This is a genomic window from Pseudomonas haemolytica (assembly GCF_009659625.1).
In the GTDB taxonomy this organism is placed as follows: Bacteria; Pseudomonadota; Gammaproteobacteria; order Pseudomonadales; family Pseudomonadaceae; genus Aquipseudomonas; species Aquipseudomonas haemolytica.
This window is the reverse complement of record NZ_VOIW01000006.1, coordinates 173,014-229,982: the sequence shown is the minus strand read 5'-3', so window position 1 is coordinate 229,982 and position 56,969 is coordinate 173,014. Positions and strand designations below refer to the sequence as shown.

The 56,969-nt window shown below is 60.5% G+C and carries 54 protein-coding genes (2 of these 54 only partly in view); 34 read left to right on the top strand and 20 right to left on the bottom strand.

Annotation, left to right across the window (positions count from 1 at the left end):
• The 8 genes from iolG to FRT59_RS20245 form a co-directional block, all read left to right on the top strand.
• Positions 1-785, top strand: the 3' portion of a protein-coding gene (gene iolG / locus FRT59_RS20275) for a bifunctional inositol 2-dehydrogenase/D-chiro-inositol 1-dehydrogenase (protein WP_153872175.1). Its footprint begins 226 nt before the window's first position; 785 of the gene's 1,011 nt are visible here — the last part of the coding sequence; its start codon lies off the left edge, out of view; the stop codon is at positions 783-785.
• 94 nt (positions 786-879) lie between these two features.
• Positions 880-1,908 carry a Gfo/Idh/MocA family protein gene (locus FRT59_RS20270; protein WP_034120028.1) on the top strand — a complete coding sequence of 343 codons (1,029 nt, stop codon included), beginning with the start codon at positions 880-882 and terminating at the stop codon, positions 1,906-1,908.
• Between the two features lie 128 nt (positions 1,909-2,036).
• Positions 2,037-2,213: a hypothetical protein gene (locus FRT59_RS27025; protein WP_167524299.1), complete on the top strand. Its 177-nt coding sequence runs from the start codon at positions 2,037-2,039 to the stop codon at positions 2,211-2,213.
• Between the two features lie 48 nt (positions 2,214-2,261).
• Positions 2,262-3,197, top strand: a complete 936-nt coding sequence (locus FRT59_RS20265) for a sugar ABC transporter substrate-binding protein (RefSeq protein ID WP_153872174.1) — start codon at positions 2,262-2,264, stop codon at positions 3,195-3,197.
• Positions 3,198-3,262: 65 nt separating this feature from the next.
• Positions 3,263-4,816, top strand: coding sequence for a sugar ABC transporter ATP-binding protein (locus FRT59_RS20260; protein ID WP_153872173.1), 1,554 nt, complete (start codon positions 3,263-3,265; stop codon positions 4,814-4,816).
• A gap of 26 nt (positions 4,817-4,842) precedes the next feature.
• The gene (locus tag FRT59_RS20255; RefSeq protein WP_003191668.1) at positions 4,843-5,865 is read left to right on the top strand and encodes an ABC transporter permease; all 1,023 of its coding nucleotides are present in this window, start codon (positions 4,843-4,845) and stop codon (positions 5,863-5,865) included.
• Positions 5,866-6,226: 361 nt separating this feature from the next.
• On the top strand, positions 6,227-6,631 hold the full coding sequence (locus tag FRT59_RS20250; protein WP_010564800.1) for a TraR/DksA family transcriptional regulator: 405 nt from the start codon (positions 6,227-6,229) through the stop codon (positions 6,629-6,631).
• A 199-nt stretch (positions 6,632-6,830) separates the two neighbouring features.
• Entirely contained in the window at positions 6,831-7,034 is a 204-nt protein-coding gene (locus tag FRT59_RS20245; protein ID WP_034120025.1) for a hypothetical protein, read from the top strand.
• 1 nt (position 7,035) lies between these two features.
• Here FRT59_RS20245 and FRT59_RS20240 read toward each other — a convergent pair whose 3' ends face one another.
• The 3 genes from FRT59_RS20240 to FRT59_RS20230 form a co-directional block, all read right to left on the bottom strand.
• Entirely contained in the window at positions 7,036-7,278 is a 243-nt protein-coding gene (locus tag FRT59_RS20240) for a DUF2789 domain-containing protein (RefSeq protein WP_034120024.1), read from the bottom strand.
• Positions 7,279-7,347: 69 nt separating this feature from the next.
• Positions 7,348-7,578, bottom strand: coding sequence for a hypothetical protein (locus FRT59_RS20235; RefSeq protein ID WP_034120023.1), 231 nt, complete (start codon positions 7,576-7,578; stop codon positions 7,348-7,350).
• 110 nt (positions 7,579-7,688) lie between these two features.
• The gene (locus FRT59_RS20230) at positions 7,689-7,964 is read right to left on the bottom strand and encodes a hypothetical protein (RefSeq protein WP_034120022.1); all 276 of its coding nucleotides are present in this window, start codon (positions 7,962-7,964) and stop codon (positions 7,689-7,691) included.
• A gap of 387 nt (positions 7,965-8,351) precedes the next feature.
• Between FRT59_RS20230 and FRT59_RS20225 the strand changes: the two genes are divergently transcribed.
• Both FRT59_RS20225 and FRT59_RS20220 read left to right on the top strand, forming a co-directional pair.
• Positions 8,352-8,801, top strand: coding sequence for a hypothetical protein (locus FRT59_RS20225; RefSeq protein WP_034120021.1), 450 nt, complete (start codon positions 8,352-8,354; stop codon positions 8,799-8,801).
• 127 nt (positions 8,802-8,928) lie between these two features.
• Positions 8,929-9,936, top strand: a complete 1,008-nt coding sequence (locus tag FRT59_RS20220; RefSeq protein ID WP_034120020.1) for an ABC transporter substrate-binding protein — start codon at positions 8,929-8,931, stop codon at positions 9,934-9,936.
• 66 nt (positions 9,937-10,002) lie between these two features.
• On the opposite strand, the gene FRT59_RS20215 is transcribed toward FRT59_RS20220, so the two are convergent.
• On the bottom strand, positions 10,003-12,129 hold the full coding sequence (locus FRT59_RS20215; protein WP_153872172.1) for a TonB-dependent receptor: 2,127 nt from the start codon (positions 12,127-12,129) through the stop codon (positions 10,003-10,005).
• Between the two features lie 94 nt (positions 12,130-12,223).
• The gene (locus tag FRT59_RS20210) at positions 12,224-12,613 is read right to left on the bottom strand and encodes a DUF2946 domain-containing protein (protein WP_153872171.1); all 390 of its coding nucleotides are present in this window, start codon (positions 12,611-12,613) and stop codon (positions 12,224-12,226) included.
• Between the two features lie 95 nt (positions 12,614-12,708).
• Here FRT59_RS20210 and FRT59_RS20205 point away from each other — a divergent pair, with 95 nt between their 5' ends.
• The 9 genes from FRT59_RS20205 (at position 12,709) to FRT59_RS20165 (ending at position 25,862) form a co-directional block, all read left to right on the top strand.
• Positions 12,709-13,146 (top strand): DUF3995 domain-containing protein, encoded by a 438-nt coding sequence (locus tag FRT59_RS20205; protein WP_153872170.1) that lies wholly within the window; start codon positions 12,709-12,711, stop codon positions 13,144-13,146.
• A gap of 250 nt (positions 13,147-13,396) precedes the next feature.
• The gene (locus tag FRT59_RS20200) at positions 13,397-14,563 is read left to right on the top strand and encodes an efflux RND transporter periplasmic adaptor subunit (protein ID WP_153872169.1); all 1,167 of its coding nucleotides are present in this window, start codon (positions 13,397-13,399) and stop codon (positions 14,561-14,563) included.
• Positions 14,560-17,736, top strand: coding sequence for an efflux RND transporter permease subunit (locus tag FRT59_RS20195; protein ID WP_153872168.1), 3,177 nt, complete (start codon positions 14,560-14,562; stop codon positions 17,734-17,736). The genes FRT59_RS20200 and FRT59_RS20195 overlap by 4 nt, the downstream gene beginning before the upstream one ends.
• Complete coding sequence (locus FRT59_RS20190; RefSeq protein ID WP_153872167.1) at positions 17,733-19,184, top strand: efflux transporter outer membrane subunit; 1,452 nt, start codon at positions 17,733-17,735, stop codon at positions 19,182-19,184. Before FRT59_RS20195 ends, FRT59_RS20190 begins: the two co-directional genes overlap by 4 nt.
• Positions 19,185-19,808: 624 nt before the next feature.
• Positions 19,809-20,804 carry an HOASN domain-containing protein gene (locus tag FRT59_RS20185; protein ID WP_153838311.1) on the top strand — a complete coding sequence of 332 codons (996 nt, stop codon included), beginning with the start codon at positions 19,809-19,811 and terminating at the stop codon, positions 20,802-20,804.
• Between the two features lie 40 nt (positions 20,805-20,844).
• Positions 20,845-21,831: an HOASN domain-containing protein gene (locus tag FRT59_RS20180; protein ID WP_153872166.1), complete on the top strand. Its 987-nt coding sequence runs from the start codon at positions 20,845-20,847 to the stop codon at positions 21,829-21,831.
• Between the two features lie 30 nt (positions 21,832-21,861).
• Positions 21,862-23,295 (top strand): adenylosuccinate lyase, encoded by a 1,434-nt coding sequence (gene purB / locus FRT59_RS20175; protein WP_153872165.1) that lies wholly within the window; start codon positions 21,862-21,864, stop codon positions 23,293-23,295.
• A complete protein-coding gene (locus FRT59_RS20170) occupies positions 23,295-24,743 on the top strand; it encodes a class-II fumarase/aspartase family protein (protein ID WP_153872164.1) in 1,449 nt (482 codons plus the stop codon). Before purB ends, FRT59_RS20170 begins: the two co-directional genes overlap by 1 nt.
• Before the next feature lie 45 nt (positions 24,744-24,788).
• Complete coding sequence (locus tag FRT59_RS20165; protein WP_153872163.1) at positions 24,789-25,862, top strand: class I SAM-dependent methyltransferase; 1,074 nt, start codon at positions 24,789-24,791, stop codon at positions 25,860-25,862.
• Positions 25,863-25,958: 96 nt separating this feature from the next.
• On the opposite strand, the gene pdxR is transcribed toward FRT59_RS20165, so the two are convergent.
• The gene (gene pdxR / locus FRT59_RS20160; protein ID WP_153872162.1) at positions 25,959-27,347 is read right to left on the bottom strand and encodes a MocR-like pyridoxine biosynthesis transcription factor PdxR; all 1,389 of its coding nucleotides are present in this window, start codon (positions 27,345-27,347) and stop codon (positions 25,959-25,961) included.
• Positions 27,348-27,531: 184 nt separating this feature from the next.
• Between pdxR and FRT59_RS20155 the strand changes: the two genes are divergently transcribed.
• The 5 genes from FRT59_RS20155 to FRT59_RS20135 all read left to right on the top strand — a co-directional run bounded on the left by FRT59_RS20155 (position 27,532) and on the right by FRT59_RS20135 (position 29,857).
• The gene (locus FRT59_RS20155; RefSeq protein WP_153872161.1) at positions 27,532-27,987 is read left to right on the top strand and encodes a carboxymuconolactone decarboxylase family protein; all 456 of its coding nucleotides are present in this window, start codon (positions 27,532-27,534) and stop codon (positions 27,985-27,987) included.
• Positions 27,988-28,063: 76 nt separating this feature from the next.
• Positions 28,064-28,393, top strand: a complete 330-nt coding sequence (locus tag FRT59_RS20150; RefSeq protein WP_034119462.1) for a hypothetical protein — start codon at positions 28,064-28,066, stop codon at positions 28,391-28,393.
• Positions 28,394-28,481: 88 nt separating this feature from the next.
• Entirely contained in the window at positions 28,482-28,928 is a 447-nt protein-coding gene (locus FRT59_RS20145) for a GNAT family N-acetyltransferase (protein ID WP_034119381.1), read from the top strand.
• 4 nt (positions 28,929-28,932) lie between these two features.
• Complete coding sequence (locus FRT59_RS20140) at positions 28,933-29,193, top strand: hypothetical protein (RefSeq protein ID WP_034119380.1); 261 nt, start codon at positions 28,933-28,935, stop codon at positions 29,191-29,193.
• 415 nt (positions 29,194-29,608) lie between these two features.
• Positions 29,609-29,857 (top strand): DUF1652 domain-containing protein, encoded by a 249-nt coding sequence (locus FRT59_RS20135; protein WP_034119379.1) that lies wholly within the window; start codon positions 29,609-29,611, stop codon positions 29,855-29,857.
• A gap of 12 nt (positions 29,858-29,869) precedes the next feature.
• Here the strand turns inward: FRT59_RS20135 and FRT59_RS20130 are convergent, their stop codons facing one another.
• Complete coding sequence (locus FRT59_RS20130; RefSeq protein WP_034119378.1) at positions 29,870-30,232, bottom strand: NUDIX hydrolase; 363 nt, start codon at positions 30,230-30,232, stop codon at positions 29,870-29,872.
• Positions 30,233-30,360: 128 nt separating this feature from the next.
• Here FRT59_RS20130 and FRT59_RS20125 point away from each other — a divergent pair, with 128 nt between their 5' ends.
• Positions 30,361-31,338, top strand: a complete 978-nt coding sequence (locus FRT59_RS20125) for a Gfo/Idh/MocA family protein (protein WP_034119377.1) — start codon at positions 30,361-30,363, stop codon at positions 31,336-31,338.
• A gap of 45 nt (positions 31,339-31,383) precedes the next feature.
• Positions 31,384-32,013, top strand: coding sequence for a ribonuclease T2 family protein (locus FRT59_RS20120; RefSeq protein WP_034119376.1), 630 nt, complete (start codon positions 31,384-31,386; stop codon positions 32,011-32,013).
• A gap of 2 nt (positions 32,014-32,015) precedes the next feature.
• Here FRT59_RS20120 and FRT59_RS20115 read toward each other — a convergent pair whose 3' ends face one another.
• Positions 32,016-33,470, bottom strand: coding sequence for an alpha/beta hydrolase (locus tag FRT59_RS20115; RefSeq protein ID WP_153872160.1), 1,455 nt, complete (start codon positions 33,468-33,470; stop codon positions 32,016-32,018).
• A 173-nt stretch (positions 33,471-33,643) separates the two neighbouring features.
• On the opposite strand from FRT59_RS20115, the gene FRT59_RS20110 reads away from it, so the two are divergent.
• Positions 33,644-34,231, top strand: coding sequence for a LysE family translocator (locus FRT59_RS20110; RefSeq protein ID WP_034119374.1), 588 nt, complete (start codon positions 33,644-33,646; stop codon positions 34,229-34,231).
• On the opposite strand, the gene FRT59_RS20105 is transcribed toward FRT59_RS20110, so the two are convergent.
• The 11 genes from FRT59_RS20105 to gloB form a co-directional block, all read right to left on the bottom strand.
• Positions 34,173-35,066: an AraC family transcriptional regulator gene (locus tag FRT59_RS20105; RefSeq protein ID WP_153872159.1), complete on the bottom strand. Its 894-nt coding sequence runs from the start codon at positions 35,064-35,066 to the stop codon at positions 34,173-34,175. The genes FRT59_RS20110 and FRT59_RS20105 overlap by 59 nt on opposite strands.
• A gap of 65 nt (positions 35,067-35,131) precedes the next feature.
• Positions 35,132-37,594, bottom strand: coding sequence for a TonB-dependent siderophore receptor (locus FRT59_RS20100; protein ID WP_153872158.1), 2,463 nt, complete (start codon positions 37,592-37,594; stop codon positions 35,132-35,134).
• Between the two features lie 98 nt (positions 37,595-37,692).
• Positions 37,693-38,643, bottom strand: a complete 951-nt coding sequence (locus FRT59_RS20095; protein WP_153872157.1) for a FecR domain-containing protein — start codon at positions 38,641-38,643, stop codon at positions 37,693-37,695.
• A complete protein-coding gene (locus FRT59_RS20090; protein ID WP_034119370.1) occupies positions 38,640-39,161 on the bottom strand; it encodes a sigma-70 family RNA polymerase sigma factor in 522 nt (173 codons plus the stop codon). Before FRT59_RS20090 ends, FRT59_RS20095 begins: the two co-directional genes overlap by 4 nt.
• A 287-nt stretch (positions 39,162-39,448) precedes the next feature.
• Positions 39,449-41,050, bottom strand: a complete 1,602-nt coding sequence (locus tag FRT59_RS20085) for an ABC transporter ATP-binding protein (RefSeq protein WP_153838305.1) — start codon at positions 41,048-41,050, stop codon at positions 39,449-39,451.
• Between the two features lies 1 nt (position 41,051).
• Positions 41,052-42,071, bottom strand: a complete 1,020-nt coding sequence (locus FRT59_RS20080; protein WP_153838304.1) for an ABC transporter permease — start codon at positions 42,069-42,071, stop codon at positions 41,052-41,054.
• A 1-nt stretch (position 42,072) separates the two neighbouring features.
• The gene (locus tag FRT59_RS20075; RefSeq protein WP_153838303.1) at positions 42,073-43,146 is read right to left on the bottom strand and encodes a microcin C ABC transporter permease YejB; all 1,074 of its coding nucleotides are present in this window, start codon (positions 43,144-43,146) and stop codon (positions 42,073-42,075) included.
• Positions 43,147-44,985: an extracellular solute-binding protein gene (locus tag FRT59_RS20070; protein WP_153872156.1), complete on the bottom strand. Its 1,839-nt coding sequence runs from the start codon at positions 44,983-44,985 to the stop codon at positions 43,147-43,149.
• Complete coding sequence (locus tag FRT59_RS20065) at positions 44,982-46,811, bottom strand: extracellular solute-binding protein (RefSeq protein ID WP_153872155.1); 1,830 nt, start codon at positions 46,809-46,811, stop codon at positions 44,982-44,984. Before FRT59_RS20065 ends, FRT59_RS20070 begins: the two co-directional genes overlap by 4 nt.
• A gap of 211 nt (positions 46,812-47,022) precedes the next feature.
• Positions 47,023-48,423, bottom strand: a complete 1,401-nt coding sequence (locus tag FRT59_RS20060) for a transglycosylase SLT domain-containing protein (protein ID WP_153872154.1) — start codon at positions 48,421-48,423, stop codon at positions 47,023-47,025.
• A gap of 98 nt (positions 48,424-48,521) precedes the next feature.
• The gene (gene gloB / locus FRT59_RS20055; protein WP_153872153.1) at positions 48,522-49,289 is read right to left on the bottom strand and encodes a hydroxyacylglutathione hydrolase; all 768 of its coding nucleotides are present in this window, start codon (positions 49,287-49,289) and stop codon (positions 48,522-48,524) included.
• A gap of 65 nt (positions 49,290-49,354) precedes the next feature.
• Here gloB and FRT59_RS20050 point away from each other — a divergent pair, with 65 nt between their 5' ends.
• Both FRT59_RS20050 and rnhA read left to right on the top strand, forming a co-directional pair.
• Positions 49,355-50,113, top strand: a complete 759-nt coding sequence (locus FRT59_RS20050) for a class I SAM-dependent methyltransferase (RefSeq protein ID WP_153838300.1) — start codon at positions 49,355-49,357, stop codon at positions 50,111-50,113.
• 84 nt (positions 50,114-50,197) lie between these two features.
• A complete protein-coding gene (rnhA, locus tag FRT59_RS20045) occupies positions 50,198-50,650 on the top strand; it encodes a ribonuclease HI (protein WP_003173571.1) in 453 nt (150 codons plus the stop codon).
• Between the two features lies 1 nt (position 50,651).
• Here the strand turns inward: rnhA and FRT59_RS20040 are convergent, their stop codons facing one another.
• Positions 50,652-51,602 (bottom strand): glycerophosphodiester phosphodiesterase family protein, encoded by a 951-nt coding sequence (locus FRT59_RS20040; protein WP_153872152.1) that lies wholly within the window; start codon positions 51,600-51,602, stop codon positions 50,652-50,654.
• A gap of 133 nt (positions 51,603-51,735) precedes the next feature.
• Between FRT59_RS20040 and FRT59_RS20035 the strand changes: the two genes are divergently transcribed.
• The 5 genes from FRT59_RS20035 to FRT59_RS20015 all read left to right on the top strand — a co-directional run.
• Positions 51,736-52,650: a helix-turn-helix domain-containing protein gene (locus tag FRT59_RS20035; protein ID WP_080752969.1), complete on the top strand. Its 915-nt coding sequence runs from the start codon at positions 51,736-51,738 to the stop codon at positions 52,648-52,650.
• 139 nt (positions 52,651-52,789) lie between these two features.
• The gene (locus FRT59_RS20030; RefSeq protein ID WP_153872151.1) at positions 52,790-53,893 is read left to right on the top strand and encodes an NAD(P)-dependent alcohol dehydrogenase; all 1,104 of its coding nucleotides are present in this window, start codon (positions 52,790-52,792) and stop codon (positions 53,891-53,893) included.
• Between the two features lie 104 nt (positions 53,894-53,997).
• Positions 53,998-54,570 (top strand): nuclear transport factor 2 family protein, encoded by a 573-nt coding sequence (locus FRT59_RS20025; protein WP_034119360.1) that lies wholly within the window; start codon positions 53,998-54,000, stop codon positions 54,568-54,570.
• Positions 54,571-54,782: 212 nt separating this feature from the next.
• Positions 54,783-55,523, top strand: coding sequence for a DNA polymerase III subunit epsilon (dnaQ, locus tag FRT59_RS20020; protein WP_198809844.1), 741 nt, complete (start codon positions 54,783-54,785; stop codon positions 55,521-55,523).
• A 136-nt stretch (positions 55,524-55,659) separates the two neighbouring features.
• Positions 55,660-56,969: the 5' portion of an Orn/Lys/Arg family decarboxylase gene (locus tag FRT59_RS20015; RefSeq protein ID WP_153872150.1), read on the top strand. The gene runs 946 nt beyond the window's last position; the window shows 1,310 of its 2,256 coding nt (coding positions 1-1,310); it begins with the start codon at positions 55,660-55,662; the stop codon falls past the right edge of the window.

Sequence of the window (56,969 nt, the reverse complement as noted above, 5' to 3'; positions counted from 1 at the left end):
GTCCGAGCCACGAAGAGTTCGTACTGGCCGCCATCGCCGCCGGTAAACCGGTGTTCTGTGAAAAACCCTTGGCGGTGACGGCCGCTGGCTGCCGCAAGATCGTCGAGGCTGAAGTGGCCCACGGCAAGCGCTTGGTGCAAGTGGGCTTCATGCGCCCCTACGACGAAGGCTATCGCGCCCTCAAGGCAGTGATCGACAGCGGCCAGATCGGCGAACCGTTGATGCTGCACTGCGCACACCGCAACCCGACGGTGGGCGAGAACTACGACACGGGCATGGCGATCACCGACACCCTGATCCACGAGTTGGACGTGTTGCGTTGGCTGCTCAACGATGACTACGTGTCGGTGCAATTGGTGTTCCCGCGCAAGACCAGCAAGGCCCTGGCGCACCTGCGCGATCCGCAGATCGTGCTGCTGGAAACCGCCAAGGGCACGCGTATCGATGTGGAAGTGTTTGTGAACTGCCAATACGGTTACGACATCCAGTGCGAAGTGGTGGGGGAGACCGGCATCGCCAAATTGCCGGAGCCGTCCCAGGTGCAACTGCGCAGTGGCGCGAAACTGTCCAACGCGATCCTGATGGACTGGAAGGATCGCTTCATCGGCGCCTATGACGTGGAGTTGCAGGCGTTTATCGACAGCGTGCGGGCAGGGCAGGTCGGTGGCCCGTCGGCGTGGGATGGGTTTGCCGCGGCGGTAGCGGCGGATGCGTGTATTGAAGCGCAGGGCAGTGGGCAGATTGTGCCGGTGAGCTTGCCGGATCGCCCGCAGTTCTACGGCTGACCCCAATTTCACAGGTGGAACCTGGTCAATGTGGGAGGGGGCAAGCCCCCTCCCACATGTGGATTGGGTTTCCAGTTCAAGAAGGAGTTGATTCATGCGAATCGGACTAGTCGGCTACGGCCACGGCGGGCGCTTTTTTCATGCGCCGCTGATAGCAACCCTGCCTGGCGCAACCTTTGTCGGGGTGGTGACTCGCTCACCCGAACGCCGCCAGCAATTGAGTTCCGACCTGCCAGGAGTGAAGGCGTTTGACTCCATCGGACAGATCGTCGAAGCCGGTGTCGACGCTCTGGTCATCTGCACCACGCTCAAAGGCCGCCCTGCATTAGTCCTCGAAGCCATCGAACACGGCGTAGCCGTGGTCAGTGACAAGCCCTTTGCCTCGAACGCCGAACAAGCCCAAGCCTTGATCACTGCTGCCGAGCGCCAAGGCTCGCTGCTCAGCGTCTACCAGAACCGGCGCTGGGACTCGGATTACTTAACTCTGCGCAAACTCATCGACGCCGGCGCCCTGGGCACCATTACCCGGTTTGAATCCCGCGTAGAGCGCTACAGCCCGCAGGCTGTGGGCAATGCCAGTGGCGGTGGATGGCTGCGTGACCTGGGCAGCCATCTCGTGGATCAGGCGTTGCAACTGTTCGGCCCGGTGGATCAGGTGTTCGCCCAACTGCAATACACCCCGGAACACCCCACCGTGGACCACGGCTTCTTTGTTTCCCTGACCCATGCCAACGGCGTGATCTCTCACCTGTGGGGCAGCGCCTTGCAGAACAGCCAGGCGCCACGGTTTCGGGTCAGCGGCACGTTGGGTTGCTACACCGTGGAAGGTCTGGACGGCCAGGAAGACGCGCTGATGGCCGGCAAATCGCCGAAAACCGAAGGTGAGCATTGGGGCTTTGAGGAGCACCGACGCTGGGGCTGGTTCGAGCAAGGGCCGGAACGTGAGCGGGTGCCGTCGGAGAAGGGCTGCTGGAACCAGTTCTATCGGCAGTTGCAAGTGGCCGTGCAAGGCCAGGGGCCGCTGCCTGTAAGCGCCTATGACGCGCTGGAAACCACCCGGATATTGGACGCCGCACGCCTGAGCGCCGAGCGCCAGCAGGTGGTTTGGACAAAAATAGAATAAAATTCTAAAACAGGTTGATATGGAAATTATTTTCTAATACAGTCTTTTCCAGGTTGCATAAAGTACGTCTCGGATACGGTTGGGACGGCTCGACAAAAACAAGATCAAAAACAACCAGGTACCGTCAGATGAAAATCTTCAACGCTGTACTGCGAGTTTTACGCCCCGCCCAAGCGCCACGCGCACTGCCCCGCGCCCGGCCGTTCTACTTCTCCTTCCTTAATGTGCTGTGCGTCGAAAACCAAGGCGCGCTGGTGTGCTGCATTCCAGGCGCGCCGTTGGTTCGTGTGCCCGCCGAGTCCTGATAAACGCAACGTCCAGAAAACCAACAAGAAAGTGGAGACAGACCGTTCATGAAGACCCCGATCCGTTTTACTGCGCTGGCCCTGTGCATGTTACTGGGCAGCGGCTTTGCCACGGCTGCCGATCTGAAGATCGGCGTGAGTATGTCGCAGTTCGATGACACCTACTTGACCAACGTGCGTGAGTACATGGACAAGCAAGCCAAGTCCTATCCCAAGGGTGATGGGGTGCAATTGCAGTTCGAGGACGCCCGCGCCGACGTGGTCAAGCAATTGAGCCAGGTCGAGAACTTTATCAGCCAGAAAGTCGACGCCATCATCGTTAACCCGGTGGACACGGCGTCTACGGCGCGGATCAGCAAGTCGGCGATCGAAGCCGGGATCCCGCTGGTGTACGTCAACCGTCGGCCTGACCAGAAAGACTTGCCCAAAGGTGTGGCTGCTGTGACTTCCGATGATGAAGAAGCCGGCAAGCTGCAGATGCAGTACGTCGCCGACAAACTTGGTGGCAAGGGCAAGATCGTGATCCTGCTGGGCGACTTGGCGAACAACTCCACTACCAACCGTACCAAGGGGATCAAGGCCGTCCTGGCCAACTACCCAGACATCAAGATCGAGCAGGAGCAGACCGGCATCTGGTTGCGTGACAAGGGCATGACCCTGGTCAACGATTGGTTGACCCAGGGCCGTGAATTCAATGCGGTGCTCGCCAACAACGATGAAATGGCCATTGGTGCAGCCATGGCGTTGAAGTCGGCCGGAACCAAACCGGGCAGCGTATTGATTGCGGGTGTCGACGGCACACCGGATGGCTTGAATGCGATCACCAAGGGCGAAATGACTGTGTCGGTGTTCCAGGACGCCAAGGGCCAGGCAGTCGGCTCGTTGGAGGCGGCCCGCAAGATGGCGAAGAGCGAGGCGATCGAACAGAACATTGTCATCCCGTTCCAGTTGATCACCCCGGACAACGTCAAAGACTTCAAGTAGCCCTGACATAACAACAATAAGCCGGCAGGGCGGTTACGGTCGCCCTGCAGATGGAGTACCTCCCTATGCTTGCTCAAGCCGCTGCCTCGCAGCTCCCGGGCATCCAGCCGCTGGCGCTGGACGAACCCTACCTGCTGGAAATCCTCAACATCAGCAAAGGCTTTCCCGGCGTCGTGGCCCTGGACGATGTGCAACTGCGGGTGCGCCCTGGCACGGTACTGGCGTTGATGGGCGAGAACGGTGCGGGCAAGTCGACGCTGATGAAGATCATCGCCGGCATCTACCAGCCGGACGCCGGCGAAATCCGCCTGCGTGGCAAGCCCATCACCTTCGATACACCGCTGGCGGCGCAGAAGGCGGGGATCGCGATGATCCACCAGGAGCTCAACCTGATGCCTCATATGAGCATCGCCGAGAATATCTGGATCGGCCGCGAGCAGCTCAACAGCCTGCACTTGGTCAACCACCGCGAAATGCACCGCTGCACAGCCGAGTTGCTGGCGCGCCTGCGCATCAACCTCGACCCGGAAGAACAGGTCGGCAACCTGAGCATCGCCGAACGGCAGATGGTCGAGATTGCCAAGGCCGTGTCCTACGACTCCGACATCCTGATCATGGATGAACCGACCTCGGCCATTACCGACAAGGAAGTCGCCCACCTGTTTTCGATCATTGCCGACCTCAAGTCCCAGGGCAAAGGCATCGTCTACATCACGCACAAAATGAACGAAGTGTTTGCCATCGCCGATGAAGTGGCGGTGTTCCGTGACGGGCAGTACATCGGCCTGCAACGTGCTGACAGCATGAACAGCGACAGCCTGATCGCGATGATGGTGGGGCGTGAGTTGAGCCAGTTGTTCCCGGTGCGTGAGACGCCTATTGGTGACCTGCTGCTGTCGGTGCGCGACTTGAGCCTGGACGGTGTGTTCAAGGACGTGTCGTTCGACCTGCACGCCGGGGAGATCCTCGGCATCGCCGGCTTGATGGGCTCGGGGCGCACCAACGTGGCAGAGACCATTTTTGGCATCACCCCAAGCACCCGCGGGCAAATCACCCTCGACGGCAAGGCGGTGCGCATCAGCGACCCGCACATGGCCATCGAGAAAGGCTTTGCGCTGTTGACCGAGGACCGCAAGCTCAGTGGCCTGTTCCCGTGCCTGTCGGTGCTGGAGAACATGGAGATGGCGGTGCTGCCGCACTATTCGGGCAACGGCTTTATCCAGCAAAAAGCCCTGCGCGTCCTGTGTGAAGACATGTGCAAGAAGCTGCGGGTGAAAACCCCGTCCCTGGAGCAATGCATCGACACCTTGTCCGGCGGCAACCAGCAAAAGGCCTTGCTGGCACGCTGGCTGATGACCAAACCACGCCTGCTGATCCTCGATGAGCCAACCCGCGGTATCGACGTGGGTGCCAAGGCTGAGATCTATCGCTTGATCTCCTTCCTCGCCAGCGAAGGCATGGCGGTGATCATGATTTCCTCTGAGCTGCCCGAAGTGCTCGGCATGAGCGACCGGGTGATGGTGATGCACGAAGGTGAGCTGATGGGCACCCTGGATCGCGCTGAGGCCACCCAGGAAAAAGTCATGCAGTTGGCTTCCGGTATGACCGCGGTCCACTGATCTACAGAATAAGAAGGTGATGGGTTATGAACGCAATAACAGACAACAAGCCGGCGACGGCACCGGTCAAGAACCGTCGACGCATGCCTACCGAGCTGAGCATCTTCCTGGTGCTGATCGGTATCGGCCTGGTGTTTGAACTGTTCGGCTGGATCGTGCGCGACCAGAGCTTTTTGATGAACTCCCAGCGCCTGGTGCTGATGATTTTGCAGGTGTCGATCATCGGCCTGCTGGCCATCGGTGTGACGCAGGTGATCATCACCACGGGGATCGACTTGTCTTCAGGCTCCGTATTGGCCTTGTCGGCGATGATCGCTGCCAGCCTGGCGCAGACCTCCGATTTTTCCCGGGCGGTGTTTCCGTCGCTGACCGACTTGCCGGTGTGGATCCCGGTGGCGATGGGCTTGGGCGTGGGACTGCTGGCAGGTGCAATCAATGGCAGCATCATCGCGGTCACGGGTATCCCGCCGTTTATCGCAACCCTGGGCATGATGGTCTCGGCTCGTGGCCTGGCGCGCTATTACACCGAAGGCCAGCCGGTGAGCATGCTCTCGGACTCCTACACGGCTATCGGCCATGGTGCGATGCCGGTGATTATCTTCCTGGTGGTGGCGGTGATCTTCCACATCGCCCTGCGCTACACCAAGTACGGCAAGTACACCTACGCCATTGGCGGCAATATGCAGGCGGCGCGTACCTCGGGGATCAACGTCAAGCGCCACTTGATCATCGTCTACAGCATCGCCGGTCTGCTGGCAGGTCTGGCCGGCGTGGTGGCGTCGGCACGCGCCGCTACCGGCCAGGCGGGTATGGGCATGTCCTATGAGCTGGACGCGATTGCCGCTGCTGTCATCGGCGGCACCAGCCTGGCGGGCGGGGTAGGGCGCATTACCGGCACCGTGATCGGCGCACTGATCCTCGGTGTGATGGCCAGCGGGTTTACCTTCGTCGGGGTGGATGCGTATATCCAGGACATCATCAAGGGCCTGATCATCGTGGTGGCGGTGGTGATTGACCAGTACCGCAACAAGCGCAAGCTCAAGCGTTGAGCCTATTTCAAGGACAACACCGCCCAAATGTGGGAGGGAGCAAGCCCCCTCCCACATTTATTCCGGGATCAGCCACTTTCAACCGTTTGTCTTCTATATAGCTCCACAACACTGAATTTCTTGCTATAAACGCACTCCGATGACCGTTCACCAAGCCCGTCCTGGTGCCTTTGGGGGTTAATTGGGAAAAAATGCCTGTCTTTTCAGTTGCTGCGCCCTCAAGTCGGCCTTAGACTGCCGCCCCTCGTAAATTGAGTGCCGGGTGGCGCTTGAAATGGACGGCGCCCTTGCGAGACCTGCAGAGGTCGGCCGGAACGCTCCCTTATTCGCCTTAATGCACGTATTTTTTATAGAGAAATCAATGACAAAGGAAAAGTTGCTGGCCATGCCGGCGGATGACTACATGAATGCCGAACAGCACGCTTTTTTCGAGCAGCTGCTGCAAGACATGAAGGTGGAACACCACGAGCGCATTGAACAGAACCGCATCGCCATTGAAAGCCTGGATACCCCGGCTGACCCGGCTGACGCTGCTTCCGTCGAAGAAGAGCGCACCTGGCTGGTGAATGCCATCGACCGCGACCAGCGCATGCTGCCGCAGCTTGAGCGTGCCTTGGAACGCATCAAGGAAGATTCCTTTGGCTGGTGTGATGACAGCGGCGAGCCTATCGGCCTCAAGCGCCTGTTGATCAGCCCGACCACCAAGTACTGCATCGAAGCGCAAGAGCGCCACGAGCAGATCGACAAGCACCAGCGCCAAGCCTGATACAGTCAACGGGGGGCGTGCCACTGGCCTGGCCGCCCCGTCTGAAACAGCGCGCAGCGGCTACCCGCCTTCGACGGCCAGCGTGGATTGTTGCTGTTTATGCAATGAAGCTATTCCAAGGATAGCTTTTTCCAACTGGAATAAAACCGTAGCATGCCCAACATTGTTAGCAAGCTAACTAATGCTACGGAGAAGCTCCATGCAAAACAAAGTCGATGTGGCCGTGATGATCGGCAGTGGCGTACCTGAAACCTTGCGTGCGTTGGGCCAGAGAGCCTGCTGGGTGGTGTTGCTCAACGGTGAGCAGCGCGGCACCGCTTTCGCCAGCCGCGATGAGGCAGAGGAGTGCAGGACTGCCTGGCAAGCGCTGTTGCGCATGGAACAGTCAGACAGCCTGCACTGAATTATTCCTTGGGCGATTCGTGCAACAGTGCGTTGAGGTCATCCACCGCAGGCGCCCATTCGGCATCTACATGCAATTGTTCCTTGAGGAAACTCGCCTGTTGTTCGCTCCAGAACGGTGCGTCGATGAGTTTGACATCATCCGGCAGGCGATGCTCGGCGGTAAAGCGCTCGATGGCTTCCTGGCTCGAGTCCAGGCCCAGTTGATCGAACAAGGTTTCGAGCGTGGGGGTGGTGGTGTCCATGTCGTACTCCATGCAGTTCAGGTGTGTATGCATGGGAGGCTTGGGGCGCGGCAGAGTTCTATCAGATTGTCAGGAGGTAAGCGCCCCTGAATCCACGGCTGCCTTGAGCGCCTTGGCAGCGTCCTTCGCGGCACTGGCAGCGGCGTCCACGGTTTTGAACCAGCGGTCCTTCTCTACCTGATGCGTAGTGACGGTGGTCAAGGGTGGCTTGGCACGCATTACGATAACTGCTTGAAACTCTCCGTCTACTTCCCTGGCATCGCCGTGGATAAAAAATTCGCCAATATCAAATTCCGTCACGTATAGCCTTCCCTTCAAGGTAACTGCACTGATGAAACCTGACCCGCAGGGGGCAAACTTCAATGGACGGGCCAGTATGGCAGTTGTTGAGAGGCGGCGGCGCAGCAAAATCACCTAGCTGACGAAACGAGTGTGTCGCACAGGGCTTGCAATTTGGCCTCCAGGGTCTTGGCCAGTTCACAGGCCTTGTTGTGATCGCTGCGGAATCCCTTGATCCGGCCGCTGGGCACTTCAAGAATGTGGAAAAAATTCTTTCCAGCCGGTACAACTTGATAAATAACCGAATTCGCATACCCATTAGGGTTAAGCAAGCAGTAGTATTGGCGTTCCTCTGACCATGATGAACGTGTGTGGAAAGAGGCTGCGTCGTGTTGATGTCTCTGCATGCTCAGCTCCTGTCGATCTAGTTGGTCTGTCAGTGGCGTTTCGGGTGGTTTAACCCGGGTTGCTGTTTTAGTATTGTCGTCGGCAGTTCGCGACTGGTTCCATGCCCGAGTGTTTTTTTATTTGCGTGTCGGAAAACTGCATTTTTAATTGGGTTATTCTCTGAAGTTGGTCGACTCGTATTCTCGATTCGCTAAACCTGTGATTTGCTGTGCTACCGGATGACCTTGTCTAAGGTCCACTGCGGCTGTCTGTACTAGCCTTGTGGGTTATCTTCAGTTTTTAACAAATGTGTGATCGTGCCGTAACGGCCGTTTTTGGGTTGCCCGCTTCGGCGGCCAGCGCTTTTTTGATGTGGGGGCGTTTCCTTGGCAGTCAGTAATCTGGACATGCACGCGTTGTTCGTGCTGGGTGATTTGCGCGCAAAGTTGGTCAAGCAATTTCAGTCTCGGTTTGTCTACGTCACTGAGCAGACACCGGAAGGCATTTACATCGCCGAGATCGACACCGAAACGGCGATGGTCGTGGATGACAAGCCACGCCTTGAACTCAAGGTGGGTGACCATTTCCGTGCGGCTGTCTTGCCTAGCCGTGAAGGTGGCAAGTTCGAACTGAAGTTTCGCGATATCAAGTTGACCGTGTATGGGCTGGGCGATTACGCCTTTGTTTCCTCGGCCGAAGGCCAGGGCATCGTGTTCAAGGAGGGCCACAGCGTCATGCTGGTATTTGCCGCCAATGAGCAGTTGCAGGAAGGACTGACCAAGACCCTCAAGGCCGTGACCGGCAAGGCTGCCAAATGGCGCAAGGGTGAACTGGTCACCTTCAAGGCCAGCGAGTAACCGGTAAACGCTTCGTGTACCAGTCTCTTGCGGAACCTCTACTACAGTTGAGTTGACTTAACTATTCAGAGGCTTCGCGCATTGGCGGCAAAGCCGTTCACCATGGCTGAGACGCGAGGTGCAAAGCATGAAGGGATTGAAATCACTGTTGGCTGCGTCCTTGACGGCCTTGAGCCTGTCATTGCCGGTTTCGGCCGCACAGGCACCGGTGCATTTTGCCGACCTGAACTGGGAAAGCGGCAGCCTGATCACCGAAGTCCTGCGCTTTATCGTCGAGAAGGGCTACGACTTGCCCACCGACACCTTGCCCGGCACCACCATCACTCTGGAAACCGCCCTGGCCAAGAACGACATCCAGGTGATCGGCGAAGAGTGGGCTGGCCGCAGCCCGGTGTGGGTCAAGGCTGAAGCCGAAGGCAAAGTGGTCGGCCTGGGGGATACGGTCAAGGGCGCAACTGAGGGTTGGTGGGTGCCGGAATACGTGGTCAAGGGTGACCCGTCGAAAAACCTCAAGCCCCTGGCTCCTGACCTGAAAAGCGTAAAGGACCTGGCGCGCTACAAAGACGTGTTCAAGGACCCGGAATCCCCGGGCAAGGGTCGCTTTCTCAACAGCCCGATCGGCTGGACCTCCGAAGTGGTCAACAAACAGAAGCTCAAGGCCTATGGCCTGGAAGACAGCTACGTGAATTTCCGCAGCGGTTCGGGCGCGGCGCTGGATGCGGAGATTGCTTCGTCGATCCGTCGCGGCAAGCCGGTGCTGTTCTACTACTGGTCACCCACCCCGTTGATGGGGCGATACAAATTGATCCAGTTGGAAGAGCCGCCGTTTGATGCGGATGCGTGGAAAACCCTGACCGATGCGGATAACCCAGACCCCAAGCCTACACGGTCGTTGGCATCCAAGTTGAGCATTGGCGTATCGACGCCGTTCCAGCAGGAACATCCGCAGATTGCGCAGTTCTTCGAGAAGGTTGAGTTTCCTATCGAGCCGCTGAACAAAGCCTTGGCGAAGATGAGCGAGAACCACACGGCACCGCGTGACGTGGCCCAGGCGTTCCTCAAGGAGCATCCTGAGGTGTGGAAGGCGTGGCTGACCGATGATGTTGCGCAAAAAGTTGAGTCAGCCCTTAAATAGCCTGAATGCAGAACAAAATGTGGGAGGGAGCAAGCCCCCTCCCACAGTTTTTTTTGCATTCCAGATTTAGAATCGCGTTTGTACCGCTACCTCGAAGGTCCGCGGTGACCCCAGATAGTAAGCTGGCGATACATGCGCAAACTCGGCATACACCTCATTGGTCAAGTTGCGCACGCGGCCGGTCACTGAAGTATGCGCGTCCAGCTTGTAGCGCAGGAACGTGCCGAACAGCGTGTAGGCCGGTACCGTTTGGGTGTTGGCATTGTCCGCATACACCTGGGCGACATAGCGTGCATCCACGCCACCTTGCCAATCCTCGGAAAAGTCGTAGGTCAACCACAGGTTGCCCACGCGCTTGGGCACGTTGGTCGGCGTATTGCCCTTGCGCGAGACTACGGCGCCGCTGGCGATTTTCTCATTGAACTCATCGTACTCAGCAGCCACCCAGGCAAAGTTGCCTTCGGCCAGCAATCTAGGCGTGATGCGCAGTGAACTGGCCAACTCGATGCCCTTGGATGACTGTGCACCCACCGGGATGCTGTTGGTCGGGTCCAGTGGGTCGGTGACGGCGAAGTCTTTGCGTTCGATCTTGTAGGCAGCGACCGTGGCGGAACCACGCCCTTCCAAGTAGTCGAACTTGCTGCCGATCTCCCACTGCTTGCCGGTGGACACATCAAACACCTGGGTGGTGGTATTAGGCTGTTCCACGGCGGTGCTGTATTGCAGGTAGACATTGGCCGAGGGGATGAACTGATAGGTCATGCCCACACGCCCCGTCACCGGTTCCCAGCTGCGCTTGAAGTGCCGTGGGCTTGTGGCGGTGATCGCGCGGTGGTTGGTCACGTCCATGTCGATGGCGTCATAACGCAGGCCAGTCAGCAGCGAGAGTTTATCCGTCAACCCCAGGCGGTTTTCCACGAACAGTGCCTTGGTGGTCACCTGGTTGGTCTTGTCCTTGACGAAACCCGGCCGGGTGCCGGGGATGTCATAGAAGTGCCCCGGGTCGTAGTTGTTCGGGTTCACGGTACTTTTGCCCGTTACGTTCAGGGGGCTGTTGGTGGTGCTGTTGACCTTGTACTCAAAGCCGCCGGACCACGTAGTGGAGAGGCCGAAGATACGGGTGTCATGGCGCAGTTCGAACTGGTTGCCGTTCTGTTCGCCTTGATGCCGCACCTGATAGGCGGTTGAACGGTTCACCGCGCTGTTATCGGCGTTGTACTGGTAGGTCTCCAGGTTGCGATAATCGCGCTGGCTGTCGAGGTGGTAGAGGGTGTTTTTCAGCGTGGTGCTGTCGTTTACCCGGTAGTCAATGATCGAGCGTGCCCAGATCGTGCGCTGTTCGTAACGGCCGTCGGCGACGTTGTAGTTGTTGAAGCGGTTGTGCTTGTCGATCTTCAGTTCGCCGGCCTTGGGATTGAGCACCGGCGTGCCCCAGTAAGGGCTGTCTTCATGTTCGTCCTGATATTCCAGGGCCAGGGTGTGGGACAGGTTGGGGGTCAAGTCGCTGAGCAGGGAAAACGCCAGGCTCCAGGCATCCCGCTGGTCGCGGTCGATGTAGCTGTGGTTGGTGTTGCGGCTCACATCCAGGCGCGCGTAATGCTGCACCTCGGTGCCAGGCTCGGTCAGTGCATGATTGAGGCCGAAGGCCATGCCGGCGGTGTCATAGCTGCCATAGTTCAACTGGCCTTCGACGGTCTGTTCTTCACGGCTGGCCAGTTTGGTCACGTAGTTCAATGAGCCACCCACGGAGCCTGCGCCGTTGATCAGGGAGGAGGGGCCACCCACCAGTTCGACGCGATCATAGATCCACGCATCCACTGGCCGCGCCAGGCCCGTGGCGACATTGATACCGTTGAACATCTGGGTAATCTGGCTGCTGGTAAACCCTCGATACGAGACAAAACCACCAAACCCGGGCGGCGCGCTGGCGTTAACGCCAGGCAGGGTATTGGCTGCGTCGCGAAAGGTCTTGGCGCCATGGCGCTCGATGTCGTTGCGATTAGCGATAGAGACCGACGCCGGGGTTTCCCGCACGCTCAGGCCCAGGCGCGACGCCATGCCGCTGGATTGGTCCAGGGCTAGCCCGGGCTCGACGCCTTGCTCGCCTTCAATGGTGGTCGGCGCTAGCTCAATGGCAGAGGCGCAAACAGGCAGGCAGCCGAACAGGCCCGCCAACAGGGGTAAATGTTTCATGGTTGAATCCTGAAAACTTGGCTTGAAAACAACGCACGGCCGCCGGTTCTTCCTCACGGAAACCGGGGGCAATGCAGATCAGAAAGCGCAGGGATCAGGCGAAGGCTGGTGGCGCACGCGGGTTAGCCGTGGGCCAGGTGAAGCGGGCAGGAATGTCAGCAGCGAGCACCACCGCGGCCGGCGGTGCATGGGGTTGTGGCAACACCGCCACATTCAGGTGTGTGTTGAGCGCGGGCCCCATGCCGCCTGTAGAGCATAACGGGCAACCGAACGCCTTTGACAGCGTTGGCAGGCTCTCATCCGTAGAGTTGCTTTGCAGGGGCGCCTGGGTGCGTGGGTCTACGGTACAGAACTGGCCGCTGATGCCGTTGAGCTGCATTCCCACCATTTGCCCGTGACCAATGCTGCAGGCGAACACATTGAACAGGACGCAGCAGTAGAGCATCCAGGCAATGAGCGAGCGATCGGTACGGGCGAGTTTCATGGGGCGGCACTTTACCATCAGCCGCCGACGAAATGCCTGCAAAAAATCTCAGGGCGACTATCCTCACTCCCACATTTTTTTGGGGAGCGCCCGCCATGAGCTTTGTCATAGCACGATGGGTCGTCGGGGTTTTTACCCTTATCAGCATGGTGCATTTGTATTGGGCCGCCGGCGGCAAGTTCGGCAGCCTGGCTGCCATTCCGCAACTGCCGGGTGAATTTGCCAGCGGGCCGCGACCGGCATTCAAGCCGTCGGCGCTGGGCACCTTTCTGGTGGCCATGGGCCTGGTGGCGATTGCCTTGCTCGTTTGCCTGCGCGCCGGGCTGTATTTCTCGCCGGTTTCCCATGGGGCGTTGCAGTGGGGCATCAGTGCGATTGCGGTGCTGATGTTCGCCCGGGCGATTGGGGATTCGGAACTGGTGGGTTTTTTCAAGAAGGTCGGCGGCTCGAGGTTTGCACGGCTGGATACGTACGTTTACTCGCCGTTGTGCCTGGTGCTGGGGGTGGGGTTGTTGGTGGTGGCGTGGACCTGATGGGCTCGGTTCCAATGAGGTAACCACTCCCCGGTATCAGGGCGGAACCCTAAGTGGCCGTTACCTGGATAACGGATATATACATAGTCTGATCCAATATCCTGGCCAGCTGCCAGGCCGCCCCCCCTCCAAACACCCTTCAGCCAAAAACACACCTATCGGCTTTACAGCGCTTGACCTTCCCAATATGGCAAGCCCGATAAAAACCCTCAGTGTCGGTTTTTCTTGAAAATTCCAAGGAGGGTGAACGATGTACGCCAAACCAATAAGCCTGATCACCGGGGCGATGGCCGTGGTGTTGACGCTGGGCGGATGCACAGACAGCGCGCCGTCGGCCGCGGCCGCCAAGCCGCCGGGTGTGCCAGTGGCCGAGGTGGTTGCGCGAGCGGTGACCCCGTTTGTCGAGTACACCGGATCGCTGACCGCCATTGATCAGGTAGAGTTGCGCCCGCGTGTCAGCGGCTATCTGCAAAATGTCAGCGTGCCCGAAGGCCAATTCGTCGCCAAGGGTAGCCCGTTGTTTGTGATCGATCCGCGCGGGTTCCAGGCGGCGTTGAATGCTGCCAAGGCGCGCTTGCGTGAGGCCGAGGCCAACGCGCTGCTCGCCCAGGCCGAACATGGTCGAGCCGAGCAACTGTTCGCCAAGAAGGTGGTGGCGCGTGATCGTCTCGATACCGCCATTGCCTCGTTGAACGCCGGCAGGGCACAGGTGGAGGCCGCCAAGGCCGCACTGGATGCTGCCCAATTGGACCTGAGCTACACCCGCGTCACCGCGCCCATCAGCGGCCGCATCGACCGCGCGCTCGTTACCGAAGGCAACTACGTGACTCAAGGGGTGACGGCGTTGACGACTATCGTCTCCATCGACCCGTTGCATGTGTATTTCGATGTCGACGAGCGCACCTACCTGCACTCGCTTGCCGCGACGCGGGCACACGCTGGGTCGAAGGGCGAAAAAGCTGCCAAGGTCATGGTGGCGATGCTCAACGATGCGACCTATGCACGGGCTGGGCGGGTGGACTTTCTGGCCAACGCGGCCGACCGCAAGACCGGCACCGTGCGCGTGCGTGCGGTGGTCGACAACCCGGACGGGCGCTTGACGCCCGGGCTGTTCGCCAAGGTCAAGCTGGACACCGGCGCGGCGCAACCTCGTGTGTTGATCGCCGACCATTCCATCGGCACTGACCAGGGCCGCCGCTATGTGCTGGTAGTCGGCGAAGGCGACAAGACCGAGTACCGCCCGGTCGAACTGGGCCCGATGGCCGACGGCCTGCGCGTGATCGAACAAGGCTTGCAACCGGGCGAGCGTATTATCGTCAAGGGCCTGGTGCGCCCCGGCATGCAGGTGACGCCGCTGGCCGCCAGCATCGAGGGCAAGGTGCTTGAGGCACCGTTGACCGTGGGGGGCGTGCAATGAGCTTCCCACGCTTTTTCATTGATCGGCCGATCTTCGCCATCGTCTTGTCGGTGTTGATGATGATTGGCGGCATCGTGGCCTTCTTCCATCTGCCGCTGAGCGAATACCCCGCAGTCACGCCGCCCACTGTGCAAGTCACCGCTTCTTATCCGGGGGCCAACCCGCAGGTGATTGCCGAGACGGTGGCAGCACCATTGGAACAGGTGATTACCGGCGTCGAGGGCATGCTGTACATGACGTCGCAAGCGGCCACCGATGGCCGCATGATCCTGACTGCAACCTTCGCTCAGGGTACCAATGCCGACATGGCCCAGATCCAGGTGCAGAACCGCGTTTCGCGAGCCTTGCCGCGCTTGCCCGAAGAGGTGCAGCGCCTCGGCGTGGTCACGCAAAAGACCTCGCCGGACATCCTCATGGTGGTCCACCTGCTGTCTCCCGACAAACGTTATGACCCGCTGTACATTTCCAACTATGCCTACCTGCAGGTGCGCGACGAGCTGTCGCGCCTCCCGGGGATCAACGATGTGCTGGTGTGGGGCGCGGGCGAATACAGCATGCGGCTGTGGCTGGACCCGGACTTGATCGCCGCCCGTGGCTTGACTGCCGGCGATGTGATTAGCGCAGTGCGCGAGCAGAACGTGCAAGTGGCGGCCGGCTCCGTCGGGCAGGCGCCTGATTCCAGTGCGGCCTTCCAAGTCACGGTCAACACCCTTGGGCGCCTGACAGACGAGGAGCAGTTCGGCGACATCATCATTCGCACCGGCGATAACGGCCAGGTGACGCGCCTGCGCGATGTGGCGCGTATCGAAATGGGCGCCGATGCCTACGCGCTGCGCAGCCTGTTGGACGGTGAACCGGCCGTGGCCTTGCAAATCATCCAGAGCCCGGGGGCCAATGCGCTCGATGTGGCGCAGGCGGTGCGCGATACCATGCAGCGTCTGCAGACCAATTTCCCCGAAGGGCTGGTATCGCGGATTGCCTATGACCCGACCGTGTTTGTACGCGCTTCGCTGGAATCCGTCGCCATCACCTTGATGGAAGCGATCCTGCTGGTGGTCATCGTGGTGGTGGTGTTCCTGCGTAACTGGCGTGCGTCGCTGATCCCGTTGATGGCCGTGCCAGTGTCGATTATCGGCACCTTCGCGGTCATGCACCTGATGGGCTTTTCCCTCAATACCTTGTCGTTGTTCGGCCTGGTGCTATCGATCGGTATCGTGGTTGACGATGCCATCGTGGTGGTCGAGAACGTCGAGCGGCATATCGAGAACGGCGAGGAGCCCACGCAAGCTGCGCGGCGTGCGATGGGCGAGGTCACAGGGCCCATTATTGCGATCACCTCGGTGCTGGCTGCGGTGTTTATTCCCACGGCCTTTCTCAGTGGCCTGCAAGGTGAGTTCTATCGGCAATTTGCGCTGACCATCGCGATTTCCACGATCCTCTCGGCGGTCAACTCGTTGACCCTCAGCCCGGCGCTGGCCGGCTTGTTGCTGCGGCCACGCGGTGCAGCCGTGGTCCACGACCCGCGCAGCCTTCGCGGGCGTGCCGCGCACCTGGTGGAGGTACTGGGTCGGCCGTTTCAGCGTGCGCCCCAGGCGTATGGCAACACGGTGCGCAAGGTCGTCGGTCGTCGCGGTTTGGCATTGGTGGCTTATGGCGGGTTGCTGGCGTTGACCTGGTTCGGCTTCAGCGCCGTTCCGGCGGGCTTCGTGCCGATGCAAGACAAGTACTACCTGGTCGGCATCGCCCAATTGCCCAATTCGGCCTCACTGGATCGTACCGATGCGGTGGTGCGGCAGATGTCGAAAATCGCCCTGGATGAACCGGGGGTCGAAAGCGTGGTGGCGTTCCCTGGGCTTTCGGTCAACGGCTTCGTTAATGTGCCGAATGCTGCGGTGATGTTCGTCATGCTCGATCCGTTCAAGGAACGTACCTCGCCCGACATGGCCGCAGTCGCCATCGCCGGGCGCCTGCAAGCCAGGTTCGCGAGCATTCCTGACGGTTTCCTCGGCGTGTTCCCTCCGCCGCCAGTGCCCGGCCTTGGCGTCACCGGGGGCTTCAAGCTGCAGGTCGAGGACCGTGGCGGGGTGGGGCTTGACGCATTGGTGCAGCAGACCCAGCTGCTGATGACCAAAGCCACCGAGTCAGGCCAGATCGCCGGCTTGATGACCAGCCTGGACGTCAACGCGCCGCAGCTGAATGTCGATATCGACCGCACCCAGGTCAAGAGCCAGGGCGTGCGCCTGGCGGATGTGTTCGAGTCACTGCAGGTGTACCTCGGTTCGTTGTATGTCAACGACTTCAACCGGTTCGGTCGCACCTACAAGGTTACCGCCCAGGCCGATGCGGACCACCGCATGCAGGCCGAAGCCATCGGCCGCCTGCAAGTGCGCAATGCGGCCGGGGACATGCTGCCGTTGTCGGCGTTTGTTACCGTCACCCCGGGTTCCGGCCCCGACCGCGTGATTCATTACAACGGCTACCCTTCGGCGGATATCTCCGGTGGGGCGATGCCCGGGGTCAGTTCGGGTCAGGCCGTTGCACTCATGGAGCGCCTGGCGCAAGAGGTGTTGCCCGAAGGCGTGACCTATGAGTGGACGGACTTGACCTACCAGCAGAAGCTCGCGGGGTCATCGGCACTGTTTATTTTCCCGCTGTGTGTGTTGCTGGCGTACCTGATCCTCGCCGCGCAGTACAACAGCTGGCTGCTGCCTTTGGCCGTCTTGCTGATCGTGCCCATGTGCTTGCTCAGCGCGATCATCGGCGTGTGGCTAGTGGATGGCGACAACAACGTGTTCGTGCAGATCGGGCTGGTGGTACTGGTCGGGCTGGCGGCGAAAAACGCCATTCTGATCGTCGAGTTTGCCCGCAGTCTTGAAGCCGAAGGCGCCAGCCCGCTTGAAGCGGTTATCCACGCCTGCCAACTGCGTTTGCGGCCGATCCTGATGACGTCCCTGGCGTTCATCGCCGGTGTGGTACCGCTGGTATTTGCCAGCGGCGCCGGCGCCGAAATGCGTCACGCCATGGGCGTTGCGGTGTTTGCCGGCATGCTCGGGGTGACGCTGTTCGGCCTGTTCCTCACACCGGTGTTCTACGTGGTGATGCGCAGCCTGGCGCTGCGCGTGCAGCGTCAGGGTTCGAGTCCGAAGTTGCAGTTGGAGGAGCGCGCATCATGAGACTGTCTTATCCAGCGTTTCTGTTGCCCTTGCTGCTGGTGGCCGGTTGCGCCTCGGTGGGGCCTGATTATTCCGAGCCTGTACTGCCCGCTGCGCAGCGGCCGGCAAGTTTCGGTGCGCCCGTCGCCGGTCTCGGTACCGGCGATGTCGAGGCGCAGTGGTGGCAGGTGTTCGACGAGCCGGCACTCAGCCAATTGATCCAGCAAGCGCTGGCGGCCAACCACGACATCGGTATCGCCGCCGCACGCCTGGATGAAGCCAAGGCGATGCTGCGCGAAAGCCGGCAGGGGTTCTTGCCCAGCGGCGGTGCCGCCCTCGGTTATGAGCACCGACGGCGCAGTGAAGTCGAGACGCCATACGGCGAGCAGCGCTCCGTTGAGTCCACCCGCGCGGCCCTGGATGCGGCCTGGGAAATCGACCTGTTTGGCCGCGTGCGTCGCTCGGTTGAGGTGGCGCAGGCCCAGGCCGGGTCGCGCCAGGCGCTGCTGCGCAGTGTGCAGGCGAGCGTCGCGGCCACTGTCGCCGCCACCTGGTTTGAACTGCAAGGAATCGAAGCCGAACAAGCGGTGGTTGCTGACATCAGCCAGAGCCAGCGCGACAGCCTGGGCCTGGTGGGGCATCTGGTCAGCGTCGGCGCCGCCACCGAGTTCGACCGGCTGCGCGCCGAGGCATTGCTGCGCAATGTCGAGGCGGTAGCGCCCGACCTTGAGCGGCGTCGCGCAACCTCCACCAACGCCTTGGCGGTGCTGCTGGGGCAGGCGCCGCAAGGGTTCAAGCCGCCGCTGGCCAGGCCCGGTCGTGAGCCCTTGAACCTGCGAACCCTGCAAGTGGGCGATCCGGCCGGCTTGTTGGCCCGGCGCGCCGATATTGCTGCAGCTGAACGCACGCTGGCGGCTGAGACCGCACAAATAGGTGTGGAAACCGCCGGTTTGTATCCGGATATCCAGGTGCAGGGCTCCATCGGGTTACTGGCCGGTAGTCTTGGCTCCCTGGGTGATGCGGGCATGCAGTCGAACTTTATCGCACCGGTGATTCGCTGGTCGCTGCTGGACACCGCACGCGTGCGTGCGCGGATCGCCGCCAGCGAGTCGCGTACCCAGGCGGCCTTGATCGCCTATGACCAGACCGTATTGCGTGCCTTGCAGGAAACCGACGATGCGTTCCAGGCCAACAGTGCCGCAGGCAGCACCTTGGGCCTGCGGCTGCTGGAGGCGGCGGCCAATCGTGAGGCGGCCAGGTTTGCGCGCACGCGTTTTGCCGAAGGCGAGGGCGTGTATCTGGATGTACTTGAGGCCGAACGCGCGGACTTTGCCAGTCGCCGTGCGTTGACGGCGGCGCGTACGGGGCAGCGTTTGGCCGTGGTGGGGATCTATAAGGCACTGGGGGGTGGGTGGGAGATTTGTGAGCAGGCGGGGCAGGCTTGCAGTGGGGCTGCGGCGCTGCGTTAGGCACGAGCGCTGCACTTGGGGTTCGTGTGTATATCCATTATTTAGGTAACGGCTGCTATTGGTTCCGCTCTTACAGCGGCCTTATAGCCGACCTGATCGATGCTGCGTGCGCGTACCCCCTGTGGGAGCGGGCTTGCTCGCGAAAGCGGTGGGTCAGCCAACCTCACTGTTTGCTGGGCCGACGCCTTCGCGAGCAAGTCGAATCGTCGCACCGCCGCTCCCACATTTTATCTTCGCTGCGTTGAGCATTTCGTTCGCTTAACTGCCCCGTTCGCACAGAAAAGCAGAATCGCCGCCAGCGTATCTACGATGCGAAGCGAGTCGCTCTTGATCTTGATCTTAGGCGCCCCGTTAAACCACGCTGGCCGAACGCAGGCTTGAATCCTTGGGTAACCCGGCAGGACGCCGGGTTAGCCGCACTGGGCCATGGATCGCCCATAGCCGCCGTTACCTAAATAACGGATATGTACTCAATCAACCCCTCCCAAAAATGGCCGCCCCACAACCTTTCTCCAATCCGCAAAAAAGAAATTTCCTACAGGTATTGACCTTGCCACTACAGGAACCTTTAGCCTTTTCTCCGAGTACGCCAAATCAAAAAAAACAAGAATCAAGGGGTTATCAATGGATACTGCTACCCTGCTACAACGTTCGGATTCCAATCTGTTCACCACAGCCTCGGCGCTGATGGTGAATGCCCTGGAACCCGGCGCCCACTACGCCCAGGTCACCCGCGCACTGGAAGCACTGCTAGCGCTGACCCGGCAAGGCCTGTCGGGAGATACCGACGCCTACGCGCACTACCAGGCAGCCCTGCTGCAACTGCACATCCCGGGCGATCCGCGCACTGAGCCGACCCGCCGTTGGATGGCCAGTGAGGTTTACCGCGTCGAAGATGAGTTTGCCGCCGACCTGCCGGGTTTCACCGCGCTGCCGGTGGATGAGTTCCGCCAGTTGGTCGACGCTGAAATCGCCGCTCGCAGCCGGGTCAACCACCCCATGTCGGTGCACCTGTTCCAAGGTACGCCGCCTGTGCAAGACGTGCGCTTCTTCCTGGAACACCACTGGACCCGCTCCTACAACTTCTACAGCCTGCTGGCCGAACTGGCCTTTCGCTTCGAGGCCATCGAGGATGCCTCGGTGTTCTACCGCAACCTTTACGGTGAAGCGGGCGCAGAGGCACCGGAGCGTTCACACCCGGCGATGCTGGCCCATCTTATGGAGTATTTCGATATTCCGCTGGCCATCGACTTCCCCGCGCTGCATCCCCTGGAAAAGGCCTACCTGAATAATCGCATTCGCTGTGTGCGTCATACCGATGTCGCCTGGGGGCTTGCGTTGCTCTACGCCGTCGAGTCTGTCAGTTGCGTCAACCATCGGCGCATCTACGAGCTGTTGCAGCGCCTGGACGTTCCAGAGCAGCCGAGTGAATTCCATCGCCTGCACGGCACTCAGGATGAAATCGATACCGAGGAAATGTGGGCGCTGATTGCCAAGTTCGCCGGCGATGACGGCTTCCAACGCACGTTCATGCGCGCACTCAAGCGTCACTTCGAAATCAACAAGGCCTACTTCGACAGCCTGTGGCAGCAGATGCAGGCACAGCGCTTGTCCGCTTGAACCACCCTGCGAACCCAGAACAAAAATAATGGAGCACATGATGAGCCCACGTAATTTCTCGCAGCCGCAACTGCAGAATATCCACACCGCCGAAGCGCGCCTGTTGGCCGAAGCGCTGAAGCCCGATGCAACATTCAATCGCATCGAAATTGCCGCCAATATGCTGCGCGCCTTATGCGAGTCGGGCCTGCAAGGCGACGCCGCGAACGCGGCGCAGTGCCAGCAATTGCTGTACATCCTGTCGCTGAGCGATGACGTCGCGACCGCCTCGACCCGACGCTGGCTGGCCAATGCCATCTATAGCGTGCAAGAGCGTTTCATGCCGTCTGCTGATTTGGCATCGCCGCTGTCCGAGGCTGGTTTCCAGCAACGCCTGGAAGAACAGATTGCCGCGCAGTCGCGGGAAAATCACCCGATGTCGCAGTATGTGTTCGAGGGCAAAGCCTCCCGCGAGCAACTGCAGGTGTTCCTGCGTCACCAATGGTTCCGCACCTACCGCCTGTACCGTGATGCCGCCGACTTGCTGGTCAACCTGACCGACGTGGACGAGGCGGCCGCCCTTGGCCGTTACCTCTACGGCGAGCTGGGCGAAGAGGACGAGCAACGCTCCCATCCGCGACTGTTGGCCAAGCTGCTCGCCGCCGTCGGCCTGACTGCCGATTTCGAAGCCATTTCGACGATGCCCGAGGAAATCGCCTACTTGAACAACCGCGCACGCTGCTTCCGCAACCCGGATGTCGGCTGGGGCCTGGCGGTGTTCTACATCACCGAGCTGGTAGTGCCCGGTAATCACGGCAAGCTGTACAACGCCTTGCGCAATGCGGGCTTGAGCCAGGATGACGCAGAGTATTACGAAGTGCATATCAGCCTGGTGCCGCCACGTGCCAAACGTGAATGGGCGCTGATTTCACGGCGTATCCCGGACCTCGGGTTCCAGAATGCGTTCCTCACGTCGCTGGCTGAGCACTTCCGGCTGGAGAGGGCTTATTACGACGCGGTCTGGGAAGAAATGCAGCGCGTGAAGTAGCCCTCCTTAGGACAACGCGAGTAACCCGACATGCCGAGTCATATTTCTGAATCCCGTATCCACGGGGGCGCTTACTCGTCCCCGGAATTTGCCGCGATCTTCTCTGATACCAATCAGGTGCAGAAGTGGCTCGATGTAGAAACAGCACTGGCAGCTACCCAGGCGCAGATGGGCATCATCCCCCACGAGGCTGCGCGCGAAATCGCCCGCGTCGCCAGTGTGGAGTTGCTGGACCTCGACGCCTTGGGGCGCGAGAGCATGGAAACCGGGCACATTCTGGTGCCGACCATTCGTGCATTGGAGGCCTTGTGCGCCGATGGTTGGGGTGAATACGTGCATTACGGCGTAACCACCCAGGACATCCTCGACACCGGGCTGATCCTGCAGGTCCGCGATGCCTGGGGCCTGGTGGTGCAGCGCTTGCGCGGGATCCGTGGGCATTTGCTCACGCTCGCCCTGCGGTATAAGCACACGCCGATGGTCGCCCGGACCCATGGGCAACAAGCATTGCCCACCACGTTCGGCTACAAGGTCGCGGTGTGGGTCGATGAGATTGATCGACACCTTGAGCGTTTTGACGAGGCGTATGCGCGGGTGATGGTAGGCAACCTGACCGGCGCGGTGGGCACCCTGGCAGCGCTTGGCCCACAGGGTCTGGAAGTGCAGCGCCGGACCCTGGAAGGCCTCGGCCTGGCGGCGCCATTGAGCAGTTGGCACAGCGCTCGCGACCGTATCCTGGAGGCGGCGTGGCTGCTGGTCCAGGCTTCGGCGACCCTGGGCCGCGTCGCCAATGAGATCTACCACCTGCAGCGCACCGAGATCGATGAAGTGCGCGAAGGCCGCCGGGCAGGGCAGGTGGGGAGCAGCACCATGCCCCACAAGCAGAACCCGTCGACGGTGGATCTGATCAGCGCGCTGTCGCGGCTGGTTCGCGCGCAGATGCTTGCGCTGACCGATGCTGCGTTTCAGTTGCACGAGCGCGACGGCACCACGTGGCGTATCGAATGGGCGGCCTTGCCGGAGCTGTTTATCTATGCCGGAGCCTTGCTTGCCCGTATGGAAGGCGTGCTGTTGGCCGGGCTGGACGTGCGCGAAACGCGCATGCGCAGCAACCTCGACTTGCTCGGCGGGCTGATCCTGTCGGAACGCATCATGCTCGCGCTGGCACCACGGTTCGGCAAGCAAACGGCGCATCAACTGGTCCACGAAATAGCCCTGATGGCCCAAGCCGAGGGGCGTTCTTTTCGCGACGCGCTGCTCAGCGATCAACGCCTGCACGGCTGTTTCACCCGACAAGCCCTCGACGACCTGCTTGACCCGACAGCCTACACCGGGCTTGCGGTGGAGATGGTCGACCTGGTGGCGAATAAAGCAATACCCCAGTCTTCAAGCGATGTTCTTGAAACGCAGATATCAACCCAAGGAAATCCCAGTCGGTCTCAGCATGTGATGGAGGGTATGTGATGGATTCGCAAACGTTGGAAATGGCAGCCCGTGCCTCTTGCACCGCACGTTCGGAACACTCAGGCCTTAATCATGACGGCGAGCAATGCCGCCATGAGCACAGCCACATCCTCGACTCGAAAACCCACGGCTCAGGCTATGCCGGCCCACAAAGCCGCAAGATCTTCTGCAGCCATTGCCGCCTGCAACGCTGGCTGGATGTGGAGGCCGCGCTGGCCATGGCCCAGGCCGACGTCAATATCATCCCGCACGAAGCGGCCCTGGAAATCGAAAAAGCCGCCTTGCTGTCGGGCATCAATGTGCGCCAATTGGCCGAGGGTGTAGCTGCCACCGGCCATTCGCTGATGCCGTTGCTGAGCGCCCTGCAGAAGAACTGCAGCCCGAGTGCCCGCGAATACGTGCACTACGGCGCCACCACCCAGGACATCCAGGACACCGCCCAGTCCCTGGAAATGCGCGACGTGCTCGATGCTATGGACCTGGCCCTGGAAGTCTTGCTGGGCAAACTGTCGACGCTGGCCGATGCGCACCGTGACTCGCTCATGGTCGCGAGAACTCACTCTATCCCGGCATTGCCGACCACCTTCGGGCTGAAGGTCGCCGGCTGGATCGACGAGCTGTTGCGGCATCGCCAGCGCCTGGCCGAGGCGCGCCAGCGCGTGCTGGTGGTGCAGCTGTTCGGCGGGGTCGGCACCATGGCGGCGTTCGGCCCGGAGGCGATGCCGATGCTCGAGCGTTTCGCTCAACGCCTGTCGCTGCAAGTGCCCCTGACGGGGTGGCATGTGTCCCGTGACCGTGTTGCGGAGTTCGTCAGCACCCTGGCGATGGTCACGGCCTCGTTGGCACGTGTGGCCGATGAGATCCGCACGCTCAATCGCTGGGAAATCGCTGAAGTCGAAGTGGGCTGGAGCGACCAGCAGATCGGCAGCAGCACCATGCCGCACAAACGCAACCCGGAAGGCTGCGAGCAGGTGGTGGTGTTGGCGCGGCTGGCCAAGGCCCAGGTCATGCTCGCACTGGACGCGATGATTCTCGAACACGAGCGCGATTACCGCGGTACCCGTCTGGAATGGTGTGCGGTCGCGGATGTTTCCCACTATGCGCTGATGGCGCTGTCGATCCTGACCGACACCATCGATGGGCTCACCGTGAACGTGCAGAAGATGGAGTGCACTGCCCACGCCTACGGCGATGCGATCTGCACCGAAGCGGTGGTGTTCGAAATGGCGCGCAAGCTGGGCAAGAGCAGCGCCTACGAAATCATCTTCGAAGTGTCCCAGGCGAGCCAGCGCAATCACGTGTCGATCCGTACCGCGATCGAGGCCGATGCACGGGTGGTTGCCGTCATGAATGCGGGCGCGCTGGCGCGGTTGTTCGAGCCCAGGACGCACCTGGGAATGTCCGACCGCCTCGTCGACAACGTGCTTTCGAAACTGACGGTCCGCTAATCATTGATCACTGAACTGACTTGCAATTTCATCAAGGAGCGACAGATGTCAAACGTTATGGAAGTTGATAAAGCCAAGGTCCAACAGTTTTCCGCGCGCATCATGGAGGATTACGGCAACACGTTGCGCGGCGCCATGCTCTACATCGGCGACCAGCTTGGCTTGTTCAAGGCCCTGGCCGACGGCGAAGCGGTGACCCTCGAGGAGCTGGCGCAAAAGACCGGCTACAACGCACGCTATTTACGCGAATGGCTGGGCAGCATGGCCACGGGCAATTATGTGACCTACGACGCACAAACCCGCCGCTACCAGATGCCCGCTGAATTCGTGCCGGTGCTCGCCGATGAAGACTCGCCTTATTTCGCCGGTGGCATTATCCAGTTGAGCGTGCCGTTCGTGAGCATGGCGCCCAAGGTCATCGAAGCGTTTCGCAATGGCGGTGGCTGCGCCGAAGAGGCGTTCCCGCTGGAGACCTGGAAAGGCATGGAACGCATGACCATGCCTTGGTACAAACACTACCTGGTCCAGCACTGGATTCCTTCCCTGGACGGCGTCGAAGAGAAACTCAAGACCGGCGGCAGCGTGCTTGATTTCGGCTGCGGTGCGGGGCTGGCAGCGATCACCATGGCCAAGGCCTACCCTGAGGCGCGGATTGTCGGCTGCGACTTCCACTTGCCCTCCATCGAGTTGGCGCGGGCCAACGCCGAGGCGGCCGGAGTGGGCGACCGGGTGCAATTCGAGGTGAACGACTCGGATGCCCTGCGCGGGCAGCAATTCGATTTCGTGACCACCTTCGTGGTGATCCACGATGCCACCGACCCTCAGCAAATGCTCAAGGACCTGCGCGCAGCCACGGCCGCCGATGGCACCTACCTGATGGTAGAGCTCAACTTGTCCGAAGAGCTGCACGAAAACATGAACCTGTTCGGCCGGGTGATGTACCCGCAGAGCACCCTCTATTGCATGACCTGCTCGCTGTCCCATGGCGGGGCAGGGCTGGGGGCGTTCATGGGCGAGAAACGTGCCCGCCAGATGGCTGAAGCGGCCGGGTTCAGCCACTTCCGCAAAGTCCCGTCGGCGTGGCCGCCGATGCCTGCGCTGTTTGAACTCAAGCCCTGAGTGGAATCTGCTGTGGCGAGGGAGCAAGCCTCCTCGCCACGTCATGGTTTTGTCGCGGTTGGCCGGCTTGACCCGCGCCAAAAAACGCTTGGGCCACTAGGTAATAAGGCATTCCAGGATGCGCTGCCCGAGCGCTTCTGCGTTGGCTTGCGAGTCGATATTGGCAAACCCGAGCAGCAAGCCGGGACCGCTCGCTTGCGTGTTACTCCAGTCACTCAACGCTTCAGCGTAAATGCCCACGCTGGCGAGTCTGTCCACGAGTAAGCGGTCGGACATCGGCGGCTTGAGCCTCAGGATCAAATGCATGCCGCCTGGCTGTGCATCTATCGAAATATGCGTGCCCAACACGCTGCGCAAGCCCTTGGCCGTGGCCTCGCGCCGCTCGCCATAGAGCTTGCGCATCCGTTGTATATGCCGGGCGAAATGGCCCTCGGCGATAAAACTGGCGACGATGGCCTGGGTCAATTCCGGACAGTTACCGAGGAAGGTCTGGCTGACCTGCTCGAAGCGGCTGACTTGGGCGGCCGGCACCACCAGGTAGGCCAGGCGCATGCCGGGGAACAGCACTTTGCTGAAAGTACCGGCGTAGAGTACGCGGCCTTCACTGTCGAGGCTCTTGAGGGCGGGCAGGGGGCGGCTGGCGTAGCGGTATTCGCCGTCGTAGTCGTCTTCGATGATCCAGGCTTGCTGGCGCTTGGCCCAGTCGAGCAGGGCTAGACGGCGCGGCAGTGACAGGGACACGCACAGCGGGCTTTGGTGGGCGGGCGTAACCACCACCGCACGGGCGTTGCTGGTGGGTGGCAGGCACAGGCCGTCCTGATCCACCGGTACCGGCACCGGCTTGATGTGCAGGTATTCCAGCAGCGGGCGAGTCGGCGGATAGCCCGGGTCTTCCACCAGCACCTGGTCGCCCGGGGTGAGCAGGGCATGGGTGATCAGGCCCAGGGTGTTGCGATAGCCTGAGGTGACGAATATCTGTTCGGGCGAACAGTCGATGCCCCGGGCCACTTGCAGGTGGCTGGCGATGGCCGTACGTAGAGAGGCCAGGCCATAGACCGGGGGGTTGGCCATGTCGGCGAATTGGGTGGCGCGCACGCAGCGGGCGGCGATTTTTGACCAGAGCTTGCGCGGGAATGCGTCCAGGGCTGGCAAGCCCATCTGGAACGGTAATATCGCTGCCTGTTGTCGCACGGCGTTGTAAGGCGGCACCACGGCGCGCGTAGGCAAAGTGCCCTTGATGCCCTGTGCGACCACCGTACCTGCCTGGCCACGGGCTTCCAGGTAGCCTTCGGCGGTCAACAATGAGTAGGCGCTCTCAATGGTGCCGCGGGCCAACCCCAACTCCTGGGCGAGGGCCCGCGCCGCTGGTACGCGCTCGCCGGGCTTGAGCAAGCCTTCGGCAATGGCATTGCGAAAGCGCCAGTAGAGCTGGCGATAGATCGGCTCGGCGGTGGTGGGGTCCAGTAGGGGCAATGAGGTGGGCATCGGCGGCGGCTCTCCAAGTGCGGCTGATGTGAGCCTACGCGGTGGTTGTCTCAGGCCAAAGCACCAATAACCGATTAAATACGTAGACCATCATGGCCCAGGCTTGCGGCCGATTCTTGGCTCTTCAGAGGTGAGCCATAACATCGCAAGATGGCGTCTCACCTCAACCGCTACAGGATCCGCCATGACCGCTCGCCTCGACTACATCCACGCCTCCCCGGAAGGTTATAAAGCCTTTGGCGGTGTCTACACCTATCTGCACAACTGCGGTTTGCCCAAGCTGCTGATCGACCTGGTGTACCTGCGGGTCTCGCAAATCAACGGCTGCGCTTTTTGTATCGACATGCACTCGCGGGACCTGCTCAAACAGGGCCTGGCCGTGGACAAACTGGTGCTGGTGCCGGTGTGGCATGAGGCCCGGGAGGTGTTCACTGCCCGTGAACGTATCGCCCTGGCTTTCGCCGAAGCCGTGACCCACTGCGACGTCTGCGATGCGGACTACGCAGCGGCTGGCGCGGAGTTCACCGACAAGGAACTGGCCGACCTCACCTATGGCATCGCCTTGATGAACGCCTTTAACCGACTCGGCATCACCTTCCGCGCGACACCTGCGGCTGCCGCCTCAAAGATTGCGCAGTAAGGCAATTTAATGGCCCCTTTGTAACAAAATCCTCGCCAAAATCGCTTTTATTTTCAGGTGGTTAGGTGGGATGCAAATGCGCACTGTTGGAATGATGCTGATTGCCTGCTCCCTGGCCGGCGGCGCGGCTGCCGTGCAGGCTCGGGAGTTGCGCGAGGGCGACAAGTACATGTGCAGTTGGGGCGCGGGCACGGCCGCCAGGGCCCAGGAGCTCAAGTTGTCGGGGGTGTCGCTGTATGCCGCTCGGCAGAAGATCCAGAGCATCAAGTTCAGTAAATCGTGGATGCGCATGATGGCCATGGGCATTACCGAGCAGACCTATGACAGCCGTTCCAGGCTCAAGCCGGAGGCGATTCGCAAGAGCTTTTATCAGGATTGCCTGCACTATAAAGTGGCGCGTAAATAACCCAGGTCGCGCACCGGCGCTTACAAATCCACGACAAACCCTATGTCAGTATTTGCATACAATTGCGCACTTCTTCATGGAGGTCGGTATGCAAGTGCTTATTCGTGCGGCGACAGCCGAAGACGTCGATACGCTATGCGTGATTCGCACCTCGGTGGTGCAAAACCATCTGAGCCTTGAACAGATGGCCGACCTGGGAATTACCCCGCAGGTACTGGTCGATACACTGAACACCGCGCCTTGTGCCTGGGTCGCGGAAGTAGACGGCCAAGCGGTCGGGTTTTCCATGATCGACCTGGCTGAAGGCGAGGTGTTCGCGATGTTCGTACTGCCCACCCATGAGAACCTTGGCCTCGGGCGCCGGTTGATGGCGGTGGCCGAGGCCGCATTGTTTGAACGCCACGAGAGGGTGTACCTGGTCACTGACGGGCGTGAGCAGGTCCGTGCCAACGGGTTCTATCAACGCCTGGGCTGGTCCATCGCGGGCCGGGTCGACGGCGACGACGTTCGCTATGAAAAGGGCCGGGCGCGGTAACGCCATGAACGCGCCAGCGCCCGCAGCGCCCAGCAGCCTGCGCTATCTTGCGGCTGGAGTGCTGTGCGTGGCGGTGCTATTGGGATTCTATTTCGTTCAACTCAACGCCAAGGTCGACCGCCAGCGTGAAGAGGCCGTCGAACGACTGGCGCTGTGTCGTCATATGGAACGGGCCGCTGGTACGGCAAAGTTCAGTAACGAAGAGTTTCGCGAAACGTGCCAGCAACTGCGCGATCAGTTATTCAAGAGTGCGACGCCGCTTTGATTAATAACCCTTTTTTATAAGGGGGTTATTCCACGAATATCATCACTACTTGCACCAAAAAGTGGCACTTGTGTGGTTTGTCACCTTAAAAAATATGTGGTTATTTAATGACTTACGACGTTTTTAATCCGACGAAAGGATTCAAATAATCTTGTTAGGCGTTTTGGCAGTCGTTACTATAGCCGGGCGTTCACCTCCCACGGTTTATGCATTTTTAAATCCCAAGTTTCCATCAGCTACTTGGGATTTTTTTTGCCTGCGATTTGTCCCGGGGTTCAATTCCAGGGCTGCCCACGTCTCGGAAAAATGAGTGCTGGCTAACACTTTTGCATTAATTGTTCAGTGTCCGGCAAAACCTTATCTATGCTTGCTTGCATCACTTCAATCAGGTAGATCCCAGGGAAGGGGGCTGAGCATGATTTCCATCACCGAATTCAATCGCATCATGGCCTCCGGCTTTCTGCCGCTTGCGTGTGAGTGCAGCCTCAACAGCGATGGCTCATTACGCATCAGCGTGTTCGAGCCGGCGACTGGTCGTGTCGAGGTGCTGCTGACCCGGGTATCGCCCCAAGGCCTGGACAGCATCCGTGCCATCTCCAACCTGATCGGTGAGTTGCGCACCGAGATCAGGGCCGGGCGCCGTGGGTTTGCAGCGGTAGGTTAGTTGCGCACAGCGTCAGAGGCGACGCAGGAAGGCTTTGACGATGTGCCGGGTGGCGTCGGTAGTGTCCAGCTCATCCAGGGCACCGTAGGCGTGCCACTGGCAATCGACAATCTCGTTGCATGGCCGTGCCTCTTCGATATTGACCACCGAGGCCTCGAACACATGGTGCAGGGTGTCGCGGGCCTTCAGCTCTTGCAGATAGAGCAAGCCATCTACGTTTAATCCGGTTTCCTCTTCCAACTCGCGCTCCGCCGCGCCAATTGGGCGCTCGTCGGGCTCTACCTTGCCGCCCGGTAACGCCCATTTGGACCGGGCTTTGCGTACAAAGAGAATATGCTCTTCGTGTGCGCAAATGACCGTTGCACGTATCTTCAATGCCTATACCTCCCACAGCGAAACGAATGTCACAAAAGTGTAATGCAATTGCCATGCTAAGTGCTTATGGCGTGCTGGGGTGTGTATGTGGATACTGCCCGATTGATGAATACGAACGAGGACATTCAATGAAGACCATACGCTGGGGCATGATCGGCTGTGGCAGTGTCACTGAGTTGAAGAGTGGACCGGCTTTCTACAAAGCGCCAGGTTCGGCATTGGTGGCCGTGATGGGGCGGCGTATCGACGCAGTGCGTGATTATGCGGCACGCCATGGCATAGCCCGTTTCTATACCGACGCCCAGGCATTGATCAACGACCCGGAAGTGGACGCGGTCTACATCGCCACACCGCCCGACAGCCACCTTGAGTACAGCTTGATGGTGGCGGCGGCGGGCAAACATTGCTGCGTCGAAAAGCCCATGTCGTTGAATGCCGAGCAGAGTGCCTTGATGCAGCGCACCTTCGAGCGCGCCGGGTTGCACCTGTTTGTCTCCTACTACCGGCGCTCGTTGCCGCGTTTCCAGCAGGTGCGCACCTGGTTGCAGGAAGGTCGTATCGGCGAGTTGCGCCACCTGACCTGGACCCTGTGCAAACCCGCTGCTGCGGCCGACACCAACGCCGCCAATTGGCGCACCGACCCGGCGATTGCCGGTGGTGGGTACTTTGCCGACCTGGCCAGCCATGGGTTTGACCTGTTCCAATACCTGGCCGGAGATATTGTCGAGGTCTCAGGTTTTTCTGCGCGACAGGCCGGACGCTATGCCGCGGAAGATGCGGTGACGGCTTGCTGGACATTCGCCAGCGGCGCATTGGGCATGGGTTGTTGGAACTTTGTGGCGGATCGTCGCGAAGACCGTGTCGAACTGATCGGCAGCCGAGGGCGCATCCAGTTTTCGGTGTTCGAAGACCAGGCAATACGCCTTGACGGTGAAACCACCGAGGTGTTGGAAATACCGTGCCATACCCATATCCAGTGGCACCACGTACTGGGCATGAACGCGCATATTCGCGGGGACACCGAGCATCCGTCGCTGGCGATCGAGGCGTTGAAGACCGATATCATCCTGGACAAGGTTTTAAAACGTTATTCCCATCATCCCTAGTCGTCCCGATAGCGTGGTGCTTCATTTTTTCAAAGGAATACGGGGATGAAATACTGGATGGTGTTGTGGCTGCTGATCGCCACAGTTTCAACTGCGGCGCCGCGCAACCAAGGGCAGCCGGGGGAATTTGATTTTTACGTGCTGTCGCTGTCGTGGTCGCCGACGTTCTGCCTGACGCACCCGGGCAACGAACAGTGCTCGGGCAAGGGCTATGGGTTTGTGCTGCACGGTTTATGGCCGCAGTACGCACGGGGAGGGTGGCCGGCGTCCTGTGCGCCGCAGTCGCGCTTGACCGACGAAGAAATGGACAAGGGCGCGGCGCTGTTCCCTACCCGTGCACTGCTCAAGCATGAGTGGGCCAAGCATGGCACCTGCAGCGGGCTTGAACCGTTGGAGTACCTGGACAAGACCGATGCAGCGCTGGGCGTGGTTGCTATCCCGCAGCAGTTGCAGCCGTTCAACACACCGCCGTCATTGCCGGCCAGTGAGATTGAGGCGTTGTTTCGCGAGAGTAACCCGCGCATGGGCAACCACGGGTTGGCGGTGATCTGCAAGGGCAAAGTGCTGTCGGAAGTGCGCGTGTGCCTGACCAAGGACCTGGCTTTTGCCGGTTGCCCGCGCAGTGTGAAAAGCCAGTGCCGTGGTGGCGATATTCGCATTCCTGCGCAGCGTTGATCTCAGCGGCAGGTCTTGTCAGCTCTGATCTCACGAGGTGCCAGCAGATAGGCCACTACGGCTTCGTCCACACAGCGGTCGATACCGTTGAGTACCAGGGTGTGACCGTCGCCCTCTCGGGTGATCAGTGGGCTTTTAAACCAGGTTGCCATCTGTCGAGCGTTAACCCAGGGCGTGGTTGGGTCGAATCGCTGGCCCACCAACAGCAACGGCGGCAGGCTCGGTGCGGCCACCGGAACGTGGGCTTCAAGTGTTCCACGCACCGGCCACAGGTCGCACAGTTCCAGGCCCGACGCCTGCACCTTGAGGTAATTGGTGAAGGGCGAGGCCGCTCGAATGGCCTGTCGCTGCTGGCGCAATAGCTGAGTATCGCTTCCAGGTGCCGCGGTATCCGCACAGGAAATTACGCTCAGGGCATCATCGGCCTCTTCACCGGCATTTTCGTCAATCAACCCGGCGACCTGCTCATCGGCAATCCCGGCATTGACCTTATGCAACAAGGCAATCAGCTCGGGCCAGCGGTCAGACCACAGCAACAGCGATTGAGTGCTGAGCAACACGTCATCGGCGGTCACTTGATCCCCGTCTGTTGTGATCAGGGCAGTGGCATACACCTGACGTAAAATTCCATGAAACGCCTCGACAGCCCCGGCCTCATCGCCGGGTAAAGGGCAGTCAGGGTGTTTTGCACAGAATGCAGCAAACCGCTGGAAGGTCTGCTGATAGCCGCGCGCCTGATTCAATTGCTGGGTGAAGTCGTCTTCCGAAAGGTCCACGACACCGTCCAGCACCAGCGCACGGGTCTGCTGTGGAAACCGCTCGGCATACAGCGCAGCGATTTGGGTGCCGTACGAGTACGCCACTGCAGTTAAAACGGGTTCGCCCAGCGCAGCCCGGATCACATTGAGGTCATTGACCGCATCGTCGCTACCCATGTGCTTCAAGGTCTCTAAACCCGTGTGTTTGATACAGGCGGCCAGGGTCTTGCGGGCCTGGGCCTCTGACGCGCTGATGTCGTGTTCATCGATAACCGGTCGCTCCCGTCCGGGCACTCCACAGGAAATCTTTGGTGTTGACTGCCCAACGCCTCGCGGGTCGTATCCGACAATGTCGTAGGACTGCGTCAGCTTCGCGACGATGTCGTCATCGGACATGAAAGGATTGATCCCCGGCAGTCCTGGCCCACCGCTGATCACCACCACGCTGCCCTTTTTGACGCCGGTAGCGGGTAAGCGGGTCAGCGCCAGTCGTACCTTATCCGCCTTGGCGTCGACCGAATATGTCAACGGCGCGTCGACATAGCCGCATAACAGCGCCTCTGGTGGTTCATCTTCAAACCAGTTGTCGAACTGGCTGTTGGTGCAAGGTTGCCATTGCACAGTGCCGGACTGGGCGTGGACAGACTGGGAGATGATGATCAGGGGCAGCAGTATGAGCAGGTGCTTGAGGGTAAACATTGAGCGCGAGTCGAGGTGAAAAGGGCGCCTACATTAACCGAGATTGCGGGGCCAAAATCCTGCCGTTACACAATCACCACAAATGCTTCGCAGGGGCATTTTGTTCAATACCAGCAGGGTTTCAGCCTTTACCGTTATGTCACCTGTTTTCGCCATAACAAGAAGGGACTGCAATGAGCTTGATCATTTCCATGGCCGCTTTCGCCCTGGCTACCTCCATCACGCCGGGCCCTGTGAATGTGGTCGCCTTGAGTTCCGGTGCGCGCTTCGGCTTTGCCGCCAGCCAGAAACATGTGTTCGGCGCCGCTGTTGGTTTCACCCTGTTGTTGGTGCTGATCGGCTTGGGGTTGCATGAGGTGTTGGTGCGCTGGCCGATCCTGACCCAGTTGATCCAGTGGGGCGGGGTGGCTTTCCTGCTGTACATGGCCTGGAAACTGGCGGTGGACGATGGCCGGCTGGACGCCGATGGCACGGCAACCGCGCCGTCGATGCTGTACGGCGCGATCATGCAGTGGCTTAACCCGAAAGCCTGGCTGGCCTGTGTGGCGGGGATGGGCTTGTTTGTGGCTGATGGTGACGCTACGCAGGTATGGCTGTTCGCGGCGCTTTACCTGGTGATCTGCTACCTGTCGGTGGCGTGCTGGGCGTATGCGGGGACGTTTTTGCGCCGCTACTTGAACAACCCGCAGGGGGTGCGCGTGTTCAACCGCTCAATGGCCGCGTTGCTGGTGGCCAGTGTGGGTTATCTGCTGATGGCTTGAGGTTCTCGCGGTACTGCCCCGGTGTGGCGGCGAAGTGCTGTTTGAAGGTGCGCTGGAAATGCGCCTGGTCTGCAAAGCCTGCGGCCAGGGCCACATCGGCAATCAGCGCGCCGTTGCGCAGTTGCCTGCGGGCAAACTGGATACGCCGGTTGACCATGAACGCGTGGGGCGTCAACCCGTAATACTGCTTGAACGCGCGGATCAGGTAAGACGGCGACAGCTCGGCCGCCTGGCAGATGTCTTCCAGTTTCAAGGCTTCGGTGCAGTGGGCGCGGATGTACTCGGCGGCGCGCTCCAGCTTGTGGTTGACCTCACGCACCGCTGTCAACGAAGGGTTGAGGCGCTGCTGCACCTCAGTGAAGTAACTCACCAGCGCGCTCTGTTTTTGCAGCAGTTCGGCCTGTTCGTCCAACAGTGTCCGGTACAGTTCGAGCAAGCCTTGGTACAGCGCCGTGTCGCGGGTATGGGGCGTATCGAATGGCCGGTAACCCTGGTCGGTGCTGAAACCCAGCTGGTACTGCAGGTCGGTCAGCCACGGCGTGTCGAGGTACAGCATGTGATAGGACCAGGGCTGGTCATGGATAGGGTTGCACGCATGCACATCGCCCGGGTTCATCAGCACCACCGTGCCGGCGCTGATCTCGAAGGTCTGGGTGCCGTAGTGGTAATAGCTGCACCCGGTGGTGATCGCGCCGATGGAAAAATGCTCATGGGCGTGCCGGGTGTAAGTGACCTTGCGCCCGTCAGCGATGGTGCGCGCTTCGATGAACGGCAAGCGTTCGTCACGCCAGAAGTGCGGCGCGTGCTCGGGTCGGGCAGTAGTGTTCAGCGCCATGGCGGTGGCTTCATCCCTTGAGAGATCAAGGGGCGATCATTGCACACACCGCCAGGGCCGTCAGCCTAGAAGTCCCACTTGGTCGCCAGTTGCAGGCTGCGCGGCTCGCCATAAAAACCGGTGCCGAAGTTGCCGAGGCCCGTGTAGTACTTTTTGTCGAACAGGTTCTTCACATTCAAGGTGGTGCTCAGGTGCTCGTTGAAGCGATAGCGCGCCATCACGTCCACCAGGTAGTAGCTGTCCTGGGTGATGCGTGAGGTGTGGCCGAAGTTGACCGAGTCGTTCGGGTCTGGCTGGAACACGTTGCCGAAGAATTCGCTCTGCCAGTTCACGCCGCCGCCCACGGTGAGGTTTTGCAGGGCGCCGGGCAGGCGATAGGAGCTGAACAGGCGCACCACCTGCTGCGGTGTGGTGGTTTGCAGTACCGAGCTGTACACGTAGCCGCTATTGGCATCGCGGGTGTGCTGGTAGGTGTAGCCGGCAGAGATATTCCAGCCGTCCAGCACTTCACCGGACAGCTCGGCCTCGAAGCCCTTGGTGGTGGCGCCGGCTATCGGGCGATATACCGAGTCGGTTTCAAAGCCTGAAACGTACTCGGCGACATTGTCCTGCTCGATACGGAACGCGGCAAAACTGGCGTTCAGGCGACCGTCGTAAAACGCTGCCTTGAGGCCGGCTTCATAGGTGTCGCCTTCAATCGGATCGAGCAGTTTGCGGTCGGCGTCCTTGCTGTTTTGCGGACGGTAGATCTGGGTGTAGCTGGTGTATACCGACCACGTGTCATTGAGGTCGTAGACGATGCCGGCATAGGGCGTGACCACGCCGCTCTGGCGATAGGTGGTGCGGTTGTCGGCCTTGGTGGGGTCGTAGAAGTCGGTGGTGTCGGTGCCGCTGAAGTTGCTCACACGAGTACCGAGGATCACCGACAGGTCGTCCGTGGGTTTCAAGCGCGTGGCCAGGTAGGCGCCGGTCTGGCGTTGCACGATGTCGTTCTGGCCGCTGCGCGGTATATCCGGTTTGGCGTATTCGCCGTGCCAGTCAAAGATACTGCCGCCCACCGGCGGGTAGATCGAGCCGTACACCGGTACGTCCTGCTTCGAACGGGTGGCCATAAAGCCCATGATCAACTCGTGCTCGCGGCCGAACAGGCTGAATGGCCCGCTGAGGTTGACGTCCAGGGTGTTCTGCACCTGGTCGCCCTTGTACTTGCCCATGAACATATACATGCCGTCGCCGCTGACCGGGTCCGGGTTGCCGCCGCTGGCAGAACCGAGCAGGGTGTCGTGCTGGCTGCGCTTGCGGTCAAGGCTGACTTTGAGCGACCAGTCATTGGCCAGTTGCTGTTGCACCGAGGCGAACAGGGTCTGGTTCTGGAAGTCGCGGCGACTCCAGTCGGCGGCCGGGTTGAACGAGCGCGAGAAGTTCGTGCGCGAGCCATTGCTGAAGTACATCGGGAAGCCCGTCCAGCTGGCGCCACGGGAGCGGGTGTCTTGCTGGTCGATGCCGAAGGTCAGCAGGGTGTCGGGCGTGAGGTCCGCTTCGAGGATGCCGTAGGCGATGTCCTTGGTGTTCTGGTAGTGGTCCAGGTACGACTGGCGGTCCTGGTAGACGCCGACAAAACGCCCGCGCACATTACCCGATTCGGTCAGCGGGCCGGAGATATCGCCCTCGGTGCGGTAGTTGTCCCAGGAGCCGAAGGTCTGGGTGACCGAGGCCTTGAAATCCTTGGTCGGTTTTTTGCGGATCAGGTTGACCGTGGCCGATGGGTCGCCGGAGCCGCTGAGCAGACCGGCCGAGCCCTTGATGATTTCCACATGGTCGTACACCGCCATGTCGGTGCTGGTGGTGCCGTAGTCATATACGCCGTCGTAGGTGGAGTTGACGCCGTCGTACTGGAAATTGGTGATCGGCAGGCCGCGGCTGGAGAACTCCCAGCGTTCGCTGTCGTAGTTCTGCACGCTGACGCCGGGGGCGCGGCGCAGAGTATCAGCGATGCTGGTGGAGCCTTGGTCATCCATTTGCTGGCGGGTGATCACCGTGACCGATTGCGGGGTCTCGCGCATCGACAGCGGCAAGCCGGTGGCCGAGGCCATGGAGCCTGTGGTGTAGGACTGGGTATCTTCGGTGGTGGCGCCCAATGCCTGGCCGGAGATCGTCGTGGCGCCCAGTTCCAGCGCGCCGGTGTTGGCCGGGACCGGCTCCAGCACGTAACTGTTGTTGCCTTGGGGCACAGCCTGCAAACCGCTGCCCTGCAACAACTGCTGCAAACCGGCGGCCGGGGTGTAGCTGCCACTGAGGCCGGGGCTGGTTTTGCCGGCCGCCAGACTGTTGTGGCCAGCGATAAAGATCCCGGATTGCTCGGCAAAACTGTTCAACACACTGACCAGCGAACCGCCGGCGATGCGATAGCTGCGGGCGGCTTCCTGGGTCGACGGCGATTGTGCGGCGTGCACCGTCGGTGCGCCGAGGCAAAACAGCGAGGTGGCCAGCGCCAATGGGCGCAGCGCAAAGCGAGCAGGTTGCGGCATGAAGGTGTCCCTTGGGATCAAATCGAACGGCGAATTGAAAACGTCTGCTGGGTTAACCGAACGAGTTGTGGAAAAGGGAACTGACTGTTGTAAGTTTTTTACCGCGCACTGACGCTGACCCACCACGGCATCAACCGCTCGACCCGGATCGGCAGTGCGGCTTGCAACAGATGCAGGGCGTGGTCGCTGTCTTTAAGCGGGAATGAGCCCATCACCGGCAACTGCGCCACCGCCGGATCACAGCCCAAATGGCCGGGACGATAACGGTTGAGTTCGGCGATCAGTTGGCCCAGAGGCAGGTTGTCGGCGAGCAGCACACCACGGCTCCAGGCTTCGCGGGCCGGGGATGCGCTGGCCGTTGCATTGAAGCCCGCGCGGGAGAACGACACCTGCTGGCCTGCCTCGATGATGCGTACCTGATCATTGACGGTATGCACTTTTACCCGGCCCACGAACACGTTGAGCTGGGTGTGATCATCGCTTTGCAGCACGCTGAAGCGGGTGCCCAGCGCCTGCATGCGCCCGTAGTCGGTGTCTATCAGGAATGGACGGCTGGCGTCCTTGGCCGTGTCGATCAGCACTTCGCCAAAACGCAGGCGCAGCAAGCGTTGTGCCGTATCGAAACGCACATCCAGTGCGCTCAGAGCGTTCAGCCAGATATGGCTGCCATCGGCCAGCAGTGCATCACGGGTTTCGCCACGGGTGGTGGCGTAATCGGCGCTCCAGCCGCCCACCAGCCGGGGCAGGCCGGTGTTACGCCAGGTGCCCCATGCCAGCGTTGAACCGGCACACAGCACCAGCAGGGTCTTGAGGGTCTGGCGCCGCGAACTGCGCAGCGCACGACTGGCGCCATGGGCTTGTTCCATCAGGGGGGTAAAGCGCTGGCTGACCCGCTCCACGTATTGCCAGGCCGCCAGATGCTCAGGGTTCTGCGCCATCCACGCCTGCCAACGCTGTTGCTCCTGGGCGCTGCCCTGATCCTGCAGGCGTACATACCACTGCGCAGCCTGTTCCAGGCTGGCGTGACTGAGTTTGCCGGGTGAGCTCATTGCACCAGCATCCCGTCGAGCTCGGCTTCAAGGATCGCGCAGTGCAGCAGGGCCTGGGCCATGTATTTCTTGACCATGCGTTCGCCCACGCCGACTTGCGTGGCGATCTGTTTGTACGGCAGGCCATGCAGTTGCGCGAGCAGGAAGGCTTCACGGACCTTGCTGGGCAGGCGCGCCAGCATGGCGTCTACTTCGTAGAGCGTCTCGACGATGATGGCGCGCTGTTCCGGTGACGGCTGGGTGGTTTGCGGGCGCTGCGCGAGGCTGTCCAGCCAGGCTTTTTCCAGTTGGCGACGGCGCCAATGGTCGATGCACAAACCCCGCGCGATGGTGGCCAGGTACGAGCGCTGGCCCACGTGGTCGGCCTCGGTGAGCGGGCGGTTAAGGATACGGATGAAGGTGTCGTGGGCCAGGTCGGCGGCATCCCAGCGGTCGTTCAGGCGTCGGCGCAACAGGCCGAGCAGCCAGCCGTGGTGGGTGCCGTAGAGGTGGGTGAAGGAGGTCGACACAATATCCATCCAGCGCAAAAGAATTGGCGTAAATAAGAATTGGTCGCGATTAAAGCAAAGGGTGGCGATGTGCGCAAATGATATTGGTTTGCTATTGGGGGACTTGGCTGTGCACCATTCAAGCTGGGAGGGGGCTTGCCCCCGATGGCGGCCTGACAGCCGACCTGATCGATGCTGCGCGCGTACCCCTGTGGGAGCGGGCTTGCTCGCGAAAGCGGTGGGTCAGCCAACATCAATGTTTGCTGGACCGACGCCTTCGCGAGCAAGCCCGCTCCCACATTTCGCCCCGGATTCCGTCACGCCGGTACTAGAAAAGCTGCCTTTAGCAACTGCCGGGTATACGCATGCTGCGGGTCAGCAAAAATACCTCGCGCATCACCTTGCTCCACCACCTGGCCTTGCTTGACCACCATCAACTGGTGACTCAGCGCCTTCACCACCGCCAGGTCGTGGCTGATAAACAGGTAGGTCAAGTTGTACTTGGCCTGCAAGCCGCGCAGCAATTCCACCACCTGGCGTTGTACCGTGCGGTCGAGGGCCGAGGTGGGTTCGTCCAGTAGAATCAGGCGCGGCTTGAGCACCAAGGCGCGGGCGATGGCGATACGTTGGCGTTGGCCTCCGGAGAATTCATGGGGGTAACGATGGCGGGATTCGGGGTCCAGGCCGACTTCCTTGAGTGCCGCGATGATCGCCGCTTCCTGCTCGGCAGGCGTGCCCATCTTGTGGATGCGCAGGCCTTCGCCGACGATTTCGCTGACGCTCATACGCGGGCTCAGGCTGCCGAACGGGTCCTGGAACACTACCTGCATTTCCCGGCGCAACGGGCGCACCTGTTGCTGGGTAAGCTTGTCCAGTTGCTGGCCTTCGAAGCGAATCCCGCCTTTGCTGCCGATCAAGCGCAGAATCGCCAGGCCCAGGGTGGATTTGCCCGAGCCGCTTTCACCCACTATGCCCAGGGTCTGCCCTTGCGGCAGGCTGAAGTTGATGCCGTCCACGGCCTTGACGTAATCCACGGTGTTGCGCAAAAAGCCTTTCTTGATCGGGAACCAGACTTTCAGGTCATCCACCTCCAGCAAGGGTGGCCCCACCACGTTGCTGGCCGGCCCACCACTGGGCTCCGCCGCCAGCAATTCCTGGGTGTAGGGATGCTGGGGCGACTGGAATAGCGTCTCGCAATCGGCCTGCTCGACGATGCAGCCTTGCTGCATCACACACACACGATGGGCAATGCGCCGCACCAGGTTGAGGTCGTGGCTGATCAGCAGCAGCGCCATGCCCAGCCGAGCCTGCAACTCCTTGAGCAGTTCCAGGATCTTCAACTGCACGGTGACATCCAGGGCTGTGGTCGGCTCATCGGCAATCAGCAACTCCGGCTCGTTGGCCAATGCCATGGCGATCATCACTCGCTGGCGCTGGCCGCCGGACAGTTCGTGGGGCAATGCCTTGAGGCGTTTGTGCGGTTCGGGGATGCCCACCAGCTCCAGCAGTTCCAGGGTGCGCAGGGTGGCGAGCTTGCCGGTGAGGCCTTTGTGCAGGCCGAGCACTTCGTTGATCTGTTTCTCGATGGAGTGCAGCGGGTTCAACGAGGTCATCGGCTCCTGGAAGATCATCGCAATGCGGTTGCCGCGAATATGCCGCAGGGTCTTCTCTTTGAGCGTCAGCAGGTCCTGCCCGGCATATTCGATAGTGCCGGACGGGTGCCGTGCCAACGGGTAGGGCAGCAACCGCAGGATCGAGTGGGCCGTCACCGATTTGCCGGAGCCGCTTTCGCCCACCAGCGCCAGGGTTTCGCCGCGCCTGATGTCAAAACTCACCTGGTTGACCACGCGGTGGTGATGCTCACCGGTGACGAACTCGACGCTGAGGTCGCGGATTTCGATCAGATTGTCCTGATTCATCTCATTTCCTCGGGTCGAACGCATCGCGAGCGGACTCGCCGATAAACACCAGCAAACTCAACATGATCGCCAACACCGCAAAGGCACTCATGCCCAACCACGGCGCTTGCAGGTTGGATTTGCCCTGGGCCACCAGTTCACCCAGCGACGGCGAGCCCGCCGGCAGGCCAAAGCCGAGAAAATCCAGGGCGGTGAGGGTGCCGATGGCGCCGGTGAGGATGAACGGCAGGAAGGTCATGGTCGAGACCATCGCATTGGGCAGGATATGGCGGAACATGATCGCACCGTTCTGCATGCCCAGCGCCCGCGCCGCCCGCACGTATTCGAGGTTGCGCCCGCGCAGGAACTCGGCACGCACCACATCCACCAGGCTCATCCAGGAGAACAGCAGCATGATCCCCAGCAGCCACCAGAAGTTGGGCTGTACGAAGCTGGCGAGGATGATCAGCAGGTAGAGCACCGGCAGGCCGGACCAGATCTCCAGGAAGCGCTGCCCGGCCAGGTCGACCCAGCCGCCATAGAAACCCTGCAAGGCGCCGGCGATCACGCCGATGATTGAACTGAGCACGGTCAGGGTCAGGGCAAACAGCACCGATACGCGAAAGCCATAGATCACCCGCGCCAGCACGTCACGGCCCTGGTCATCGGTGCCCAGCAGGTTGACGCTCGAGGGCGGCGCGGGGGCGGGTACCTTCAGGTCGTAGTTGATGCTCTGGTAGCTGAATGGGATCGGCGCCCACAAGGTCCAGGCGTCCTTGGCCTTGAGCAGCTCCTGGATGTACGGGCTCTTGTAGTTGGCTTCCAGGGGGAATTCGCCGCCGAAGGTGGTCTCCGGGTAGCGCTTGAGCGCCGGGAAGTACCAGTCACCGTCGAAGTGCACGGCCAGGGGCTTGTCGTTGGCAATCAGCTCGGCGCCCAGGCTCAGCACGAACAGGATCAGGAACAGCCACAGCGACCACCAGCCACGCTTGTTAGCCTTGAAGCGCTCGAACCGGCGGCGATTGAGGGGGGACAGGTTCATCTCAATGCTCCCGGCTGGCAAAGTCGATACGCGGATCGACCAGGGTATAGGTGAGGTCACCGATCAATTTCACGACCAGCCCCAGCAGGGTGAAGATAAACAGCGTGCCGAACACCACCGGGTAGTCGCGGTTGATCGCTGCTTCAAAGCTCATCAGGCCCAGGCCGTCGAGGGAGAAGATCACTTCCACCAGCAACGAGCCGGTAAAGAAGATGCCGATGAAGGCCGAAGGGAAACCGGCAATCACCAGCAGCATGGCGTTGCGGAACACATGGCCGTAGAGCACGCGGCGGTTGGTCAGGCCCTTGGCCTTGGCGGTGACCACATACTGTTTGTTGATTTCGTCGAGAAAACTGTTCTTGGTCAGCAGGGTCATGGTCGCGAAGTTACCGATCACCAGTGCGGTGACGGGCAGGGCCAGGTGCCAGAAGTAATCGAGGATCTTGCCGCTCCAGCTCAACTCGTCGAAGTTGTTGGAGGTCAGCCCGCGCAGGGGGAACCAGTCCAGGTAACTGCCACCGGCAAACACCACGATCAGCAGGATCGCAAACAGGAACGCGGGGATCGCATAGCCGACGATGATGGCCGAGCTGGTCCATACATCGAAGTGGCTACCGTGGCGCGTGGCCTTGGCGATCCCCAGGGGGATCGACACCAGGTACATGATCAGGGTGCTCCATAACCCGAGGGAGATGGACACCGGCATCTTCTCCTTGATCAAGTCGATGACCTTGGCGTCACGGAAAAAACTGTCGCCGAAATCCAGCTGGGCGTAATTCTTGACCATGATCCACAAGCGTTCCGGCGCCGATTTGTCGAAGCCGTACATCTTTTCGATTTCCTTGATCAACGCCGGGTCCAGGCCTTGGGCACCACGGTAGCTGGAACCGGCCACCGCGACCTCGGCCCCGCCACCGGCGATGCGGCTGGTGGCGCCGTCGAAGCCTTCGAGCTTGGCGATCATCTGCTCCACCGGGCCACCGGGGGCGGCCTGGATGATGACGAAGTTGATCAGCAGGATCCCGAACAGCGTGGGGATGATCAGCAACAGGCGGCGAACTATATAGGCCAGCATTTAATCGCCTCCGCTTGCCGTATCGGCGTTTTGCGTGGTGTCCAGGGAGACCGCCGGTTTGACGTCGGGTTTGGCCCACCAGGTGGCCGTGCCTACGTCGTAGCGGGGCGAGATCTTGGGGTGGCCCAAGTGGTCCCAGTACGCCACGCGGAAGGTCTTGATGTGCCAGTTGGGAATCACGTAGTAACCAAACTGGAGTACGCGGTCCAGCGCCCGGGCGTGGGCAATCAGGCTCTGGCGCGAGCCGGCGTCGATCAGCTCTTCCACCAACTGGTCGACGGCAGGGTCCTTGAGGCCCATGTAGTTGCGGCTGCCGGGCTTGTCGGCGCTGGAGGATTTCCAGAATTCGCGCTGCTCGTTACCGGGTGAAGTGGATTGCGGAAAGCTGCCCACCAACATGTCGAAGTCCCGCGAGCGCAGGCGATTGATGAACTGTGAGACATCCACCCGACGAATCACCAGGTCGATGCCCAGGTCCGCCAGGTTGCGCTTGAACGGCAGCAGGATGCGCTCGAACTCGGTCTGGGCCAGCAGGAACTCGATGGTCACTGGCTTGCCGGTGGTGTCGACCATCTTGTCGTCGACGATCTTCCAGCCAGCCTCCTGCAGCAGTTGGTAGGCTTCGCGCTGCTGGGTGCGGATCATGCCGCTGCCGTCGGTGCGGGACGGTTCGAACGCCTGGGTGAAGACTTCGGCAGGGATCTTGTCACGCAGCGGCTCAAGGATCGCCAGTTCATCCGGCCCAGGCAAGCCGGTGGCGGCCATTTCCGAGTTCTCGAAGTAGCTGCGGGTGCGGGTGTAGGCGCCGTTGAATAGCTGCTTGTTGCTCCATTCGAAATCCAGCAACAGGCTGATGGCCTTGCGCACCCGTACATCCTGGAACATCGGCTTGCGTGTGTTGAACACAAAGCCCTGCATGCCGGTGGGGTTGCCGTTGGGGATTTCTTCCTTGATCAGGCGGCCCTGGGTCACTGCCGGAATGTTGTAGGCATTGGCCCAGTTCTTCGCGCTGAATTCCAGCCAGTAGTCGAACTGCCCAGCCTTCAAGGCTTCGAGGGATACGGTGCTGTCGCGGTAGTAATCGGTGATGCGGGTATCGAAATTGTAGAACCCCTTGGTCACCGGCAGGTCCTTGGCCCAATAGTCCTTGACCCGCTCGTAGCGAATCATGCGTCCGGGCTTGACCTCAGCCACCTGGTACGGCCCGCTGCCCAGGGGGATCTCCAGGTTGCCCTTGGAAAAGTCGCGGCTCGCCCACCAGTGCTTGGGCAGTACCGGCAACTGCCCGAGAATCAGCGGCAATTCACGGTTGTTGGTGCGCTTGAACTTGAACAGCACGCGCAGCGGGTCTTCGGCCACCACCTCATCGACGTCGGCGTAGTAGGTGCGATAGAGCGGCGTTCCGTCCTTGATCAGGGTCTGGAAGGTGAACACCACGTCTTCGGCACGGATCGGGTGGCCATCGTGGAAGCGCGCTTCGGGGCGCAGGTAGAAACGCACCCAACTGTTGTCCGGGGCTTTTTCGATTTTGCCGGCCACCAGGCCGTATTCGGTGATGGGTTCATCCAGGCTCTGCATGGCCAGGGTGTCGTAGATCAGCGGCAGGTTGTCCGCTGGCACGCCCTTGCTGATGTAAGGGTTGAGGCTATCGAAGCCGCCCATGGCCGATTCACGGAAGGTGCCGCCCTTGGGGGCGTCGGGATTGACGTAGTCGAAATGCTTGAAGTCGGCGGGGTATTTGGGCGGCTCGTTGTAGAGGGTCAGCGCATGTTGCGGGGCGGCTTGCGCCGCGGTGCACAGCAACAGGCTGGCGAGCAAAGCAGTACGCAAAGACATCATTGGGCTTTCTCCGAAGCTTTCAGCCACCACGCGCTCAAGCCCAGGCTATAGGGCGGCGTGGTGACGAAGGCGAACCGGTTACGGTACGCCAGGCGATGATAGTTGAGGTACCAGTTGGGAATGCTGTAGTGCTGCCACAGCAGCACACGGTCCAGGGCACGGCCGGCGGCCAGTTGTTCTTCGCGGGTCTGCGCCGCCAGCAGTTGATCCAGCAGGTGATCGACCACTGGGTTGGCGATACCGGCGTAATTCTTGCTGCCCTTGATCGCCGCCTGGCTGGAGTGGAAGTATTGCCACTGCTCAAGACCGGGGCTGAGGGTCTGGTTGAGGGTCATCAGAATCATGTCGAAATCGAATTGATCGAGGCGCTGTTTGTACTGTGCACGGTCGACGGTGCGCAAGCGCGCATCGATACCGATATGGCTCAGATTTTCGACATAAGGTTGCAGGATGCGCTCAAGGTTCGGGTTGACCAGCAGGATCTCCAGGCGCAGCGGTTGCCCGTCCTTGTCGAGCAGGCGCTGCCCCGACAGTTTCCAGCCGGCCTCACCGAGCAGGGCCAGTGCGCGGCGCAGGGTGTCGCGGGGGATGCCGCGACCATCGGTTTGCGGCAGGCTGAATGCTTGGGTGAACAGGGCCGCCGGCAATTGGTCGCGGTAGGGGGAAAGCATCAACCATTCATGCCCGGTCGGCAGGCCGCTGGCCGAGAATTCGCTGTTGGGGTAATAGCTCACGGAGCGTTTATAGGCGCTGCTGAACAGGGTGCGGTTGGTCCATTCAAAATCGAACATCAACCCCAGGGCCTCGCGCACCTTGGCCTGGCTGAAGGCCGGGCGACGGGTGTTCATGAACAAACCCTGGCTCTGGGTGGGAATCTGGTGGGCAATCTGTGCCTTGATCACATCGCCGCGATTGACTGCCGGGAAGTTGTAGCCGGTGGCCCAGTTCTTGGCCTGGTGCTCGATATAAATATCGAATTCGCCTGCCTTGAACGCTTCAAAGGCCACGTCGCTGTCGCGATAGAACTCCACTTCGACCTTGTCGTAGTTGTAGAAACCCTGGTTGACCGGCAGGTCCTTGCCCCAGTAATCCTTGACCCGTTCAAACACCAACTGCCGGCCAGGGGCGACCTTGGTGATGCGGTACGGCCCGCTGCCCAACGGCGATTCGAAGGTGGTGGCCTTGAAGTCGCGGTTCTTCCAGTAATGCTGGGGCAGCACCGGCAACTCGCCCAGGCGCAGGATCAACAACGGGTTGCCGGCGCGCTTGAATACAAAGCGAATGCGGTGGCGGTTGAGGATATCGACCCGGGCCACTTCCTGCAGGTTGGTGCGGTATTGCGGGTGACCATCTGTCAGCAGGGTGCGATAGGAAAACGCCACGTCATTGGCAGTGATCGGCTTGCCGTCGTGAAAGCGTGCCTCGGGGCGCAGGTTGAACACCACCCAACTGCGGTCCTCGCTGTATTCCACTGATTGGGCAATCAGCCCGTAGCTGGAGGTGGGTTCGTCGCCGGACGGCGCGTATTGGCCGGTGCCGACCATCAAGGGTTCGTTCAGCTCATTGACGCCGTATTGCAGGAAGTTGGCGGTGGAAACCGGGCTTGTGCCCTTGAAGGTGTAGGGATTGAGGGTGTCGAAGGTACCAAATGCCATGACCCGCAATGTCCCGCCTTTGGGCGCTGCAGGGTTTACCCAATCGTAATGGGTGAATTTGGCCGGGTACTTGAGTGAGCCGAACTGCGCGTAACCGTGGCTCTCGGTAATCGTCGCGTTCGCAGCAAAGCTCAAGGCCAGACTTATTAGTAGAAGGAGAGGACGCTTCAAGTCAGAGATCCGATCCAGGCGGCTTGGGCTTTATGATCGGTACAGTAACAGCTTGTTCCGGCTGGAAAAAGCCAGTTGGAGCGATGGCGATCCAATGTGGGAGGGGGCTTGCTCCCGATAGCGGCCTGTCAGCCAATACATAGGCTGACTGACCCACCGCTATCGGGAGCAAGCCCCCTCCCACATTAGCCTCCCGGTGTTCTTGAGGCCTTTATCTTGGCCCGGAAACCACCAGCATCTGCCCTGGCTTCAACGCCTGGCCGGTGCGTGGGTTCCAACGCTTGAGATGTTGCATCTCGACGTTGAAGCGCTTGGCGACCATGTACAGCGAGTCGCCTTTCTTGACCTTGTACTGCACCGGTTTTTTCACGGCGGCCTTGCGGGTGTCTTGCATCACCAGGGTCTGGCCGACCTTGAGTGCCTGGCCGTTGAGCTGGTTCCAGCGCTGCAGGTCATGCACATCGACCTTGTTGGCCTTGGCGATCAACGTGAGGTTGTCGCCACTGCGCACCTTGTAGCTGCGGGTACGCCCGGCAACCGCCTTGGTCTCGACTTCGTCGAACACCGGTTTTCTAGGGCGCATACTCAGCAATTCTTCCGGCTTCATCGTCGAAAGGGTACTGGTCAGCAGTTGTGCCTTGGAAGTCGGTACCAGCAAATGCTGGGGGCCGTCGAGGGTGGTGCGTTGTTTCAAGGCCGGGTTGAGCTGGAACAGTTCGTCTTCGTCGATCTCGGCCAGCGCGGCAACCCGTGACAGGTCCATGCTTTGCTTGACTTCAACCACTTCGAAGTACGGCGTGTTGGCAATCGGGTTCAGGTTGACGCCATAGGCCTCCGGCGCCAGCACCACCTGGGACAAGGCCAGGAACTTGGGCACATAGTCCTTGGTTTCCTGGGGCAGGGGCAGGTTCCAGTAATCGGTGGGCAGGCCGAGCTTTTCGTTGCGCTCGATCGCACGGCTCACCGTGCCTTCGCCGGCGTTATAGGCCGCCAGGGCCAGCAGCCAGTCGCCGTTGAACATGTCATGCAGGCGCGTGAGGTAGTCGAGGGCGGCGGTGGTGGAGGCGGTGATGTCGCGGCGGCCGTCGTAGGCGCGGGTCTGGCGCAGGTTGAAGTAGCGGCCGGTGGAGGGAATGAACTGCCACAAGCCGACCGCATCGCTGCGCGAATAGGCCATGGGGTTGTAGGCACTTTCAATCACTGGCAGCAGCGCCAGCTCCAGGGGCATGTTGCGTTCTTCAAGGCGTTCGACAATGTAATGAATGTAGAGGCTGCCGCGTTCCCCGGCATTCTCCAGGAAGGACGGGTTGCTGGCGAACCACAGGCGCTGTTGCTCGATGCGCGGGTTGACGCCTGCACCGTCCTGCAATTGAAAGCCCCGACGCATGCGTTCCCAGACATCCTGGGGCACTTCGGGGCTAGGCTTCTCTGATAGCCAAATAGGTTTTTGCTTGATCTTGGCAGCAAGATTGGGTTTGGGTTGCACGGTGGATTGTGCAGCGTAATTGGTCGATTGGCAGCCCGCCAGAGTTGCGGAAACAGCCACCGCCACGGCTTGAGCCAGGCGGGTCAATGCGTCTGAAGAAATGGATTTACGAATAGATGACGACATTGGCTGGAAGTAAGTTCCGGGCAAAAATGTCGGGCGATTCTAGAAAGCGCTTTGGTTCCGGTCAACCATTCAGAAATTACGTATCAGATTGCATCCTGTTAGAACGTATCTTTCCAAGCCCTCAAGCTAGCAAACACCTCGGCCCCAGAGCGGTTGTCGCGGCCATTCCGTTCGTCCGCTTTTTGTTTAACGGATGTTTCAGCGGTACGTAGGAAAGGGTTAGTGAGCTTTTCCAGCGCCAGGTTGGACGGCAGCGTCATTTTACCGTGGGCGCGCAGTTGGGCGACTTTTCCCACGCGTTCAGCGATGTCGAGGTTGTCCGGTTCCACCGCCTGGGCGAATCTGAGGTTACTTTGCGTGTACTCGTGGGTGCAGTAGATCAGCGTATCGTCAGGCAGTGCCGCGAGGCGTTCCAGGGAAGTGTACATCTGGTGTGGCGTGCCTTCGAACAGCCGGCCGCAACCGGCCGCGAACAAGGTGTCGCCACAGAACAACAGGCCATGGCGATAAAACGCGATATGGCCCAGGGTATGGCCGGGCACGGCGAACACCTCAAGCTCCCAGCCCAGCACGGTGATGCGGTCGTTATCGGCCAGGCCGATGTCTCGTGCCGGGATGTTCTCATTGGCCGGGCCATAGACCGTCGCGCCGCACACACGCTTGAGTTGTTCGACGCCGCCGACATGATCGTGGTGGTGATGGGTGACCAGAATGTCACTGAGCACCCACTCGGGGTGGTTCTCCAGCCAGGCCAGGACCGGCGTGGCGTCACCTGGGTCGATCACCGCGCAACGATGGCTGCGATGGTCTTGCAGCAACCATATGTAGTTATCGGTAAAGGCGGGCAGGGCACTGATCTGTATCATTGTTTGATTCGCCAAGCTGAACACATTGGTGCATCTTAGAACGTCTTGGCGAGTTGGAGAATGCAATGACCGATAAAGCGTTCGCCCAGGCCGATCCTGAGTGGCTGGCCCTGATCAGCGCGGCCCGCGAATGGTTGTCCGGGCCGATTGGGCAATTTCTGCTGGATGAAGAACGGCGCATGCTCGAAGACGAGCTGGGCCGCTTCTTTGGCGGCTACCTGGTGCATTACGGGCCCTCGGCCGAAACCCCGCCCTCGGCGCCGCAGGTGCAACGCAATGTACGCCTGGGTGCGCCGTTGCCAGGGGTGGAGATCGTCTGCGAGGAACAGGCCTGGCCCTTGAGCGAACACGCCGCCGATGTGGTGGTGTTGCAGCATGGCCTGGATTTCTGCCTGTCGCCCCATGGTCTGCTGCGCGAAGCCGCCAGCAGCGTGCGCCCTGGTGGCCATTTGCTGATTGTCGGTATCAACCCCTGGAGCAGTTGGGGCCTGCGCCGTGTGTTCGCCCATGACGGCCTGCGCCAGGCGCGCTGCATCTCGCCGTCGCGGGTGGGGGACTGGCTGAACCTGCTGGGCTTCGCGCTGGAGAAACGTCGCTTCGGGTGCTATCGTCCGCCGCTGGCGACGGCCAAGTGGCAGGGTCGCCTGGCCGGCTGGGAACGCCGAGCGGGTGCCTGGCAACTCGCGGGTGGCGGCTTCTATCTATTGGTAGCGCGCAAGATCGTGGTCGGGCTGCGGCCGGTGCGACAGGAGCTGCGCCAACCCATGGGCAAGCTGGTGCCGATGCCGATGGCCAAGGTCAACCGCAAGCAAAGCGAACCCTAAACCTCTTTTGATTTCAGGCCGGGCTGCTCGGCCTCGGGATACTGTCGGTCAATTACCGCCAGCCCGTTTTGATGGATGCAACCGATGACCGATAGCGTAGAACTCTTCACCGATGGCGCCTGCAAGGGCAACCCCGGCCCGGGCGGCTGGGGCGCCTTGCTGGTGTGCAAGGGTGTCGAGAAGGAACTGTGGGGCGGCGAAGCCAACACCACCAATAACCGCATGGAGCTGATGGGCGCCATTCGTGGCCTGGAAGAGCTCAAGCGGCGCTGCAACGTGCTGTTGGTGACCGACTCGCAATATGTGATGAAGGGCATCAACGAGTGGATGGTCAACTGGAAGAAGCGCGGCTGGAAGACGGCGGCCAAGGAGCCGGTCAAGAACGCCGACCTGTGGCAACTGCTTGATGAGCAATGCAACCGCCACGACATCACCTGGAAATGGGTACGGGGGCACATCGGCCACCCTGGCAACGAGCGCGCCGACCAGTTGGCCAACCGTGGCGTGGATGAAGTGCGCGGCTACAAGCAGAGCTGAGTCAGCGACACTGCAGCGGCCGTTCGAGCCGCTGCTTCATCGCCGCCATGGGGCGCGGCGAATCCACTAATACCGCATCGACCTTCAGGCACGCGGCGGCGCGATAATCCTCTTCACTGTTGACCGCAATTGCCAGAATGTTCGACTTGCCCCGCGACTGGAAGCAGCCAATAGCCTGGGGCGTCCACAGTCTTGCCGTCACCGATGAGCGCGCTTCACCCAGGGTGAAGGTTTCCACCAGTTCCACCTTGCGCTGATACTCAAACGCTACCCAACTTCCTGGCTGCGGCGCCGGTGTGCAGTTATGTGCCAGGGCGATGTTTGCCAGGCGTTCACGGGTCAGGTCCCTGGATTCGAACAGCCGGGCCTGAGGGTATTGGGCGAACGCTTGTTGGTAGCTGGCGTCGGTAGAGTAGATCAATACCCGGTCCCAGGCGTGGTTCTGCTCCAATACCCGGGCGACAGCGTGGGCCTGCGGTGCGGCCGGCAACGCCTTCATATCGAGGATGATTGGCGTTGTGGCCGGAATTACCGCCAGCGCCTGCTGCAACGAGGGCAGCGATACGGCCTGGGTCCGATAAGGATAGGTCACGCGGCCATCCGCTGCGGTTTGCTTGAACTGCCAACCCGCGTTGAGTTGTTGCAACTGCGCCCAGGTTTTTTCTGCCACCGTTCCTGCCCCCTGGGTATTGGCGCTCAGGTCGGCAGGCCGGTACAACACGGGCACTTCGTCACGACTCATTTGCACGGTAAGCCAGAGCATGTCGATGTGATTGCGCAAGGCATTCTCTACTGCCAGCAGGGTGTTTTCCGGGAAGTCGGCCGTACCACCCCGATGGGCCACGATCAGCGGCAGGTGCTCGCCTGATGAGCCCGGGGCTCGCTGGGTTGTGCAGCCGCCCAGCAGTAAAGTGGTGAGCAGCAGGGCTGTGGCATATTGGACGTTAATCATTGAGGGGCGTGCACTCGTAGCGGTGTCCGGCATACTGCCGGACAGGAAAATGATGTCTTGCCTGGCCTGTCTGATAGACGAATGACACCATTATTTAATGAATACCTGACTGAATACTACTCGGGAGCGCGGGATGTCCTCTTCACCTCATGCCGATGTCCAGGCGTTTCTTGACGAAGCGGTAGAGAGCGAGCCAGAAGGACTGACTTATACCCCAGCGCGGATTTCGCACATGATCCGCCGAGAGCTTCCACCCTGGGGCGCTATTGAATGTGTGCAGGTGGCGCATCGCCCTCACCGCTTTGAAATGCGCCGCCAGTACCATCAGTTTGTGCTGTATCGGCAGGGCTCGGTCAGTGATGGTGAAGTCAGCATCGATGGCTTACGACTGGCTGGGCCGCGTGCGCTGGACCAGTTCATTGACTTTATTCCGGCAGGCTCCTTATTTGAAGGTTGGACGGGAGAGCGTGCCAGGGTGGGTTATGTGCTGGTGTCGGTAGACGAAGATCAATTGGCGAAAGCCTGCCCAAGCTATCGCGTGCAAGCGGATCTCAAGCCGCTGATCAGTTGTCATGATGGGTTCCTGCGAGGTTTGCTGGAGCGGTTGGATCAAGTGGTCCGCCGCGGCAGGACCGAGACCTTGTACCTGGAAACCCTGGTCATGCTGTTGATGCAAGAGGTGTGTTCACTGCAACAACTGCCGCCGGTCGCGCCGGTCAATACCGGTGAACTGGGGATGGCGCAGCGCCAGCGTTTGACCGACTACATCGAGGCGTCACTGGCCAATGAAGTGCGCCTGGCCGACTTGTCGAACATCGTCAACCTTAGCCCATACCATTTCTCTCGGGTATTCCGGCGCACGTTCGGCATGTCTCCGTACCAGTACCTGCTGCTGTGTCGGGTCAACCGGGCCAAGCACTTGATCAGCACCACTGACCGCAGCCTGCTGGATATTGCCCTGGAAACCGGGTTTGCCGGTGCCAGCCAGTTCTCTCGCGCGTTCCGGCGGATTGTCGGGCAGCCCCCCAGTGAATTGCGTCAGCCCTAGACGCCGTTCATTGCGCAATAAGCGTCAACACATCAGCAAGTAAGGCAAAGCAACCTGTGGAACTGCTCGTTAATCTGGCTTCAACAGTTGGTTATTCCGGTAACCACTATTAAGCCACTGATATTGCGAGAGAAACCCAATGAGAATCCTGGCTGCTGTGACTGAAGGCAAAGACCCGCTGTTTGATGTGTGCCCGTTGCAGCTGGACACTCCGCGCAGCGGTGAGGTGCGGGTCAAAATTATTGCAACCGGTATCTGCCATACCGACCTTGCCGTGCGTGACCGCCAGATTTCGGTGGCAATGCCTGTGGTGCTCGGGCATGAAGGGGCCGGTATCGTCGAGCAGGTCGGGCCGGGCGTCAGCCATGTACAGGTGGGTGACAAGGTCATCCTGTCCCTGGGCTTCTGCGGTCAGTGCGGTCATTGCGCCAGTGGGTTGCCAACCTACTGCGACGAACATTTTGACTACAACTGGAAAGCCTCTCGTGCCGATGGCTCGGTGGCACTGCATGACAACGGGCGGCCTGTGCATAGTCACTTTTTCGGCCAGTCTTCATTCGCCAATTACGCGGTGGTCAGCGCAAGTAGTCTGGTCAAGGTTGCGGATGATGCGCCACTGGAGTTTCTGGGGCCTTTTGCCTGCGGCGTGATGACGGGGGCCGGCGCAGTCATGAACACCCTCAAGCCAGCACCCGGCACCGCCATCGCCGTCTTCGGCATGGGCGCAGTCGGCCTGAGTGCAGTGATGGCGGCTCAGGTGATGGGTTGCACTCCGATCATCGCCATAGACACACAAGCTTCACGCCTGGCGGTGGCCAGAAAAATGGGCGCGACGCAGCTGATTGACGCGAGCCAGAGCGACGCGGCGCAGCAAATCATGGCCCTGACCGGTGGTCGGGGCGTGAAATACGCAGTCGAATGCGCTGGCCATGTCGGCGTGATGGCGAGCGCCGTCAGCGTCTTGGAGGAGGGCGGTGAGGCTGTGCTGACTGGGGTGGTCGCCCCCGGAACCCAACTGTCCCTGGATGTCATGCAACTGATCCGCGGCCGAGTGGTACGCGGCAGCATCATGGGGGACGCGGCGCCTTCAGTGTTCCTGCCTCGGCTGGTGGAATTGTTTAAACAGGGACGTTTCCCGGTGGACAAAATGATCCGCTTCTACGACCTGGAACATATCAATCAAGCTATCGCCGATATCCATTCCGGCGAAACCATCAAGGCTGTCCTGCGCATGCCCCATTGAGTTAACCCTCCCCGCAGGTGCGGTCAGGCCATCACCGCATCGGCGACGCCGTGCGCGCAGTAAAACCGTATCAACCCGTCAATCAAGCAAGTGAGGTAGTAAACATGATGAGTCTTCGTGGATGGTTATTGGGCCTGTTGGTCACCACGGCAGCCTTTGCCGCCAGCGTTAATGCTCAACCCAAAGCAGCAATCAAGGAGCGGGATGGCTTCTTCTATTTGTCGCCGGGGTACACCAAGGCCGACGTGGCGGACTTTTACTGGCGCAGCCTGGACGGCTGGTCGGAGCATCCCGCCGAAATGGCTAAGTATTATGCGCAGGACGGCGTTTACGAGCTGACCTACGCGCCGGTCCGCGATTTCCCGAATGCCGGTTTCAAGCGCGCGAACAAGGGCCGTCAGGAGATGACTGATTACTTCACTAACTTCAGTAAGCAAATGGGTCATTTGAAGTACAGCGATCCCAAGACCTGGACCCTGCTTGAGACCACCGAAAAAGGCACATACGTATTTGAATACACCAGCGATGGCGTGATTCGCTCCAGTGGCAAGCCTTACCACCAGACCTTCATCGCCATCTTGCGTATGGCCAAGGACGGGCAGATCCAGTCCGTGCGCGAGTACTGGGACCCCTACGTAGCCTTGCGGGATTTTGGCCTGATCAAGAAAGCCCAGTGATCGCTGCCGACAGGCCCAGAATCGCACGGGCGAATGGCTCGCTCGTGCTTTCATCGAGTGGGAGGCAAACTCAAGCAAGTTTGCTCAACCTTGTTAAAAACGCTCGGGCGCCCACCCTCGGTTTTGCGCCATGGGGTGCTTCGGTTATAGAGCATGCTAATATCCCGCCCCTTGAACTGTACCGAACCGTTGAGAGCTGAACCCTGATGGCCATCCGATCTGTTGTACTCGATACCGAAACCACCGGCATGCCGGTGACCGATGGTCACCGGATCATCGAAATCGGCTGTGTCGAACTGATGGGGCGCCGTCTGACCGGTCGTCACTTCCACGTCTACCTGCAACCTGATCGGGACAGTGACGAGGGCGCGATCGGTGTCCACGGTATTACCGACGAATTCCTCAAGGGCAAGCCGCGCTTTGCCGAAGTGGCCGATGAGTTCTTCGAGTTCATCAACGGCGCCCAGTTGATCATCCATAACGCGGCGTTCGACATCGGCTTCATCAATAACGAGTTTGCCCTGATGGGGCAGACGGACCGTGCGGACATCTCCCAGCACTGCACGATCCTCGACACCTTGATGATGGCCCGCGAGCGTCACCCGGGCCAGCGCAACAGCCTTGATGCTTTGTGCAAACGCTATGGCGTCGATAACTCCGGCCGTGAACTCCACGGCGCCTTGCTCGACTCCGAGATCCTGGCCGACGTTTACCTGACCATGACCGGTGGGCAGACCAGCCTTTCCCTGGCCGGTAATGCCTCCGATGGTACTGGTTCGGCGGAAGGTTCTGGCAACCGACCTTCGGAAATCCGTCGTCTGCCGGCTGATCGCAAGCCGACGCCGATCATCCGTGCCAGCGAGCAGGATCTGGCCGAGCATGCGGCGCGGTTGGAAGCGATTGCCAAGTCGGCCGGTGCGCCGGCGTTGTGGGCTCAGTTGACCCAACAATAGCCCTGGCTCAATACAGTAAAAAATGTGGGAGCGGCTTGCTCCCACAGTTGATCTGCATGGCCTGCAAAATCTTCATTCGCCACATTCGCTCCCAGCTTCTACCCTTGAGTGCAAAGCCTCCGGAGTAAGAGCGCTCATGTACAAAGACCTGAAATTCCCCATCTTGATCGTGCACCGTGACATCAAGGCCGACACCGTTGCCGGCGACCGGGTTCGAGGCATCGCCAGGGAGTTGGAACAAGAGGGCTTCAGTATCTTTTCTGCCGTGGACTACGCCGAAGGGCGGCTGGTGGCCTCCACCCATCACGGTTTGGCGTGCATGCTGATCGCCGCAGAAGGTGCTGGAGAAAACACCCATCTGCTGCAAAACATGGTTGAGCTGATCCGCCTGGCGCGGGTGAGGGCGCCCAACCTGCCGATCTTTGCGTTGGGCGAGCAAGTCACCCTGGAAAATGCCCCCGCCGACGCCATGAGCGAGCTCAACCAACTGCGCGGGATTCTTTATCTGTTCGAAGACACCGTGCCGTTTCTGGCGCGCCAGGTCGCTCGCGCTGCACGCACCTACCTGGACGGTTTGCTGCCGCCGTTCTTCAAGGCGTTGGTGCAACACACCGCCGACTCCAATTATTCCTGGCACACCCCCGGCCATGGCGGTGGCGTGGCCTATCGCAAAAGTCCGGTGGGGCAGGCGTTTCACCAGTTCTTCGGGGAAAATACCCTGCGCTCGGACTTGTCTGTTTCGGTTCCCGAACTGGGCTCGCTGCTCGATCACACTGGCCCCTTGGCCGAAGCCGAAGCCAGGGCCGCCCGCAACTTTGGCGCCGACCATACGTTCTTCGTGATCAATGGCACGTCCACCGCCAACAAGATCGTCTGGCATTCCATGGTCGGCCGCGACGACCTGGTGCTGGTGGACCGCAATTGCCACAAGTCAGTGTTGCACTCGATCATCATGACCGGCGCGATTCCGTTGTACCTGTGCCCGGAGCGCAACGAGCTGGGGATCATCGGCCCGATTCCCCTGAGCGAATTCAGCCCCGAGTCGATCCGCGCCAAAATCGACGCCAGCCCCCTGACCCGTGGCCGGCCGCCAAAAGTGAAGCTGGCGGTGGTGACCAACTCCACCTACGACGGCCTGTGCTACAACGCCGAGCTGATCAAGCAGCAACTGGGCAACAGTGTCGAGGTGCTGCACTTTGACGAAGCCTGGTACGCCTACGCTGCTTTCCACGAGTTCTTCGCCGGGCGCTACGGCATGGGCACCTCGCGCACCCCAGACAGCCCCTTGGTGTTCACCACACACAGTACGCACAAGTTGCTGGCGGCATTCAGCCAGGCGTCGATGATCCATGTACAGGACGGCGGCGCACGGCAACTGGACCGTGATCGGTTCAACGAAGCCTTCATGATGCACATATCGACCTCGCCGCAATACAGCATCATCGC

Coding starts and splice junctions, on each gene's coding strand:
- FRT59_RS20240 (WP_034120024.1), bottom strand. CDS start 7,278: ATGGACACCACCACCCCCACGCTCGAAACCTTGTTCGATCAACTGGGC.
- FRT59_RS20085 (WP_153838305.1), bottom strand. CDS start 41,050: ATGAATCAGGACAATCTGATCGAAATCCGCGACCTCAGCGTCGAGTTC.
- pdxR (WP_153872162.1), bottom strand. CDS start 27,347: ATGCCCACCTCATTGCCCCTACTGGACCCCACCACCGCCGAGCCGATC.
- FRT59_RS20155 (WP_153872161.1), top strand. CDS start 27,532: ATGACCGCTCGCCTCGACTACATCCACGCCTCCCCGGAAGGTTATAAA.
- FRT59_RS20040 (WP_153872152.1), bottom strand. CDS start 51,602: ATGATTAACGTCCAATATGCCACAGCCCTGCTGCTCACCACTTTACTG.
- FRT59_RS20025 (WP_034119360.1), top strand. CDS start 53,998: ATGATGAGTCTTCGTGGATGGTTATTGGGCCTGTTGGTCACCACGGCA.
- FRT59_RS20125 (WP_034119377.1), top strand. CDS start 30,361: ATGAAGACCATACGCTGGGGCATGATCGGCTGTGGCAGTGTCACTGAG.
- FRT59_RS20270 (WP_034120028.1), top strand. CDS start 880: ATGCGAATCGGACTAGTCGGCTACGGCCACGGCGGGCGCTTTTTTCAT.
- FRT59_RS20140 (WP_034119380.1), top strand. CDS start 28,933: ATGAACGCGCCAGCGCCCGCAGCGCCCAGCAGCCTGCGCTATCTTGCG.
- FRT59_RS20245 (WP_034120025.1), top strand. CDS start 6,831: ATGCAAAACAAAGTCGATGTGGCCGTGATGATCGGCAGTGGCGTACCT.
- FRT59_RS27025 (WP_167524299.1), top strand. CDS start 2,037: ATGAAAATCTTCAACGCTGTACTGCGAGTTTTACGCCCCGCCCAAGCG.
- FRT59_RS20095 (WP_153872157.1), bottom strand. CDS start 38,643: ATGAGCTCACCCGGCAAACTCAGTCACGCCAGCCTGGAACAGGCTGCG.
- FRT59_RS20145 (WP_034119381.1), top strand. CDS start 28,482: ATGCAAGTGCTTATTCGTGCGGCGACAGCCGAAGACGTCGATACGCTA.
- FRT59_RS20185 (WP_153838311.1), top strand. CDS start 19,809: ATGGATACTGCTACCCTGCTACAACGTTCGGATTCCAATCTGTTCACC.
- FRT59_RS20195 (WP_153872168.1), top strand. CDS start 14,560: ATGAGCTTCCCACGCTTTTTCATTGATCGGCCGATCTTCGCCATCGTC.
- FRT59_RS20110 (WP_034119374.1), top strand. CDS start 33,644: ATGAGCTTGATCATTTCCATGGCCGCTTTCGCCCTGGCTACCTCCATC.
- rnhA (WP_003173571.1), top strand. CDS start 50,198: ATGACCGATAGCGTAGAACTCTTCACCGATGGCGCCTGCAAGGGCAAC.
- FRT59_RS20260 (WP_153872173.1), top strand. CDS start 3,263: ATGCTTGCTCAAGCCGCTGCCTCGCAGCTCCCGGGCATCCAGCCGCTG.
- FRT59_RS20150 (WP_034119462.1), top strand. CDS start 28,064: ATGCGCACTGTTGGAATGATGCTGATTGCCTGCTCCCTGGCCGGCGGC.
- FRT59_RS20205 (WP_153872170.1), top strand. CDS start 12,709: ATGAGCTTTGTCATAGCACGATGGGTCGTCGGGGTTTTTACCCTTATC.
- FRT59_RS20050 (WP_153838300.1), top strand. CDS start 49,355: ATGACCGATAAAGCGTTCGCCCAGGCCGATCCTGAGTGGCTGGCCCTG.
- FRT59_RS20120 (WP_034119376.1), top strand. CDS start 31,384: ATGAAATACTGGATGGTGTTGTGGCTGCTGATCGCCACAGTTTCAACT.
- FRT59_RS20115 (WP_153872160.1), bottom strand. CDS start 33,470: ATGTTTACCCTCAAGCACCTGCTCATACTGCTGCCCCTGATCATCATC.
- FRT59_RS20190 (WP_153872167.1), top strand. CDS start 17,733: ATGAGACTGTCTTATCCAGCGTTTCTGTTGCCCTTGCTGCTGGTGGCC.
- FRT59_RS20080 (WP_153838304.1), bottom strand. CDS start 42,071: ATGAACCTGTCCCCCCTCAATCGCCGCCGGTTCGAGCGCTTCAAGGCT.
- FRT59_RS20070 (WP_153872156.1), bottom strand. CDS start 44,985: ATGATGTCTTTGCGTACTGCTTTGCTCGCCAGCCTGTTGCTGTGCACC.
- FRT59_RS20170 (WP_153872164.1), top strand. CDS start 23,295: ATGGATTCGCAAACGTTGGAAATGGCAGCCCGTGCCTCTTGCACCGCA.
- FRT59_RS20180 (WP_153872166.1), top strand. CDS start 20,845: ATGAGCCCACGTAATTTCTCGCAGCCGCAACTGCAGAATATCCACACC.
- FRT59_RS20220 (WP_034120020.1), top strand. CDS start 8,929: ATGAAGGGATTGAAATCACTGTTGGCTGCGTCCTTGACGGCCTTGAGC.
- FRT59_RS20200 (WP_153872169.1), top strand. CDS start 13,397: ATGTACGCCAAACCAATAAGCCTGATCACCGGGGCGATGGCCGTGGTG.
- FRT59_RS20090 (WP_034119370.1), bottom strand. CDS start 39,161: ATGGATATTGTGTCGACCTCCTTCACCCACCTCTACGGCACCCACCAC.
- FRT59_RS20165 (WP_153872163.1), top strand. CDS start 24,789: ATGTCAAACGTTATGGAAGTTGATAAAGCCAAGGTCCAACAGTTTTCC.
- FRT59_RS20105 (WP_153872159.1), bottom strand. CDS start 35,066: ATGGCGCTGAACACTACTGCCCGACCCGAGCACGCGCCGCACTTCTGG.
- FRT59_RS20030 (WP_153872151.1), top strand. CDS start 52,790: ATGAGAATCCTGGCTGCTGTGACTGAAGGCAAAGACCCGCTGTTTGAT.
- FRT59_RS20230 (WP_034120022.1), bottom strand. CDS start 7,964: ATGCAGAGACATCAACACGACGCAGCCTCTTTCCACACACGTTCATCA.
- FRT59_RS20255 (WP_003191668.1), top strand. CDS start 4,843: ATGAACGCAATAACAGACAACAAGCCGGCGACGGCACCGGTCAAGAAC.
- purB (WP_153872165.1), top strand. CDS start 21,862: ATGCCGAGTCATATTTCTGAATCCCGTATCCACGGGGGCGCTTACTCG.
- FRT59_RS20250 (WP_010564800.1), top strand. CDS start 6,227: ATGACAAAGGAAAAGTTGCTGGCCATGCCGGCGGATGACTACATGAAT.
- FRT59_RS20215 (WP_153872172.1), bottom strand. CDS start 12,129: ATGAAACATTTACCCCTGTTGGCGGGCCTGTTCGGCTGCCTGCCTGTT.
- FRT59_RS20100 (WP_153872158.1), bottom strand. CDS start 37,594: ATGCCGCAACCTGCTCGCTTTGCGCTGCGCCCATTGGCGCTGGCCACC.
- gloB (WP_153872153.1), bottom strand. CDS start 49,289: ATGATACAGATCAGTGCCCTGCCCGCCTTTACCGATAACTACATATGG.
- FRT59_RS20225 (WP_034120021.1), top strand. CDS start 8,352: ATGCACGCGTTGTTCGTGCTGGGTGATTTGCGCGCAAAGTTGGTCAAG.
- FRT59_RS20075 (WP_153838303.1), bottom strand. CDS start 43,146: ATGCTGGCCTATATAGTTCGCCGCCTGTTGCTGATCATCCCCACGCTG.
- FRT59_RS20135 (WP_034119379.1), top strand. CDS start 29,609: ATGATTTCCATCACCGAATTCAATCGCATCATGGCCTCCGGCTTTCTG.
- FRT59_RS20035 (WP_080752969.1), top strand. CDS start 51,736: ATGTCCTCTTCACCTCATGCCGATGTCCAGGCGTTTCTTGACGAAGCG.
- FRT59_RS20265 (WP_153872174.1), top strand. CDS start 2,262: ATGAAGACCCCGATCCGTTTTACTGCGCTGGCCCTGTGCATGTTACTG.
- FRT59_RS20060 (WP_153872154.1), bottom strand. CDS start 48,423: ATGTCGTCATCTATTCGTAAATCCATTTCTTCAGACGCATTGACCCGC.
- FRT59_RS20210 (WP_153872171.1), bottom strand. CDS start 12,613: ATGAAACTCGCCCGTACCGATCGCTCGCTCATTGCCTGGATGCTCTAC.